Here is a 57,209-nt window from a genome sequence, read left to right on the forward strand (position 1 = left end):
CATTGAGCTGGCGGTCGATGGCGGCGGTGTAGATCGGCACGTCGGGGTGGGCGGCCTGCAAGGTGGCCACGCCCTCGGGTGCTGCCAGCAGGCACAGGAACTTGATGGACTTGGGGTTGAGCTTTTTCACGCGCTCCACGGCGGCGGCGGCCGAGTTACCGGTGGCCAGCATGGGGTCGACCACGATCACGTCGCGCGCTTCCATGTCCTTGGGCATCTTGAAGTAGTACTCCACGGCCTCCAGGGTCTTGGGGTCGCGGTACAGGCCGATGTGGCCCACGCGCGCCCCCGGCACCACGGTCAGCATGCCGTCCAGGATGCCGGTGCCGGCGCGCAGGATGGAGGCCAGCACCAGTTTCTTGCCGTCGATGACCTGGCCGGTCATCTTCTCCAGGGGGGTCTCGATCTCGATGTCCTGGGTGGGCATGTCACGCGTCACCTCGTAGGCCATCAGCATGCTCAGCTCGTTGAGCAGGCGCCGGAAGCTGCTGGTGCTGGCGTCCTTCTTGCGCATCAGCGTCAGCTTGTGCTGCACCAGCGGGTGTGTGATGACGTGTACGTTGCCCATAGGGTTTTTCTCCATGCAGGTTATGTGCCATTCCTGGCTGGTTGGTCAGGTTTTGGACAGTGTATGCCTGAAAAGGGGCGCGCCCGGCTCAGCGCCTGCCGCCCAGCAGGCTGCCCAGCACCCCCCGGATGATCTCCCGCCCCACGGTGGAACCCATGGTGCGCACGGCCGACTTGGCCATGGCCTGCGCCAGCCCCTCGTGCTGGCCGCCACGCGGTCCCGTGTGGCCAAACAGCACGTCGCCCAGGCCGCCGAGCATGCCGCCGCCCGTTTCCGCGGCCGCGCCCGCCGCCCCGGGCAGGCTGGCGCCGCCGGATGCGGGGGCGGCTGCGGCACGGGCCTTAAGCTTCTCGAACGCCGACTCACGGTCCTCGGTTTTCTCGTACACGCCGGCCACCAGCGAGCCTTGCACCAGTGCCTGGCGCTGGGCCGGCGTGATGGGGCCAATCTGGCTGCCCGGTGGCAGCACATAGACCCGCTCAGTGACGCAGGGGCGCCCTTTTTCGTCCAGCAGGGAGACCAGCGCCTCGCCCACGGCCAGCTCGGTGATGGCGGCTTCAATGTCCAGCCCGGGCTTTTGCCGCATGGTCTGGGCCGTGGCCTTGACGGCCTTCTGGTCGCGCGGGGTGAAGGCGCGCAGCGCGTGCTGCACCCGGTTGCCCAGCTGGGCCAGCACGGAGTCGGGAATGTCCAGCGGGTTCTGAGTGACGAAATACACCCCCACGCCCTTGGAGCGCACCAGGCGCACCACCAGTTCGATGCGCTCCAGCAGCGCCTTGGGCGCCTCGTTGAACAGCAGGTGGGCTTCGTCGAAGAAGAAGACCAGCTTGGGCTTGTCCAGGTCGCCCACCTCGGGCAACTGCTCAAACAGTTCGGCCAGCATCCACAGCAGGAAGGTGGCATACAGGCGCGGTGCGTTGAGCAGCTTGTCGGCCGCCAAAATGTTGACCACGCCCCGGCCCCCCACGGTCTGCATGAAATCGGCGATATTGAGCATGGGCTCGCCAAAAAACTTGTCGCCCCCCTGCGACTCCACCTGCATGAGGCCGCGCTGGATGGCGCCGATGCTGGCGGCGCTGATGTTGCCGTACTGGGTGGTGAAGTCCTTGGCGTTGTCGCCCACGTACTGCAGCATGGCGCGCAGGTCCTTCAGGTCCAGCAGCAGCAGGCCGTTGTCGTCGGCGATCCTGAACACCAGGTTGAGTACGCCCGTTTGGGTCTCATTGAGGTCCAGCATGCGCGCCAGCAGCAGCGGGCCCAGGTCACTGACGGTGGCGCGCACGGGGTGCCCCTGTTCGCCAAAGACGTCCCACAGGGTGGCGGGGCAGGCGACGGGTTCCGGCGTGTCCAGTCCGCGGTCCTTGAGGATGGCGGCCAGCTTGTCGCCCACGACTCCGGCCTGGGTGATGCCGGTGAGGTCGCCCTTGATGTCGGCCAGGAAGACCGGCACACCCATGCGGGAGAACCCTTCGGCCAGGCTTTGCAGGGTGATGGTCTTGCCGGTTCCGGTGGCGCCGGTGATGAGGCCGTGGCGGTTGGCCTTGTCGGGCAACAGGTGGCATTGGATGTCACCGTGGCGGGCAATCAGGATGCCGGTGTCTGCAGAAGTGGCCATGGAAACCTCAAAAAGTACAATCGAAACAATAGCGTAACGATTTTTTGAAGGAATCCCCGTGGCAGGACACAGCAAATGGGCCAATATTCAGCACCGCAAGGGCAGGCAGGACGAGAAGCGCGGAAAAATCTGGACACGCATCATCCGTGAGATCACCGTGGCCGCCCGTGCGGGTGGAGGGGATCTGAGCGCCAACCCGCGCCTGCGCCTGGCCGTGGACAAGGCTAAGGCGGCCAATATGCCGGCCGACCGGGTCAAGTACAACATCGACAAGGCCACGGGCAACGCCGAGGGCGTGAGCTACGAGGAAATCCGCTACGAAGGCTATGGCATTGGTGGCGCCGCCATCATTGTGGACACCATGACCGACAACCGGGTGCGTACCGTGGCCGAAGTGCGTCACGCGTTCAGCAAGCACGGCGGCAACATGGGCACCGAGGGTTCGGTGGCGTTCCAGTTCAAGCACTGTGGCCAGTTGATTTTTGCCCCCGGCACCAGTGAAGACAAAGTGATGGAGGTGGCGCTGGAAGCCGGCGCCGAAGATGTCATCACCGACGACGACGGCGCCATCGAGGTGCTGACGGCCTATGCGGACTTCGAGGCGGTCAAACAGGCGCTGGAGGCTGCTGGCCTGCATCCTGAAGTGGCCGGCGTGACCATGCGGGCCGAAAACACCATTGAGTTGACGGGTGTAGACGCCGAACGCATGCAAAAGCTGCTGGACGTGCTGGAAGACCTGGACGACACCCAAGAGATTTATCACAACGCTGCACTATGAACGTACTAGTTATTGGCGGCGGTGGCCGCGAACACGCCCTGGCCTGGAAGCTGGCGCAATCCCCCAAGGTGCAGATGGTGTACGTGGCGCCCGGCAACGGCGGCACGGCGCTGGACGCCCGCCTGAAGAACATTGCCATCACGGACGTGGTGCAGCTGCGGGAGTGGGCGCAGGAAAACAAGATCGGCCTGACCGTGGTGGGGCCTGAAGGCCCGCTGGCAGCTGGCGTGGTGGACGAGTTCCGCAAGTATGGCCTGCGTATCTTCGGACCGACCAAGGCGGCAGCGCAGCTGGAGAGCTCCAAGGCGTTCTCCAAGGCGTTCATGCGCCGCCACGGCATTCCCACGGCCGAGTACGCCACGTTTTCCGATCCGGTGACGGCGCACACCTACGTCAACCAGATGGGCGCGCCCATCGTGATCAAGGCCGATGGCCTGGCCGCCGGCAAGGGCGTGGTGGTGGCCATGACGCTGGCCGAGGCCCACGAGGCGATCGACTTCATGCTGCTGGACAACACACTGGGTGTCGCGCACAACGACGGCGGTGCCCGCGTGGTGATCGAGGAATTCCTGCAAGGCGAAGAAGCCAGCTTCATCGTCATGTGCGACGGCAAGGACGTGGTGGCGCTGGCTACCAGCCAGGACCACAAGCGCCTGCTGGATGACGACCAGGGCCCCAACACGGGCGGCATGGGCGCGTATTCGCCGGCACCGTGCGTGACGCCCCAGATCCATGCGCGGGCCATGCGTGAGGTCATTCTGCCCACGCTCAAGGGCATGGAGCAGGACGGTATCCCCTACACCGGCTTCCTGTATGCCGGCCTGATGATTGACGCGCAGGGCCAGGTCAAGACGCTGGAGTTCAATTGCCGCATGGGCGACCCGGAGACACAACCCATCCTGATGCGCCTCAAGAGCGATCTGCTCGACGTGTTGTGGGCTGCGGCCGAGCCCGGCGGGCTGGCGAACATGGAGTTGGAGTGGGACCGCCGTACGGCGCTGGGCGTGGTGTTGGCTGCGCATGGCTATCCGCTGTCGCCCCGCAAGGGCGACGCCATTGAAGGCCTGCCGGCCGAAAGCGACGACGCCATGGTGTTCCACGCCGGGACCGAGTTGCGCGACGGCACCGTGCGCACCACCGGAGGCCGCGTGCTGTGCGTCACGGCACTGGCCGAAAACGCGCGTGCTGCCCGCCAGGTGGCGTATGAAGTGATTCAGGGAATATGTTTTGACGGTATGCAGTACCGCAATGACATCGGTCATCGCGCGGTGCGGCATTGAGTCCATGGCGCCCGAGGGGCTGACGGATTCGCTGTCGGGCGGGGAGTTTCCCAAGCCGTACCCGGTGCAGCCCCAGGGCAGCCGCCTGGCGGCCTGGGTATTGGGTGCCCTGCGCTGGAAGCTGCGTTTTGACGGCCTGCCGGCACAGCAGGGCGTGCTGGTGGTGTATCCGCACACCAGCAACTGGGATTTTGTGGTCTTGATACTGGCCAAGTGGGCGCTGGGCGTGCAAGCCAGTTTTTGGGGCAAGGACAGCCTGTTTCGCATTCCCCTGTTCGGGCGCTGGCTGCGCTGGATGGGGGGCGTGCCGGTGGACCGCAGTGCCTCGCGCGGCGTGGTCGGGCAGATGGTCGATCTGTTGCGCGAGCGGCAGGCACGAAATGGGTATTTCTGGCTGGCATTGTCCCCGGAGGGCACACGCCGGGCGCAGCCGGGCTGGCGCAGCGGTTTTTACCGCATAGCGGTGCAAGCCCGCGTGCCGCTGGGTCTGGTGCGGGCGGATTTTGGCCGGCGGGAGATCGCCGCTGTCGATTTCCTGTGGCTCAGCGGTGACGAGCAGCAGGACATGGCCCGCATTGCCGCCGTCTACGAGGGCGTGCAGGGCTACCGACCCGAGCAGGCGGCGCCGGTGCGGCTCATGGGCAACAATGCCAGTCAGCAACAATCGGAGTCAGTATGAGTGATGTACGCGTGGGCACGGTGAAAACCTATCTGCAGGGCTTGCAGGAACGCATCACCGGCGCGGTGGCTGCGCTGGACGAGCGGAGTTTTCTGGCCGACGCCTGGGCCAAGGCGCCGGGCGAGCCCCTGCAGGGCAGCGGCATGACGCGCATCCTGGAAGGGGGCACGGTGTTCGAGCGTGCGGGGTGTGGCTTCTCGCACGTGCGCGGCCCAGCCCTGCCGCCGTCCGCCACACAACACCGGCCGGAGTTGGCGGGGGCGCCATTTGAGGCCCTGGGGGTATCGCTGGTGTTCCATCCCCGCAACCCGTATGTACCCACGGTGCACATGAATGTGCGCATGCTGTCGGCGGGGCACCCCGGGCAGGAGGCGGTGTGCTGGTTTGGCGGTGGCATGGACCTGACGCCGTATTACGGCTTTGACGAGGACGCCCGCCATTTCCATACCGTGTGCCGCGATGCGGTGCAGCCTTTTGGTGAGGACAAATACCCCCGTTTCAAGGCGTGGTGCGATAACTACTTCTTCCTCAAGCACCGCAACGAGCAGCGCGGCGTGGGCGGTATCTTTTTCGACGATTTCTCCGAGGGCGGCTTTGACAACGGTTTTGCGCTGATGCGCTCGGTTGGCGATGCGTTTCTGACGGCGTACCTGCCCATCGTGGAGCGCCGCAAGGACGCTGCCTACGGGACCCGCGAGCGGGAGTTTCAGCTCTACCGCCGCGGGCGCTACGTGGAGTTCAATCTGGTGTGGGATCGCGGTACCCATTTTGGTCTGCAGTCCGGGGGACGTACCGAGTCCATTCTGTTGTCCATGCCGCCCCTGGTCAGCTGGACCTACCAGGCGGTCCCGCAGGAGGGCTCGCCGGAAGAAGCCCTGTACCGGCAGTTCCTGGTGCGGCGGGATTGGGTGTGAGCGACATTCCTGGCCAAGTCCGGCGCATGGGCGTATTCGGAGGGGCTTTTGATCCGCCCCACCTGGGGCACCGGGCACTGGCGCAGGCGGCGTTGGCGCAACTGCAGCTTGACGCCCTGTGCATCATCCCCACCGGCCAGGCCTGGCACAAAGCCCGTGACCTGACGCCGGCCGTGCACCGGCTGGCCATGGCCGAGCTGGCTTTTGCGGGGCTGGAGGGGGTGAGCGTCGATCCGCGCGAAACCCGGCGCCCGGGTGCCAGCTATACCGTGGACACCTTGCGGGAGCTGCACAGTGAGCATCCCCAGGCCCAGCTGTTCCTGATTTTGGGCCAGGACCAGGCGCAGGCCCTGACTTCCTGGCACCGTTGGGAGGAGATTCCGCAGCTCGCTATAATTTGTGTAGCTGACCGCGCAGGTTTTCCGGGCGGAGAGGGTGCTTTTGATGCCCTTTTGCCTGCTGTGCCAAATGCGCGTCGCCTGGAAATGCCTCCCGTTGACGTGAGCGCCACCGACATTCGCCAGCATCTGGCGAACCACCAAAGCGTTGCCCCACTGGTTTTTGAGCCCGTTGCGCGTTATATTGCCCTTCACCACCTTTACCAAACAGCCTGATGACTACACCAACCGTTGCAAAAAAAGACATTACGAAACTTCAACGTGCCATCGTGGACGGTCTGGAAGACGTCAAGGCCCAGGACATCCAGGTGTTTGATACCGAACATCTGTCGGCCTTGTTTGAACGGGTGGTTGTGGCCTCCGGTACGTCCAACCGCCAGACCAAGGGTCTGGCTGCCAGCGTGCTGGATGCCGTGCGCAAGGCAGGTTTCGCCAAGCCGCGTGTGGAAGGCGAAGCCAACGGCGAATGGATCATCGTGGACTGCGGCCAGGCGGTGGTGCACATCATGCAACCCAGCTTCCGTCAGTACTACAACCTAGAAGAACTGTGGGGCGAGAAGCCTGTGCGCCTGAAGCTGGGAGCGGCCAAACCCGCAGTGGCAGAAGGTGCCAAACCCGCCAAGGCGGCGCCCAAAGCCGAAACGAGCTTGAAGCGTTCCAACGCGGCCAAGAAAGGTGTTGAGGAAGCATTCCCGTCCAAGGCCCAGTTGAAGAAAGCGGCAGCCAAGAAAGCTACCGCAGCCAAGACACCCGCACGCAAGACCGCTGCACCCAAGGCAGCAGGCGCCGCAACCCCGGCCAAGAAGGCGGCTCCCGTGAAGAAGACGGCTGCCAAAACGGTGACCAAGGTGGTGGTGCCGGCAGCGGCCAAGACAGTCGCCAAGGCCGCTGCCAAGAAGACGGCTGCCCGCAAAGCCTGATATACCCGTGAGGCTGGTCATTGTTGCCGTCGGCCTGCGCGTGCCCGATTGGGCGCAGACCGCGTGGGACGATTACGCCAAGCGCTTTCCGCATGAGTTGCGCGTAGAGCTCAAGGCGGTCAAGACCGAACCCCGGGGCTCCAAGACCCTGGAGACGCTGTACGCCGCGGAACGCACCCGCATTGAGGCAGCCATTCCCAAGGGGGCTCGCATCGTGGTGTTGGATGAGCGGGGCACCAGCCTGAGCACCGTTGCACTGGCCGGACGGCTCAAGGAGTGGCAGCTGGGGGGCGGTGACGTGGCCCTGGTGATTGGCGGTCCCGACGGTCTGGAGCCGGCGTTCCGGCAGGCGGCGCATGAACGCATTCGTTTGTCGGACCTGACCTTGCCGCACGCCTTTGCACGGGTTCTGCTGATTGAGCAGCTGTACCGCGCATGGTCCATCAACGCCAATCACCCTTACCACCGCGAGTAATCCTGCGTCATGCATTCCTTTGTCTATTTGGCATCCCAAAGTCCGCGGCGCAGCCAGTTGCTGGACCAGTTGGGTGTGCGCCATGAATTGCTGCTGCCCGATGCGCAGGAAGACGCGGAGGCGCTGGAAGTGGTGCTGCGCAACGAGGCGCCCAAGACCTATGTTCAGCGCGTCACGGGGCTGAAGCTGGCCGCGGCGCAGGCGCGCCTGGCGCGACGGCAACTGCCGCTTGCGCCCGTGCTGTGCGCCGATACCACCGTGGCGATAGGGAAAACCATTTTTGGCAAACCGGCCGATGCCGGTGACGCCAAGCGCATGCTGCGTTCGCTGTCCAATCGCCCGCACCGGGTCATCACGGCCATTGCGCTGGGGTGGGGTGAACGGCGGGTGGCGGCGTGCAGTGAATCCTGGGTGACGTTTGCGGACATGAGCGAAGATGACATCGCAGCATATGTCGCCACGGGCGAGCCCATGGGCAAGGCGGGAGCCTATGCCGTGCAGGGCAGGGCGGCCGCGCACATTGCGCATATCAGTGGCAGTTATTCGGGCATCATGGGCTTGCCCTTGTTTGAAACGGCCCAGGCGTTGCGGACCTTGGGCTTTATCCTTTGATGCCCGCCGGCTGGATCACACTAGACTCAACGCCATGCAGCAAGACATTCTGATCAACTGGTCACCCCAGGAAACCCGGGTGGCGATCATGGAAAACGGCGCGGTGCAGGAGTTGCACGTGGAGCGCACGCTGGAGCGCGGGCTGGTAGGCAATGTGTATCTGGGCAAGGTGGCCCGGGTGTTGCCCGGCATGCAATCGGCGTTTATTGATATCGGGCTAGAGCGTGCCGCGTTTTTGCACGTGGCGGATGTCTGGCACCGTCAGCCGGAAGGGGAGGCCCCCTTCATCACCAAGAACGCCGCGCCGCCGATCCCGATCGAAAAGCAGGTTTTTGAGGGCCAGGCCATCATGGTGCAGGTCATCAAGGAGCCCATCGGGACCAAGGGCGCCCGTCTTTCCACGCAGATCAGCATTGCAGGGCGCCTGCTGGTGTTCCTGCCGCAGGACGACCATATCGGGGTCTCTCAGAAAATTCCGCCCCACCAGCGCGATGAGTTGCGCACCCGTCTGCAGCAGCTGGTGGGCTCGCAGGGGGGCGGTTTCATCTTGCGCACCAACGGTGAGGATGCCTCGGACGCCGAACTGGCCGACGATATCGGCTATTTGCGCAAGGCGTGGGCCCGTATCAAGGATGCGTCCGTACGGTTGCCGCCGCAGTCCCTGCTGCACCAGGACTTGAGCCTGTTACAGCGTGTGCTGCGCGATCTGGTGGGCGAGGCCACCCAGACCATCCGGGTCGACTCTCGGGAGCAGTTTGCAGCGCTGAAGGCTTTCGGTGCCGAGTTCATGCCCATGGCGGCGGGGAAGTTGCAGCACTACAAGGGCGAGCGCCCCATTTTTGACCTCTTTTCCATCGACGAGGAAATCGCCCGGGCGCTGGCGCGCCGGGTGGAGCTGAAATCGGGTGGATACCTGATCGTGGACCAGACGGAAGCGTTGACCACGGTGGATGTCAATACCGGCGGCTTTGTGGGGGCCCGCAATTTTGATGACACCATCTTTAAGACCAATCTGGAGGCGGCCCAGGCAATTGCCCGGCAGTTGCGCCTGCGCAACCTGGGTGGAATCATCATTGTCGACTTCATCGACATGGTGCGGGAAGACCACCGTGAAGCCGTGTTGGCCGAGTTCAAGAAGCAGCTCTCCCGGGACCGGGTCAAGACCATGGCCGGCGGCTTTTCGCAGCTGGGTCTGGTGGAAATGACGCGCAAGCGCACCCGCGAATCGCTGGCGCACATGCTATGCGAGCCGTGTGTGGTATGTGAAGGCAAAGGTATCGTGAAGACGGCGCGCAGCGTGGCCTACGACATCTTCCGCGAAATTCTGCGCGAGGCCCGCCAGTTCAACCCGCGCGAATTCCGCGTGGTGGCATCCCCCAAGGTCATTGAGCTGTTTCTGGACGAGGAAAGCCAGCACCTGGCCGGCTTGAGTGAGTTCATCGGCAAACCAGTGTCGTTGCAGAGCGAGGCTGCGATGGGGCAGGAGCAGTATGACATTGTGCTGTTGTGACGAGATGACATGACGAGGCGATTGCGTATTGCGGTCTTGAGCCGCAATTTTTCGACAACCGGGGGGGGGGCAGAGCGTTACTCCATCGCGCTGGTGGAGCAGTTGGCGGCGCGCCATGAGGTGCATGTGTTTGCGCAGGACATCGCACATCAGTTTCCTGGAGTGGTTTATCACCGCGTTCCCAGGCCGATGGCACGGCCGCGTTGGATCAACCAGCTCTATTACGCCTGGGCCACCTGGCGCGCCACGCGCACCGGCTTTGACATTGTGCATTCGCATGAAAACACCTGGCACGGGAATATGCAAACGGTTCACGTGCTGCCGGTGAAATACACGCTGTTTGCGGGCAAGTGCGGTGCTGCGCTGGCGTTGCGTTGGCTCAAGGTGCTGACCAGTCCGCGTTTGCTGACCTATTTGTGGCTCGAGAAGCGTCGTTATGCTTGGGCATTGAAAAAAAAGGTGGTGTGTACCTCTTCCTCCCTGAAAAGTGTGTTGGAGGTGGCTTACCCGGCATCGGTCTCCATGCTGGAGGTGGTGACGCCAGGCGTTGACGCCGGGCCTGGAGGGGCGTCCGCCGAAGCGCGTGAGCAAGCCCGTCGGACGCTGGGCTTGCCAATCGAGGCAATGTTGCTGCTCTTCGTGGGAAATGATCTGGTCAAGAAGGGCCTGCCCACACTGTTGCAAGCCCTAGAACTCATGCCCGAACAGGTTCATCTTGCCGTGGTCGGCCAGGGTGAAGCAATGCGGATGTTGCAGACACAGGTAGAGCGACAGGGTTTGAGTGCACGCGTACACTTTCTAGGTAGCCAGCGTGATATGGAGGTAGCGTACCGTGCAGCGGATGCGCTGGTTCACCCAACACTGGAAGATTCCTATGGCATGGTAGTGCTGGAAGCCATGGCTCACGGCCTGCCGGTGGTTGTGAGTGATGTCCCCTATTGCGGTATTGCAAAGGACCTGAGGGATCGCGAGAACGCGCTGATACTTGAGGATCCCAGAGATGCAACCCAGCTAGCCACTATCCTGCAGGCCCTGCTCGGCAATACGGCTTTGGCGGAAAAACTATCAACGTCTGCAATGGCGTTTGCCCAGGCCCGCTCCTGGGATCAGGCTGCAGCAACTTATGAAGTGATGTACCGCTGGATTGCCAGGCGCTACGTGCAGCGCTGGCTGGTTTTGTCCCACGCTTTCAATATGGACGGACGCGCTGCCAGCCAGACCATCACCGACAAACTGCCCCATCTGGAGGCGGCGGGCATCGAACTGGTGATTCTCAGCGGCGTTTCCGGTCGCAAGGACACACATTTCGAACACCATCAGCTTTGGCCTGCGGGGCCTGCGGGCATCCGGTTCGAGCTGCGTCACGTGTTGCGCAAGCACTTGCCGAGCCCCTTGGCCTATCGACTGGTGATGGTACTGTTGAGCATTCCATTGCTGCCGTTCATGCTATTGGAGAAACTGCTGTGCCGCGTGGAAAGCTCTTGGTCGTGGTGGCTCAGCGCCTACCTAGTGGGGTGGCTGTTGGCCCGAAAACGCAAGTTTGACTTGATCTACTCTACCGGTGGTGCCTTCGCCGCCCATGTGGCGGGGCATGCATTGAAGCGCTCCTTGTGTGTGCGTTGGCTGGCTGAAGTGCATGACCCGCTGGTGATGCCGGGCAGCGTCCCGCACACCCCGCAGGAGCGCATGCAAGCTGAAGTGGAGCGGATGATCTGCACCGATGCCGATGTTGCCATCTGGTTTACCGAGCAGGCGTTGGCCAGCGCGAAGCGGCGGCATCCGCAATTGGGTGATCGTGGAAAGATGATGATGCCTGGCATTGATGCTCCGTTTAAGGAGTTGCCACCGTATGTACCGGGCCCCAAGATGGTGATTGGGCATTTTGGATCGCTTTCCAATACACGGAACCTGCGGCCTATCATTGAAGCACTGGAAACCGTGGTGGCCCAGCGTCCGGAATTGCGGAATAAGGTGGAACTGCAGGTCACCGGTGGGCCGTTGGACGCAGTGTCCGAGTCCTGTCTCGCTCAATCCCCGGTACGGGACATGGTGCGCCATTTGGGACGCATTGAAGCGGACCCGTTCACAGGATTGTCTGGCCGTGCGCAAATTTTGCGTCGCATGCGCAGTGTGGATGTGTTGCTGCTGTTGCACGGCACAGAGCCCATCTGCGCCGAGTACATTCCGTCCAAGTTGTACGAGTATCTGTGGATGCAGCGGCCCATCTTGGCGACTGTGCATCGCAATCCGCAGATGGCGGCGTTGCTGCGGGGGCAGGGGCATAGCGTGGTGGAAACCCAGAGCGCCAGTGCAGAGGCCGCTTTGGCCTTGCTGACTGGGCAATTGTTCGATTGCTGGCTGGAGGGCGGGCTGTTAGACAACGGTTTGTCCAGTCCCTATACGACACAGGCCGCTGTTGCCACATTACTGGATGGTTTGGTGACGGAGGGTACCTCGTGAGCATTTCCTACCGTTCCGATATCGATGGTCTGCGTGCCATCGCCATTCTGACCGTAGTCGCCTTCCATGCATTTCCGACGGTGTTTCCTGGTGGGTTCATCGGGGTCGATGTCTTCTTCGTGATCTCTGGTTATCTGATCACCAGCATCCTGCAGCAGGAGATGCAGAGCGGTCACTGGAGCGTTGCATCCTTTTATGCACGGCGTATTCTGCGTATCTTCCCGGCACTGATTCTGGTGCTGCTGGCGTGCCTGACCGCAGGGTGGCATACCTTGTTGGCCGAAGAGTACATGCAACTGGGCAAGCACCTGGGACTGGGCGCGGCCTTTCTCTCCAACTTCGGTTTGTGGTGGGAAGCTGGTTATTTCGACAAAGTGTCAGAGGCCAAGCCGTTGTTGCACCTATGGTCACTGGCGATTGAAGAACAGTTTTATATCGTCTGGCCTTTGGTTTTGTGGTTGATTCTGCGGAGCAAATACAAAACCGTGCGTACCGTGGCGGCCCTGGCATTGTGCTCGTTATTGTTGTCTGTCTGGTGGGTCTGGAGCGACCGAACCCAAGCCTTTTATTCTCCACTGAGCCGTGCCTGGGAGTTGCTTGTTGGCGCATGGCTGGCGCTGCAACCAGTGCGGCGCTTCAGCTTGCTACCGCCGGTGGTTCGGGGATTCGCTGTTGCGGCTCTCTTGGGTGCCACTGCTTTGCTGCATGCGACCGTGCCGTTCCCCGGTGTGGTGGCAGGGTTGCCCGTATTGGCTGCGGCTGTTTTGATTGCAGTGCCATCTGCGTCCGATTGGACAGGGCGCTTATTGCGCCAACCGTGGATGGTTGCTCTGGGGAAAGTCAGCTACCCGTGGTACCTTTGGCACTGGCCGTTGTTGAGTTTTGCCTACATTATCGAAAGCGGCCAGGCATCGGCGGGATTGCGCCTAGGGTTGGTGTTAGCCAGTCTATTACTGGCGGTGCTTACCTACCGACTGTGGGAGTTGCCTTTGCGCAGATTGCCGCGTCGTTGGGTAATCGCACTGCTGGTGCTTGCCATGACCATCATTGGCTTTTTGGGCAAGAATATCCATGATCGGCATGGACTGGAGCGGATACGCCATAAAAACCTGATACAGATGGACCAAGTTGCCAGCCAAGACTTTCTTGATTTTGAGAAGCAGGGGCTGATTACTGAGGCACAGTGCGACAAACCTTTCAAATTCCCTGAACGTGACGTCTGTTTGCTGGCCCATCCGGACAAGCCGGTGAGTGCGGTTGTTTTGGGGGACAGCCATGCGGTGCATGCTTTCTGGGGGTTGGAGAAAGCCTTTGATGCTCAGGGGCTGAATTTGGCTGTGCGTGGAAAAGGGGCTTGTGTGCCAGTGAGGGCTGTGGGCGGTAGCAATGGTTTGTCTGAGTGTGGACGCCATATGGAAGCGACGTTGCGCGATATCGCTAGTGATTCCCAGATTCGTGCGGTGGCGTTGGTGTTTCGGGGACGCTACCTGAACGCGCAGTCTTCGCCGCAGGCACGTCAGGACTTTGAGAAAGGCTTGGATGCGACGCTGGCCATGCTGCAATCTGCTGGCAAGCAGGTGTATTACTTCTTGCCGGTGGTAGAGCCTGGATTCGACCCGCGCTTGTGCATGGGATCGCTGCCATTCGGTCGCAAGCCCCCGTACTCTTGTGTGATTGACAAGCTGTCCGACGACGTGAAGTCAGAGGCTGTACGTGTCAGTGCATTGCAGGTGCTGTCCCGATGGCCTCGGGTTCATGTCGTGGATCCCAATGTAGCACTTTGCCGCGAAGGGCGTTGCCCCATCATTCAGGATGGACACAGTATTTTCAAGGACGAGAATCACTTGTCACAAGCCGGTTCCCTGTTGTTAGGTCATATTTTTGAAGTTCAGAATCGCTGAAGAAATACATGAATCTCAAGACATTCCAGTCGGTATATTTAGCCTTTTTGTTCGTGTTTGCCGGCATTCTTTCCGTTTCGGGAACGATTGCTTTGCGCAATGTTCTGCACGCAGTATTGCTCGTCGTGTTATTCGGGTATATGTGGTTTGAAGCACGCAAAAATACTGGATCTATGGTCCAGCTTGCTTTCGCTGTGCCCTTGCCGGTTTGGCTCTGGTGCGCCTATCTGCTTTTGTTTCCCTTGATCGCTCCAGATGGTGCGGGAGCCTTGAGCAACCTGCTTGGCAAGGGAATGTGGGGTGAATCTGTCCTGACGTGGTTACTGGCTTGGGGCTCTTTCCTCATTCTGGGCGCAGAGCGCTTGAGTTTGTGGCGCCTCGCATTGGTCAGTGCTGTTCCGGTGTTCATCCATTTGGCATTGACAGCGTTGGCGTGGGGGGGCGTTCTGCAACCTGCTTTTTACGAAGACCCTTCGCTTCAGCAGGCTGGGCAGTCATTGCTTGCTGTGCTGACTGATTTTTCTCAAATCAAAAATGCTTCGCATGCGTTTCCTATGGGGTTCCGGGGTATCGAGCCCATGCATGGTAATTTGGGTTATCCAGCGTCACAGGCCATGTGCCTCAGCTTGGCTGTTATGTTTGCGGCCTGGGTTCAGGCTGACCGTGGGTTGGCGATAAGGGCGGGTGTTTTGGTGTCACTTTGCTTTGTCAGTGTAGTGATTGCCCAGTCGCGTGCTGCAGCATATTTCGGGCTGCTGATACTTGTCATGTCTTGTTTGATTTACGGTATTTTCATACGTAATCACCACGCATATGCGCGAGGAATTCGACTCAAATTAGGTCGATCGGTCGGGTACCTGATGTTGGGTATTGGGGTGTTGTGCCTTGTATTTTTTTGGAAAGTTGTTTCTCACAATCCGACCTGGTATTCCATGTGGGACAAGATGGCGATTGGGTTTCAGGTAGAGGCACCTAAAGACGTTTTATGTAACGGTCTGACTTCTTTGGAGGCAGACTCTCTTCATCAGAAAAATGCAGATAAAGATGACGAATACATGTCGATATTGCTGACCAACGGTTTTCAAGGGGACGGCGGACGCGTGCTACTGGCCCGTGTCGGTGCAGAACTCAGCACCAGTTACCTTTGGGGTTGGAATGGTGGGCGCGATGCGTACCAGCATCGAATTGCACAGCTATGCGGTCATGTACCAGTGATGGATTTTTCGCATGCCCACAATGCATGGATCAATTTGATTTTGGCGTTGGGTTGGGCGGGTGCCATCCTGTACGCATGGGTGTTCTTTAATTTCTCAAAGTTGGGCTGGGCTGCATTGAGAAACAAGGAGAAATGGCCAGCCGCCATGGCCCTCCTGCTTTTATCGGTATTCTGGTTGTTGCGCGGAATGACGGATGCGGTCTACCAAGAGCATTATTTGCAGATGCAGGCTTTTTTTCTGATGGTACTTGTCTTGCAGATTCGCTCAGGAAAACCAGCGTTTGAATAATGGGTGGCGCTTCGTTAATGCGTAGCGCCATTTTTCCTTGAGCCTGCGTATTGGGGTATTTTTGTAATAAACACCAGTGCCGCCTCCTACGCCACAAATAATGGGTGGCGGGCACATCAGACGCCCTTTTAATTTGTTGTTTAGAAAAATTTCACGGAAAGTTTCTTCCAAGCCGTGCCCCTCTTTGGATCGGATCGCGTGGTGCGCACGTACAAAGAAGCGCCTGTATGTATCCACGCTTGCAACATAGAAGCGGGTGTCGATATAGGCTAATTCTGTCGCTTTTCTTGGTGAGAAAACATTGCTGAAAACACCTTTCAGCAGAAGGTCACCATTCCATTGGCTTATGCATTCATGGAAATTTTCAACCCAAAGCTTGGAAGTGCATTTGGCAAAGCATCCAGCTGACTGAATCAATTGCGAGTGCTCCAAAGCATAGCGCACGATTTCACCTTCGCCGTAGCCACGACCATGCAGCTGGACCAAGTCCACATCATTGCGAAAATGCAAACATTCCACGGCGCCGCTTCCTTCTAACGTGGACACTGAGGGCGAAAAGTCAAAGTCGGAGCCATCGCAAAGCACCAGGGGATTCATGGGGGCAATAGCACGCCACTTCAGGATGGACTCCATGGCAAGCCGTGCACGTTCTTCGGGGTCTTGCAGACGTACCCCTTTGTCGTGAGCTACCACACTGGAGGTGAGAAGGATTGGGATGCGACGAATGTCGGTATTTGTCATATTCTGCCGAGCTTTCGGCGAAGTTGTCGGCCCCAGCGTGACAGGACACCACCGCCTTCACTGGGCCAATCCATTTCACGCTCCCAAGCTGACTGGTAAATCACTCCGCAGTAAAGCTTGGCGAGTTGTTCCGAGGTGACTCCTTGGCGCGTTTCCTGATCTAATTGCCATGCGTAATGGTAGACCTTGAAAAGAGCCTGGCATGGATGCAGTGGAATAGCGCGGTAGGCCAGAAGTGCTTCACCATACCAGCGCGACTCAATGGGAGCCTCCAGTATGGCATCGGCAAAGCTCATGGAGCGTGGCTGAAGATAGTTTCTGTCCAACGATTCCCATACATTACGGTGCCAAGCCAAAGGAAATGGTCCGAAGCTGTAGCGGCGTCCTACACGACCAAATTTTTGTTGCACCAGATCGGCTTCACGGACAAAGGCGTCCACTATGCGGTGGCGACCATGTTGCATGGCACCTTCGAGCAGATCATGTGCCTCATCCAGAACGGTGTAGGGGAATCCGTCTGGGGCCAAAAAATCACTCGCTGAAAAGGGCCTGATAAATACAGCGTCCGAATCCAGGCAGACATAGGTATCCGCAAGCCCAAGTCGCCAGAATTCTGACTTCACTACCTGCTGTGCAACCGCGCCGTGCATGCTTGCCACCCGTGTCAAGTCAAGCCGTGGAGATGCTTCCAGAATGTTTTCGTCTGACAGAAGCTTGACCGATGTTGCATCGAGGTGACTTTGGAAAAGAAAGAGGTCGGCATCCGGTACGGAAACGTATACGGGAATTTTTTGCTCATTGAATCGTTCAATGGACTGTACGAGGCGCACCACGCGCCGAAGATCGGTTCGGTAGCTTTTGCAGTACAGGGCAAGCGCCGTCATGCGCGGCGATCCTCGTAATCGGTGGCCACCTTCATGAAAAACTGCAGCGGGTTTGTCGCCCGTGCCACCATGATGCGATTCAAGGCATAAAAGTCGTCGTGGAGCTGCACTCGCCCTCTTCGCGTGCTGGTGGCGGTGATGTAGCCCGCTGCACGCACCATTTCTTGGTGCGCGGGGGTGAACCATCCATACGGGTAGCAAAAGTGCCGAACCTCAGCACCGATCAGCTGTTCCAGTTGATCCTTTGAAAGAGAAATCTGCTCTTGAGCCTGTTCCGCGGTCAGCTCTGTTAAATTGGCATGGGTTTGGGTATGGGAACCAACATCCATGCCAGCACCGTGCCAAGCAAGCCAGTCTTGCTCCGTCATGAGCGGCTTTTCTGCCACCTTTCCTGCATCCCAAATGTTTGCTTTACCCACCAGACTGCTGACGCCATAGCAAGTGGCTGTGAATCCGTTTGCCTGCAAGACAGGCAGGGCATAGTGGAGGTTGTTCTGAAACCCATCGTCAAAGGTAATACCAACGACCTTGCCTGTGAGCTCTCCAAGCAGATAGGGCTCCAGATCCCGCATGGATAGGCCGCGATAGCCCAGCAAACGGAGCATGCGCATCTGCCACGCAAAGGACGATGGAGCTACGATCAGTCCACGCAGTGGCGTACCACGCGGCGGTGGTTCGTCAATCTGGTGATACATCAGTATCGGTATCTTCATGTCTGTAGTCGCCGTAAGTTGGCGTAATAGCCATTGCGCTGGAGCAGCGTGGAGTGGTCGCCGGACTCCACAATGCGGCCCTGATCCAGTACCACGATCAGGTCTGCACGCTCAATGGTGCTCAAGCGATGGGCAATAACTAGGGTAGTCCTATTTCGCATGAGGGTTGCCAATGCGTCTTGTACCACGCGTTCTGACTCTGTATCCAAGGCGGACGTAGCTTCATCCAGTATCAGGATGGGGGCATCCTTGAGCAGCGCACGAGCAATGGCTATGCGCTGGCGCTGCCCCCCCGAAAGCGATGCGCCATTCTCTCCGGTGAGCGTATTTAGGCCTTGGGGCATCTGGGAAATAAATTCCCAAGCATGGGCAGCCACTGCGGCCGCCCGTACTATTGTTTCCTCTGCGTTTCGCGATTGACCGAATGCAATATTTGCACCGATGCTGTCGTTCAGCAAAACAATATCTTGGCTGACCAGTGCGATATGTTCGCGAAGGCTTGAAAGTGTCAGTGTGCTGATGTCAACGCCATCAATGGTGATGCGGCCAGACTCTGGGGCATAGAAGCGTGGAATCAGGGAAGCTAATGTGCTTTTTCCACCTCCAGACGCGCCTACCAGAGCGATGGTCTGTCCTGGCAACACATGAAGATTGATGTTGTCGAGTGCCAGCTTGTTACTGCCTGGATAGCGAAAAACCACATTCTCGAACCGGATTTCCCCCTTGCATTCGAAAAGATTGGCCTGCCCAGTGTCGGCCTCCAGGGGGGCATCTAGTACACCGAAGACGTTTTCGCATGCAGCTAGTCCGCGCTGCAGGATGGGGCTGATTGTGGTGAGCTGCTTGATCGGAGAGATTAGCAACAACATGGCGGTAATAAATGACACAAATCCACCTGCTGTGTCACCCGCTTGGCCCATGGATCGACTCAAGGCCATGAATATGATGAAGGCAATGGCAATAGACGCTGTCATGTGCGTAATGGGAGTCAAGGCAGAAGCGGGAACAGCTTCCTTCATCATGCTGCGGCGAAAGCTTTCCGTTACCGCGCGAAAGCGCTCGCTCTGCTGCTCTTGGCCGCCGTAAATCTTGATGACCTTGTGGGCTGCGGTGGTTTCTTCTACAGTATGCGCGACTGCACGCAATGACTCTAGGCTGGCTTTGCTGGCTTTGCGAATGCGACGTCCGAAGCCCTGGATCAGCACCGCAATCACAGGCCCCACGGTCAGCGTAATCAGGGTGAGTCTCCAGTCCAGATACACCAGATAAGACAGAAGTGCTACAGCAGTCAGCGACTCGCGGACGGCGGTCACTAGCACGTTGGTGGCGGCTTGGTTGATTCCGTCCACATCGTTGTGAATACGTGTAATCCAGTAAGAGGCAGACTTCGTGTGGAATGCTTGTGTCGGCGTGCCGAGAAGTTTGTCAAATATCGCACGGCGCAGATCCACCACCAGACGGGTCGACACCCATGTCATCAGGTAGTTGGTCAAAAACGATAACACCCCTCTCGCTAGAAACAGCAGGACTATGCTTGTGGGAATCAGCCAGACCATGCGCGCATCGGCGGTGCGAAAGCCGCTGTCCAGCAGATGTTTCATGATGGCTGGAAACACCGGCTCCGTGGCTGCGGTGCACACCATGCAGAGCGTGGCGATGGAGAACGCCTTCCAGTAGGGCCGCAGGAAACCCAAGAGTCGAATGTACAGGGCTCGGTCTGCTTTATTCATTTTTCGAATGAGCAGCCATTATTCTCGGCGCTTTCCACACGTCCCCCTTCTGCATTTCCAGCGCTTTCACGTAGCGGTAAAACGTACCCTCAAAGTTGCCCAGTGCAATGACAAAACCGGCCCATCCATCCAGGAAACCCAGTTTGAAGATGTAGTGCTTCACGAAAGACCAGATACCGTGGGTCAGTGCCATGCCCATGGAAATATTCTTGTGTTTGATTTTTTCCGCCCCAAGCGTCGAGTAGCGGTTGGCCTTGTGCATGACCTCGGCCATGTTCTTGAATGGAAATTGCCAGATGGCATTCTTCAGGTGGCCGATGGGTTTGGTGGAATTGAGAATGTAGCCTTCATGTACCGGCTTGAGGTCGTAGTGCATGGCACCCTTACGGAACAGCTGAGGCTGGCGGTAATTGGGGTACCAGCCCGAGCGCTTGATCCAGCGTCCCATGAAAAAATTGCGACGCGGCATCCAGTAGGCATCTGCCGCATCGGGGTTGTTGACCGTATTGCGGATTTCCCGCGCCACTTCCGGGGTGCATCTTTCATCAGCATCCAGGCTGAAAATCCATTCATGGCTGCATGCTGCAATGGCCTGGTTGCGTAAATCCCCAAACCCCTTGAACTCCACCTGTACCACTCTGGCACCCAGGCGCGCGGCTATTTCCTGTGTCCCATCGGTGCTGTTCGAATCGACCAAGATGATCTCGTCGGCCCATTTCGCGCTTTCAATGGTGGCAGCAACTTTTTCAGCTTCGTTGTACGCGATGATGTAGACGGAAATTTTGCTCATCGGGGATGGTAGTATTCGGCGGCTTTCAGGCGCAAACGGCATGTTGCCAGCCGCGTAGTCTAGTTCAAAATGAACGCTTCCGATCTTGTATCAGTGGTAATCACCACCTATAACCGCAGCGATGCCTTGCTGGCGGTTCTGCACGGCTTGTCTCTGCAGACAGACCGTAATTTCGAGGTGATCGTGGCGGATGATGGTTCGCGGGCCGAGCATCAGCGCAGAATTTTCGAATCGGCGGAGGCCAAGGAATTGGGGGTTGTGCACGTATGGCATCCGGATGTCGGTTTCACGGCCTCCCGGGTTCGCAATCGGGGCGTTGCGGCATCCAGTGGTCGATATGTTGTTTTCCTCGACGGTGATTGCGTTCCCGAGATGGATTTCGTGGCGCGGCACAAATGGTTGGCCGAGCCAGGCTGCTTTGTCAATGGCAGTCGTGTTCTTCTATCGCCAGCCATCACCCAGCGCGTGCTCGCTGGTGCTGAGACAATCTGCGGCCGTTCCGGTTTGTATTGGATCAAACAGCGCATCCTGGGGCATGCCAGCAAACTCACGGGCCTGCTACGTCTGCCAGAACGCTTTGGACGGGTTGAGCGGACGTTTTCCTGGAAGGGCATACGCAGCTGCAACATGGGTGTTTGGCGTTCTGACTTTGAGCGGGTGGATGGCTTTGATGAGTCGTTTGTTGGATGGGGGCATGAAGATGCTGATTTCGTCCTGCGTCTGCATCACAGCGGCGTCATACGGAAAAATGGGTTTTGTGCCACGGAGGTGTTTCATCTCTGGCACAAAGAGGCCGCACGTGATCAGGAGTCGCAAAACGCACGGACGGTAACGGAACGTGCCAAAACGGCAGTGATCCTGCCCGTGTCGGGTTTTTCTCAAAACAGGATCAACGATGATGCGGTGATCACAAGACTGGGATAATGCACACATGCTAAAACGCTTCTTGTTTTCTTTCCTCGCAGGGTTGCTGTGTCTTCCCGCTTTTGCCCAATTTCGTGTGGAAGTGTCTGGCGTCGGGTTGACCCAGTTTCCAGTTGCCGTTGTTCCGTTTCGAGGAGACGACGCTGCGCCGCAAAAAGTGGCGGCCATTGTGTCGGCGGACCTGGAGCGTAGCGGTCAATTCCGTGGCGTGGATACCGGTGGTGTTGCTCTGGACGAGGGATCCCGTCCCGACGTTTCTGCATGGCGTCAGAAAGGTGCGGATGCGCTGGTGACCGGAAGTATCAACCGGCTGGCAGATGGGCGCTTCGATGTGCGCATGCGTTTGTGGGATGTGGTGCGCGGACAGGACCTGGGTGGGCAAAGCTATGTAGTTACCGCGGGAGATTTGCGCTTGGTAGCGCATCGCCTGGCAGATTTTGTGTATGAAAAGCTCACGGGGGATAAAGGTGTTTTTTCGACCCGCATTGCTTACGTGACCAAAGTTGGGCAGAAGTTCAACTTGTGGATTGCGGATGCCGATGGTGAAAACGCGCAAAGCGCGCTCAACAGTTCTGAGCCAATCATTTCTCCGACCTGGGCGCCCAATGGAACACAAATTGCATACGTGTCCTTTGAATCGCGCAAGCCGGTTATTTTTGTGCATGACGTGGCATCAGGCAAGCGGCGCTTGGTTGCTAATTTCAAGGGGTCCAACAGCGCGCCAGCTTGGTCCCCGGACGGCAAGACGCTGGCAGTGACGCTCAGTCGGGACGGTGGTTCCCAGTTGTACCTGATGGATGCAGCGGGCGGGGAACCGCGGCGCTTGGCGCAGTCCAGCTCCATTGATACGGAGCCTACATTTACAGCGGACGGGAAAACAATTTATTTTGTAAGTGACCGTGGCGGTTCGCCGCAGATCTACCGTGTGCCTTCGGGGGGCGGCAATCCGGAGCGGGTCACTTTTTCCGGTACTTACAACATTTCTCCGGCATTGAGCCCGGATGGGAAGTGGTTGGCCTATATTTCGCGGGTGAGCGGTGCTTTCAAGCTGTATGTGATGGAGCTTGCCTCAGGAACAGCAACACCCGTTACCGACACCAGTGCAGACGAGAACCCCAGTTTCGCTCCCAATAGTCGCCTGATCATTTACGCGACCCAGCAACAAGGGCGGGAGGCATTGATGACCACCACTCTGGACGGGAAAATCAAGGCCCGCTTGGCAGGTCAAAATGGTGACATTCGTGAGCCCGATTGGGGTCCAGTGCAAAAGTAAGCGCAATTTAACCAGGAGTTTGGAATGAATCGATTGATAGTGGCTGCAGCCGTCGCTGTATTCCTGACGGCGTGCGGTTCGGCGGTCAAGTTGGACAACGTTCCGGTGGAAGACAAATCCGGTACCAGCGTTTCCGATATTGGTGCCGGAGGATCGGCTGTGGGACAGGGGGGCGTTGCTCCCGTTGATCTCGGAAAGTCCGACCAGGAAGCGGCGATGCGGGCCACTACTCGCGTGGTGTATTTTGATTACGACAGTTATGTCATTCGTCCAGAGTTCCAGTCCGTGATTGAGGCGCACGCGCGCTTCATCAAATCGGACAAGAACAGGAAAGTGGCTATTGAAGGCCATACCGATGAACGCGGTGGGCGTGAGTACAACCTGGCACTGGGGCAACGGCGTGCTGAGGCGGTGAAACGGGCCATGGGCCTGCTGGGCGTTTCCGAAAACCAGCTGGAAGCCATCAGTTTCGGTAAGGAAAAGCCGGCAGAACTGGGCTCCACCGAAGCTGCAATGGAGAAAAACCGGCGCGCTGAAATTACCTACCGATGAATACATCTCTGCACTCTGTCACAGCGCGGTGGACCCGCTTCGCAATCGTAGCCTTGTGGCTCGGCTGCAGTTTTGGAACGGCATCCGCGGGTCTTTTTGATGACGAAGAAGCTCGCAAAGCCATTCTGGACCTGCGCCAAAAAATGCAGGACTCGACGGAAGAAATGCGGCGTTCTGCGGAAGACGGCGCGCAACTTCGGCGCAGCCTTGTTGATTTGCAGAACCAGCTGGAGACTGTTCGCGCGGAGTTGGCCCAGTTGCGTGGCCAGAACGAACAGATGGCGCGTGACCTGACGGAGCTGCAGCGGCGTCAGAAAGACACCGTGCAGTCGCTGGATGAGCGGTTGCGCAAATTTGAACCCGCAACCGTGATGCTGGATGGCCGGGAATTCAGCGCAGAAGTCGCCGAGAAACGTGATTACGATGCCGCGCTCGCAATCTTTCGCAAGGGCGAATTCGCTAATGCGCAAGTTGCCCTGGTCGATTTCCTGACTCGGTACCCGAGCACGGGGTACCGCCCATCGGCGCTCTTCTGGCTGGGCAATGCCCAGTACGCAACCAAAGACTACAAGGCGGCGTTGGCCAGTTTTCGGAGCCTGGTAACCCAGGCATCCGACCACATGCGGGTGCCAGAGGCTGTGCTCGCTATAGCCAACTGCCAGCTGGAGATGAAAGATACCAAGGCCGCTCGCAAAACGCTGGAGGAGTTGCTTGCCAAGTACCCCGCATCGGAGGCCGCCATCGCAGCCAAAGATCGCCTGGCGCGTTTAAGGTAAGCGCTTTTGGGCGAGTTGACTTCCCGTCAAGACGTGTCGGCACAGGTCGTCGGTGCGGCCGATCTTGATCGCCGCTTCTCAGGACTGGATCGGTTGTACGGTGTTGAGCCTGCCAAAGCGGTGCGCGGCGCACATGTAGCCATCGTGGGAGTGGGAGGCGTAGGCTCTTGGGCAGCTGAGGCTCTGGCACGTAGCGGTGTCGGGCGCTTGACCCTGATCGACATGGATCACGTGGCAGAGTCCAACATCAACCGGCAAGTGCATGCCCTAACACCTACCGTGGGCATGTCCAAGGTGGAGGCCATGCGGGAACGCATTGCACTCATCAACCCTTTATGCACAGTAACCTGTGTGGATGTCTTTGTAGAACCCGACAATTGGCCATCTGTCCTTCCAGCAGATGTGGATGCCACGATCGATGCCTGCGACCAGGTTCTTGCCAAGGCAGCCATGGCTGACTGGGCACGGCGTACCAAGGCTCTATTCATTGCAGTTGGTGCGGCGGGAGGTAAGCGCCACGCACACAAGGTCGACATTGCCGACCTGAGCGAAACTACACACGACCCCCTGTTGGCGCAACTGCGTTACCGGTTGCGAAAAATGCACAATGCTCCCCGAGATGGAAAGAAGATGGGTGTTGTGTGTGTGTTCAGTCGTGAGGCGGTAATGGCCGCCGACGCATCCTGTGCTACGCAGGCCGACAACTCACTGAACTGCCATGGCTATGGCTCGGTCGTATCCGTGACGGCGACGTTTGGTTTGTGTGCAGCAGGCTGGGTGCTCGATAAAATTTCTCAGCGAAAGCTGAGGGCGGATCAAAAAACGCTATAATTGAAAGCTTCGCAGGAAGCAATAAATAACTTTATTTCAACCTGTCGGGACGTTAGCTCAGTTGGTAGAGCAGCGGACTTTTAATCCGTTTGTCGTGGGTTCGACCCCCGCACGTCCCACCAGTATTTTGTGGGCACTTCGCGTTGTATGATGGCAAAGGGTGTTCCACGCAAAAGATCGGGATCTTAGCTCAGCTGGTAGAGCAGCGGACTCTTAATCCGTAGGTCGAGAGTTCGAATCTCTCAGATCCCACCAATCGAATCAAGGACTTGACCGCAAGGCTGAGTCCTTTATTCTTTGTGAGACGCGGCGAAAGGTTCGCGTTTTCATTCCTTCCCCCGTATCAGAGCTTTCCCAAGCAAAACTTTCGATCGGTGGCGTTCTTCAGCTAGGCGCCGGGTGACGCGTCGTTCAGCGTGGCCAATGGCTGACGCGAAGCTTCTGAAAAGATCGGGCGCACACGGGCGAAGGGGAATTGGCACGGAACGAACATCAAGGCTACACTGCCCCCAAATAACTTCGAGAAATCGAGGGGGGTATGGAGCTGGTTGACAGTACGCTTCGGATGGCAATGCTGGTTATTGCTGCTGTTTTTGCCATTGCGTGGCTGAGTACCGCACTGGCATTTCGGGTTTCACCCAAAGCCCCCTTGAGTTTTTGCCTTGCCAATCTGGGCATCGGCCTGGGTACCGTGCTGGTCATGCAGCGTGCGGCCAATCCGGGGTTCATCAGTTTCCAGATTGCCGACTGGCTCGTCATTGGCGGCATCGCGTCTTTCAGGACCGGCGTGTCGGCCATCATCGGCAAGAAGCCTGTGCCGTTGCTGGTTCTGTTGTTGCCCTTGCTGGCGGAAATCGTGTTGACGGTTGCGCTGGCGCCAGATGACAGCTCTTATTTTCACCGAGCGGTTCCCTTCAATGTGATTGCATGCCTGGTCGCTGCCGCAACGGCCTGGGATTGCATCAGAGGAATGGGGGAGGAGGGCTTTGCGCTGCCCACCAAAATGGTGGTGGCTTTTCCGTTTTCAGCCGCTGGGGTGCTTTTTGGCGTTCGTACGGCGGCTGTGTTTCTGGCGCTGATCGCCAGTGGCGGGGGAAACGCCCCCAAGCAAGGCAGTTTCACCTTATTTCTATGGACCTTTGTGGTGATCCTAATCGTGATCAACATTGCCATAACGGGACTGGTGGTCGGGAAGTTGTTGCGGAGAATCAGCGAACTGGCGGACAAGGATGCCTTGACCCGATGCCTGAACCGGCGAGCCTTGAGCGAACGCCTGGGTGTCGAGCAGGAGCGGTTGAATCGCAGTGGCGTACCGCTGGCTTGTGCACTGCTGGATCTTGATCACTTCAAATTGATCAACGATCAATATGGCCACAAAGTGGGCGATGCTGCGCTGGTGCATGCGGTCGAAGTGGTCATGCGTGCCATCCGCTCGATCGACATTTTGGGGCGCTATGGTGGCGAAGAGTTTGTGATTTTGATGCCGGATACGTCGCTGGACGGCGGGCAGGAAATCGCGCACCGGGTTCGAATTTTGCTGGCCGAAACACCGTTTCTGTTCGAGGGCAAATCGATTTCGATCACGGCCAGCTTTGGTGTTGCCGCGTTGCAAGCAGGGGAGCCCGGTGAGCGCATACTGAATCGGGCCGATGTCGCCATGTACGAGGCAAAGCGGCGAGGGCGAAACCGGGTAGAGCTGGCTGGAGTGCCCGCGTAGGCGCGTAAAACCCACGGGCTGCAGGCGATGGATGGCATGGATCAACGCATTTTCCTGCTTGCTGAAACTGACATATCCCCTACAAGTTGCCAGAGATCGTGCAACGAAATTTTCCTCTCCAAGCCCATTCAGTGGCACAATTCCGCTTGTTACTAGGCCCTTCCCACGCCACAGTCGCATCCGCTAAACGGTTCAGCCGTGCCGCGGAAGGTTAATCAAACCAGCTTTAACCAGCTAATGTTTCCTGAAGGGAAACGGAGGTCAGCGGAATATGAGTGAGTCCACGTCTTCAAAGACGACCCCTGCGTCTATTTATCAGGCGTACGCAAGCAACACGTACCTCTTCGGTGGCAATGCCCCCTATGTGGAAGAGATGTACGAAAACTACCTTGCCAACCCTGGTAGCGTGCCCGACACCTGGCGCGATTATTTCGACGCGTTGCAGCATGTGCCGGCGGTAGACGGCAGCAGTGCCAAAGACGTACCGCATCTTCCCGTCATCAACGCCTTCGCAGAACGCGCCAAAGCAGGCGGGACCCGTGTGGTTCAGGCCAGCTCCGATCCCGAAATGGGGCGCAAACGCACGGCGGTGCAGCAGCTGATTGCCGCATACCGCAATGTGGGTGCGCGTTGGGCAGATCTGGATCCGCTCAAGCGTATTGAACGCGATCAGATCCCCGAGCTTGAACTCTCTTTTTACGGGTTCAGCGACGCGGACCAGGAAACGGTCTTCAACACCAGCAATACGTTCTTCGGCAAGGACTCCATGAGTCTGCGCGAATTGATGAACGCGCTGCGGGAAACCTATTGCGGCACCATTGGTGCCGAATTCATGTATGCCACGGACCAGAATCAAAAGCGCTGGTGGCAACAGAAGTTGGAGTCCATCCGCAGCAAGCCACAGTTCAATGCGGAAAAAAAGAAGCACATTCTGGATCGGCTGACTGCAGCCGAGGGGCTGGAGCGTTTCCTTCACACCAAGTACGTGGGGCAAAAGCGCTTTTCGCTAGAGGGCGGAGAGAGCTTCATCGCCGCCATGGACGAACTCATCCAGCAAGCCGGTGCCAAAGGCGTGCAGGAAATCGTGATCGGCATGGCCCACCGCGGCCGCCTGAATGTGCTGGTCAACACACTGGGCAAGATGCCGGGTGATTTGTTCGCCGAGTTCGACCACACCGCGCCCGAGGAATTGCCTGCCGGTGACGTCAAGTACCACCAGGGCTTCAGCTCCGACGTTTCCACTGCCGGTGGACCGGTTCACCTGTCGCTGGCGTTCAACCCCTCGCACCTGGAGATTGTCAACCCGGTGGTGGAAGGATCCGTGCGGGCCCGCATGGACCGCCGTGCCGATCCTCTGGGCAAGCAGGTGTTGCCCGTGCTGGTGCACGGCGATGCGGCCTTTGGCGGTCAGGGCGTCAACCAGGAAACCCTGTGCCTGGCCCAAACCCGTGGTTACACCACAGGCGGCACGGTACACATCATCATCAACAACCAGATCGGCTTCACCACGTCGGACCCGCGCGACATGCGCTCCAGCGCGTTCTGTACTGACATCGTCAAGATGGTCGAGTCGCCGGTGCTGCACGTCAATGGTGATGACCCCGAAGCTGTAGTGCTCGCGACCCAGTTGGCACTGGAATTCCGCATGGAATTCCGCCAGGACGTGGTGGTGGACATTACCTGTTTCCGCAAACTGGGCCACAACGAGCAGGACACCCCGAGCCTGACGCAGCCCCTGATGTACAAGAAAATTGTGGCCCACCCCGGGACCCGCAAGCTGTACGCTGACAAGTTGGCGACCCAAGGACTGGGTGACAGCCTGGGTGACGACATGGTCAAGGCCTACCGCGCTGCCATGGACGCCGGCAAGCACACGATAGACCCTGTGCTGACCAATTTCAAGAGCAAGTATGCCGTGGACTGGTCGCCCTTCCTGGGCAAGAAGTGGACTGATGCGGGCGATACCGCCATTCCGCTGGTGGAGTGGAAGCGCCTCTCTGAGAAGCTGACGGCCATTCCTGCCAGCGTGAATCCACACCAGCTGGTCAAGAAGGTGTACGACGACCGTGCAGCCATGGGCCGCGGCGAAGTCAACGTGGACTGGGGTATGGGCGAACACATGGCCTTTGCCTCCTTGGTAGCCAGTGGCTATCCGGTCCGCCTGTCCGGCGAGGACAGCGGGCGGGGAACCTTTACCCACCGTCACGCCGTGATTCATGACCAGGCCCGCGAGAAGTGGGATGCCGGCACCTACGTGCCCTTGCAGAACGTGGCCGAAAACCAGGCGCCTTTTGTCGTCATCGACTCCATCCTGTCGGAAGAAGCGGTGCTGGGTTTTGAATACGGCTACGCATCCAACGATCCCAACACCCTGGTAATCTGGGAAGCCCAGTTCGGCGACTTCGCCAATGGCGCCCAGGTGGTGATCGACCAGTTCATTGCTTCCGGTGAAGTCAAGTGGGGCCGCGTCAATGGCATCACCCTGATGCTGCCGCACGGCTACGAAGGCCAGGGACCCGAGCACAGCTCGGCACGCCTGGAGCGCTTCATGCAACTGGCGGCCGATACCAACATGCAGATCGTGCAGCCCACCACGGCCAGCCAGATCTTCCACGTGTTGCGTCGCCAGATGGTGCGCAACCTGCGCAAGCCGCTGGTCATCTTTACGCCCAAGTCGCTGCTGCGCAACAAGGACGCAACTTCGCCGCTGTCCGAGTTCACCAAGGGTGCTTTCCAGACCGTGATTCCCGAGAACCGGGAGCTCAAGGGCGACAAGGTCAAACGGGTGGTGGTCTGTTCTGGCAAGGTCTATTACGACTTGGTCAAGAAGCGGGAAGAAAAGGGCCTGGACGATACGGCCATTCTGCGGGTGGAGCAGCTTTACCCGTTCCCCCACAAGGCTTTTGCCACGGAACTGAAGAAGTACCCCAATGCCACCGACATCGTGTGGTGCCAGGACGAGCCGCAGAACCAGGGCGCCTGGTTCTTCGTACAGCACTACATCCATGAAAACATGGCAGACGGGCAGCGCCTGGGATATTCCGGCCGTGCCGCATCGGCTTCGCCGGCAGTGGGTTACTCGCATCTGCACCAGGAACAGCAAAAAGCATTGGTAGAGGGCGCTTTCGGCAAGCTCAAGGGCTTTGTTTTGACGAAGTAATACCCCGCTCAAACCTCATATACAAATCACGGAAAGAACAAAATGGCAATCGTTGAAGTAAAAGTCCCGCAGTTGTCCGAATCGGTGGCTGAAGCCACCCTGCTGCAATGGAAGAAAAAGGTCGGTGAATCCGTCGCTGTGGACGAAATCCTGATTGAAGTGGAAACCGACAAGGTCGTGCTGGAAGTACCTGCTCCCAGCGCTGGCGTGCTGGTTGAGCTCGTTCAAGGTGATGGCGCCACCGTGGCGGCTGAGCAGCTCATCGCCCGCATCGACACCGAGGGCAAGGCCGGCGCCGTGGCGACGCCCGCAGCGGCTGCTGCCGTGGCTGTGGCGGCGGCACCTGCTGCGGCCCCGGCCGCCGCCGGAGGCAGTTCCAAAGCCGGTGTGGCGATGCCTGCTGCGGCCAAGCTGCTGGCCGACAACAACCTGTCGGTTGGCGCGGTGAGTGGTACTGGCAAGGATGGCCGCGTCACCAAGGGGGATGTGCTGGGTGCTGTTGCTGCTGGCGTTGCTCCTAAAACGGTAGCGGCCTCCGCAATTCCCACGGGCGCTCCGGTTACAGCCTTGCCGCAAGTCGCGGCGCCGAAGGTGAATCTGGGGGATCGTCCGGAACAGCGTGTACCCATGAGCCGCTTGCGTGCCCGCGTGGCCGAGCGCCTGCTGCAGTCGCAGTCCACCAACGCCATCCTGACCACCTTCAACGAGATCAACATGGCCCCGGTCATGGAAATGCGCAAGCGCATGCAGGAGCGTTTCGAGAAAGAGCACGGCGTCAAGCTCGGCTTCATGAGCTTCTTCGTCAAGGCGGCTGTGCATGCCCTGAAGAAGTTCCCTGTGCTGAACGCCTCGGTGGATGGCAACGACATCGTCTATCACGGCTACTTCGACATCGGTATTGCTGTGGGCTCGCCCCGTGGCCTGGTGGTGCCGATTCTGCGCAACGCCGACCAGATGAGCTTCGCCGAGATCGAGAAGAAGATCGCCGAATTCGGCCAGAAGGCCAAGGACGGCAAGCTGGGCATTGAAGACATGACCGGTGGTACCTTCTCCATTTCCAATGGCGGCACCTTCGGCTCCATGATGTCAACCCCCATCATCAACCCGCCCCAGTCGGCCATCCTGGGCGTGCATGCGACCAAGGACCGCGCCATGGTGGAAAACGGCCAGGTGGTGGTGCGCCCCATGAACTACTTCGCCATGTCCTACGACCACCGCATCATCGACGGCCGCGAAGCCGTGCTGGGCTTGGTGGCCATGAAGGAAGCGCTGGAAGATCCGGCACGCCTGCTGTTCGATATCTAAAAACTCCCCGGGGGCAGGACGACGGCCAGCGGGCCGCCCGTCTGGCCCCCGCCATTCTCTGGAAATAAACATGTCCAAACAATTTGACGTGATCGTCATCGGCGGCGGCCCCGGTGGCTATATTGCTGCCATCCGCGCTGCCCAGCTGGGTTTCAGCGTAGCCTGTATCGACGAGTGGAAGAACGACAAGGGCGGCCCGGCCCTGGGGGGTACCTGCACCAATGTGGGTTGCATTCCCTCCAAGGCACTGTTGCAGTCGTCCGAGCACTTCGACCATGCCAACCACCACTTTGCGGAACACGGCATCGAGGTCAAGGGAGTGAGCATGGATGTGGGCAAGATGATTGCCCGCAAGAACAGCGTCGTCAAGCAGAACAACGACGGCATCCAGTACCTGCTCAAGAAGAACAAGATTGCCTTCTTCCATGGCCGTGGATCGTTCGTGAAGGCGGCCGACGGCGCCTACGAGATCAAGGTGGCAGGGGCGGCTGAAGAGTCGCTTGTCGGCAAGCACATCGTCGTGGCAACGGGTTCGAATGCCCGTGCCTTGCCTGGCACACCGTTTGATGAGGAAAACATCCTCTCCAACGACGGCGCCCTGCGCGTGGGCGCGGTGCCCAAGAAATTGGGCCTGATTGGCTCGGGCGTGATCGGCCTGGAAATGGGTTCGGTCTGGCGTCGCCTCGGTGCAGAAGTCACCATCCTCGAAGGGCTGCCCACATTCCTGGGTGCCGTGGACGAGCAGGTGGCCAAGGAAGCGCACAAGGCCTTCACCAAGCAGGGTCTCAAGATCGAGCTGGGTGTAAAAGTCGGTGAGATCAAGTCTGGCAAGAAAGGCGTGTCGATTGCCTATACCAACGCCAAAGGTGAAGCCCAGGCACTGGATGTGGACAAGCTCATCGTCTCCATTGGTCGGGTGCCCAATACCATCGGCCTGAACGTGGAAGCCGTGGGTCTGCAGCTCGACGAGCGCGGTGCGATTGTGGTGGACGGCGACTGCAAAACCAACCTGCCCAATGTGTGGGCGGTGGGCGACGTGGTGCGTGGCCCCATGCTGGCGCACAAGGCCGAGGAAGAGGGCGTTGCAGTAGCCGAGCGCATTGCCGGCCAGCACGGGCACGTCAACTTCAACACCATCCCCTGGGTGATTTACACCAGCCCCGAGATTGCCTGGGTCGGCCGTACCGAGCAGCAGCTCAAGGCCGATGGTGTGGCGTACAAGGCCGGTTCGTTCCCGTTCCTGGCCAATGGCCGCGCCCGTGCGCTGGGTGACACGACCGGTTTCGTCAAGTTCCTGGCTGATGCCGCGACCGATGAAATCCTGGGTGTGCACATTGTTGGCCCCATGGCCAGCGAGCTGATCGCCGAGGCTGTGGTGGCCATGGAGTTCAAGGCCAGCGCCGAAGACATCGCCCGTATCTGCCACGCGCACCCGAGCTTGAGTGAAGCCACCAAGGAAGCGGCACTGGCCGTGGACAAGCGCACGCTGAACTTCTGATTGTTGTGCATGAAAATGGCTGCTGGTACCCGTGAATACTGCGCTGGCAGCTATTGAATGTGTAGCAAATAGAGGGCAGATGCATTGAACGTCAAACAAACCTACGAAGCTGAGCTGGCTGCCCGGGGCTATGTGGCGGATGCCGCGCAGCTGCGGGCCATTGAGGCGCTGGAGCGCTGCGCACGGGAGTGGGCCGTATTCAAGGAGAAGCGGTCCAACCCCATCAAGAAGCTGATCAACCGGCCCGATATTCCCCGTGGCGTCTACATGTACGGCGGGGTGGGGCGGGGCAAGAGCTTCTTGCTGGATTGCTTCTACAACGCCGTGCCCCTCAAGCGCAAGACGCGCCTGCACTTCCACGAGTTCATGCGCGAGGTACATCGCGAACTGGCGGATATGCAGGGCACGGTCAATCCACTGGACGAATTGGCCCGCCGGATGTCCAAGCGTTATCGCCTGATCTGCTTCGACGAGTTCCACGTCGCCGACATCACGGATGCCATGATCCTGCACCGCTTGCTGGCAGCGCTGTTCGACAACGGTGTGGGTTTTGTTACCACGTCCAATTTCCGCCCGGATGATCTGTACCCGAACGGCCTGCACCGTGACCGCATTCTGCCGGCCATCGCCCTGCTCAATGCGCGTCTGGACGTGCTCAACGTAGACAACGGCACCGATTACCGCCAGCGCACGCTGGAGGCAGTGACGCTGTACCACGTCCCCAATGGGCCCGACGCTGACCAGGCCATGGAACAGACCTTCAACGCCTTGTCTTCGTCACACGACGAGGACCCGGTCATGCACATTGAGTCCCGCAAAATCCGGGCCCGCCGCAAAGCAGGTGGCTTGGTGTGGTTTGACTTCAAAACGCTGTGCGGTGGGCCGCGTTCCCAGAATGATTACCTGGAAATTGCTTCGCGTTTTCATACCGTGTTTCTGAGTGATGTACCCCACATGCCGGTCCGCCTGGCCTCCGAGGCGCGGCGCTTCACCTGGCTGGTGGACGTGTTGTATGACCGGCGCGTCAAGCTGGTGATGTCGGCAGCGGTCAACCCGGAAGCGTTGTACACCGAAGGCCCCATGGCGCACGAGTTTGTGCGCACAGCGTCCCGGCTGAGCGAGATGCAGTCCAAGGAGTATTTGTCGCTGGAGCGGCGCGTGGTGGATACCGGATTGACATGAAGACGCTCGTGCTGCTCGTGCTGGTGACGGTCTTGCAAGGTGTGGCGTGGAGCCAGGAGGTGTCCACGGCCGATGCCGACACTATGGCAAACGAGCGGGCACGCATTGCGAACCTGCGCCAGCAGCAGGAAGCGCAGTTCGATGCACAGGAATACGCCTGCCAGTCCCAGTTTGCCGTGAACGACTGTGTCAAGGCGGTCAAAAAACGCCGCATTGCTGTGCTGTCGGATTTGAAACGGCAGGAGCGCCGGATCAATGACGCCCAGCGCCGGCAAAGGGGTGCCGAGCAGCTTCAGCGCAGCGAGGAAAAGGCCGCTGACAACGCGCAGCGCAAACGCGAAAATGCCGAGCAGCCGCCTTCTTCCTCGTTGGAAGAGCGACAAAAGGCCCAGGATGAAAAAAACCTGAACCACCGCGGGCAGGCGAGTTCAGGGGGCGGTCGTCCGTCGGCGGGCAAGATCGCTACACAACCCGACCCTCAGGCCCGGGAGGCGTATACCGAGAAACAAAGGGCGCTCGAGCAGCGGCGTCTGGAGCGTGATAAACGGTTGAAAGAGCACGGCACGACAAGCCCGGGGCTACCCGTTCCACCGTGAGCGAGGTAACAGGCTAGCCCGGATTCAGCGCTGGTCCAGCGGTTCGAGTTTGACGACTACCAGCGACAGGTTGTCTCCGCCACCGTGGCCGCGTGAGCGGGCTTTTTCGATCAGGAACTCGGTGGCTTCTCGTGCGGACAGTGTCGACACCACCGAGCCAATCTCTCCCGTGTTGAAGTAGTGCCACACCCCATCGCTGCAGGCCAGCAACACATCGCCGGGGCGCAGTTGGGGAATGAAGTGAAAGTCCATCGGCGGGTCGTTTTCGGTACCGAGGCAACCCATCAGGATATTGGACTGGGGGTGAACGGCGGCTTCTTCTTCGGTGATTTCTCCCCGGTTCACCAGGGCCTGTACGTAGGAATGGTCGATCGTTCGCTTGATGAACCGGTTGCCATGGTAGTGGTAGATGCGTGAGTCGCCGGTGTGCACCCAGTGGCAGTCACCCCCGGGGTTGATCAGGAACGCGGCCATGGTGCTGTGCGGCTCCTCTTCGGAGGAAACGGCCGTCAGCTTGATGACAATGTGGGCTTCCTGCACCATTTGCTGCAGCACGGCCGCCGCGTCATCGGTTTGCGGGTCGTAGCGCTCGAACAGCTGCTTGGCGGTCATCATGACCTGGTCCGATGCCTTTCGGCCACCGCTGCGCCCCCCCATGCCGTCGGCCACGACGGCCAGAATGCAGCCGTTCACCCGCGGGTGTTTCAGCAATGCAATCTGATCCTGCTGGTATTCGCGGTCGCCCTTGTGAATGCCAGTTGAAGCGGTAAGTCGGTAACCAGTGGCCATATGGAGTTGCTTGTGCAGCAATACTTTCTGTGAGGGAGCGGGAAGGCCGTATTATCCAGCCAGCTCGGCATCTTTAACTCTAATCTATCCGCGGACTTTCCCGCATTTGTAACGTGAACGCCAATCTCCACTCGCCCGAACGACGCCTTATCGAGCTGCGCATGGAGCACGCTGACCTGGACGCCCTGATCGACCGTGCCGCAACCGAGGCCCCGGCGGACGAGCTGATGATGCGGCGACTGAAAAAGCGCCGGCTGCTCCTTCGGGATGAAATTGACCGCGCGGAGCGGGCGCTGCAGCCTGACGAGCCGGCCTGAAGCATGGGCTTGCCAAATGCTGTTCAGCGAGCGTTTGAGCCCGATGGTCCGCTGGCCCGTCTGGTCGAGGCGTTCAAACCCCGGTCCGGTCAGGTGGAGATGGCACTGGCCGTGGCCCGCACAATGGAGTCGGGAGGGGTGCTGGCCGTGGAAGCGGGCACCGGGGTAGGAAAAACATTTGCTTACTTAATTCCGGCCCTGCTCAGCGGAGAGCGGGTCCTGTTGTCGACGGCGACCAAAGCGCTGCAGGATCAGCTGTTTGGTCGGGATCTGCCCCGTTTGATGGCTGCGCTGGGACAACCCGTGCGCGTCGCCTTGCTCAAGGGGCGGGGCAGCTACCTGTGCACCCATCGGCTGGCGTCAGCCCGGCAGGACGCGCGGGCCGACAGCCCCGCAGCCCAGCAGGATCTGGCGCGTGTGGAGCGGTGGGCCGCAATGACCCGCAGTGGCGATCTGGCGGAGTTGGCGCAGCTTGATGAGCGCTCGCCGGTTGTTGCGCTGGTTACCTCCACGCGGGAGAACTGTTTGGGCGCGCAATGCCCGCAAGCCCAGGCCTGTCACGTCAACCGGGCGCGCAAGGAAGCGATGGCTGCCGACGTGGTGGTCATTAACCACCACCTGTTTTTCGCCGATATGGACGTTCGTGAGTCGGGTGTGGCGGAATTGCTGCCTACCGTGCGCACGGTCGTGTTTGACGAGGCACACCAGCTCAACGCAATTGGCGTGCAGTTTCTGGGCCGCCAACTGACGACCGGTGCACTGGAGAGCCTGTGCCGCACGCTGGCGTTGCAGGGGCCACAACTGGCGCTGGGTTCGGTGGACTGGCGCGCGCGTGTCGCCGAACTCAACCAAGCCATCGTGCTGTTGCGCCACCTGTGCGGTGGTCAAGGCCCGCAGGGCCGCCGCCCTTGGGCGGACGAGGCTCCGCTGGACATTCCCGTGCAGCCCTGGCGTGCGGCCCTGGCCGCGTTGCGGGTGGGGTTGCAGCAGGTCGAGACCATGCTGCTGAGCGTGGAAGCGCTTGCGCCGGAACTGAAGAGACTGCGCGAGCGTGTGGTCACGTTTCTGGCAGAGCTGGAATTGTTCTCCAGTCCGGCGCCCTCCGACCATGTCCGTTGGCTGGACGCGGATCACCACGTCAGGCTGGTCCAGTCGCCGCTGGATATTGCCGCAGCCCTGCAGTCCAGAATCGCGTCGCGGAATGCGTCTGCGGACAGAAATCAATCCTGGATTTTTACCTCCGCCACATTGGGAACCGATCCCTCCATGGGGTGGTTCCTGCAGACCTGTGGCCTGGAGGGGGCGCAGGTGCTTCAGGTGGACAGCCCCTTCGATTATTCTGCGCAAGCTGGCCTGTACATTCCACCCGACATGCCCAAGCCCGGTGATCCGTCCCATAGCGCATGCGTGGCGCGGCTGGCAGCACATGGTGCCGAAATACTGGGCGGGCGCACGCTTGTGTTGACGACAACCTTGCGCGCCATGCGCAGCATTGGCGAGGCCTTGCGGCAGTACTTCGCTCCGTCTTCCGGAATCGACGTGCTGGTCCAGGGGCAGTCACCCAAGCGTGAGTTGGTGGAGCGGTTTTGCGGGGCGGCGGCCAACGAGACGGCCGGCTGCGTGCTGGTGGCATCGGCTTCCTTCTGGGAAGGTATCGATGTTCCCGGGGATGCCCTGCAAATGGTGGTGATTGATAAACTGCCGTTTTCGCCGCCCGATGATCCTCTGGTGGAGGCCAGGGCCCGCCAGATGGCGGAACTGGGCAGGAATCCCTTTCAGCATTTTCACGTGCCCCAGGCGGCCATTGCCCTCAAGCAGGGAGCCGGGCGGCTGATTCGCCGGGAGACCGATCGCGGCGTGCTGGTTGTCTGCGATGTGCGTCTGACGCAGATGGGTTATGGACGCAAGATGCTGGCGGCGCTGCCCGCCATGCGGACCATTGCCACCCAGGACCAGTTCGAGGACACGTTGCGCGGCCTCACCACACCTTCCACCACGGATCCGTCCCCTTGCTGCCCTTGAGCAGGAACTCGGACTGGGGGTAGTTGATTTCCAGCACCCGTTTGGCGTCGTCGCGCAATTTCGTCATGCCCATGGCGTCGTAGGACTTGTAAATGATGAACAGGGCTTCCTCGATGGCGGGAACATCGCGGTAATCCGATACCGCCAGCTGCGCGCGGTTGACCGCGGCCAGGTAGGCACCGCGGCGGTAGTAGTAGCGTGCAACGTGGACTTCGTACTGGGCCAGCGAATTCACGATGTAGGCCATGCGCTTGCGTGCGTCGGGCGAATAGCGGGAGTCGGGGAAACGGGCCGTAAGTTCCTTGAATGCTTCAAAAGACTCCTTGGCAGCCTTCTGGTCCCGTTCGGACAAATCCTGGCGGGTCACGTTGGAAAACATGCCCAGGTCGTCATTGAAATTGACAATGCCCTTCAGGTACAGGGCATAGTCCAGAGCGGGGCTCGCCGGGTGCAGTTTCATGAAGCGTTCCAGCGTTGCGAGCGCCTGCGCTGGCTCGCCGGACTTGTACTGGGCGTACGCTTTGTCCACCTGGGCCTGCTGCGCCAATGGGGTTCCGGCAGCGCGCGCCTCCAGTTTCTCCAGCAACGGCACGGCCTTGTCCCATTGGCTGGTGCTCATTTCATCCTTGGCTTCCGCATACAGCGCGTTGGGGCTCATCCCGGCGGTCTTGTCCACCGGTGCCGTTGAGCAGCCTGTCATCAGAAATGCACTCGTCGTTAGCAGGCAGGCGCAAACGACCGATAATTTGACTCGAAGCATTGAGGGAAACTTTCTTGAAACAGACCACTGGAATTATATCGAGCGCTCCACTGGAGACAGACCCCGATGAGGGCGAGGACGCGGTCGTAGACGTCGAGTGGCGCAGGGTGGAGATTACTGCAGTTCAGCATGGGGCGCGGCTGGACCGTGCACTGGTCGAGGTGGCGCCCGAGTTCTCCCGCAGTTACTTGCAGCAACTGATTGAAGCGGGGCTGGTTGCGGTCAATGCCCAGCCGGTGCGCAAGGCGTCCCAGCGGGTGAAGGCCGGAGACGGCGTGGTGATCGAGCTGCGGCCTACGCCCCAGAGTCAGGCCTTTACCCCGCAGGAGATGCCCCTGCAGGTGGTGTTCCAGGATGAGCACATCCTGGTCATCAACAAGCCCGCCGGGCTGGTCGTACACCCGGCGCCCGGCAACTGGAGCGGAACCTTGCTCAACGGCTTGCTGGCATACGACAAGGCCATTGCCTCGGTTCCCCGGGCCGGCATTGTGCACCGTCTGGACAAGGATACGAGCGGGCTCATGGTGGTGGCCCGTACCCGCAGCGTCATGGATGCCTTGGTGCAGGCCATTGCTGCACGCGAGGTCAGCCGCCAATACCTGGCGTTGGCCCATCGCCCCTGGACCGGGCCGGATACGGTGTCGGTGCAGGCGCCCATTGGCCGGGATCCCCGCAACCGCTTGCGCATGGCGGTGGTCGATCTTGAGAAGTCACCAGGCAAAACGGCCAGAACGGATGTCGTATTCTTGGGAAATGCGGAGACGGGTTGTTTTGTTCGCTGCATTTTGCACACCGGGCGGACGCACCAGATCCGGGTGCATATGGCTTTCCTGGGGCATCCGCTGGTTGCAGATACGGTTTATGGCGGCACCTGCCTGCCAGGTATGGAGCGTCAGGCCTTGCATGCGTGCCGATTGGCACTGACGCACCCGGTAACAAGGGCGTCACTGGTGTTTGAGGCGCCGCTCCCCGCGGATTTTCAGGGGCTGCTCACGGCGTGGGGCCTGCGCTACAATGCGCCGTAAAGGCTGGAATGCCCTTAAGTACCCCGGCACATTGCTACGGGTAGGCACGGTGAGTTCTTCACAACTGCTGCCATCCCAATGGAATCACTTTGATTGATACCCCTCGATGGGGACGTTTGCGGAAAAAGCCTGACTATGAATATGGCGGAAGCAAAGCGGGTCTTGGAGACCGCGTTGATTTGTTCGCAACAACCCCTGCCGTTGCGCGATATGCGGACGCTCTTCAACGAGTCCCTGGGAGCGGATACGCTGAAATCGCTGCTGGATGAACTCAAGGATGACTGGTCTGCAAAGGGCGTGGAGTTGGTCAGCGTGGCCACGGGGTGGCGCTTCCAGAGCCGGCCGGAAATGCGCGAGTATTTGGACCGACTGCACCCGGAAAAACCACCCCGCTATACCCGGGCGACACTGGAAACGCTGGCCATCATTGCCTACCGCCAGCCAGTAACGCGGGGCGACATGGAAGACATCCGTGGCGTGACGATCAGCTCCTTGCTGATCAAGCAGCTGGAGGACCGTGGCTGGGTGGAGGTGATTGGCCACCGGGAAGCGCCGGGGCGCCCTGCGCTGTTTGCCACCACCAAGCAGTTTCTGGATGATCTGGGTCTCCAGTCGCTGGACCAATTGCCTTTGCTGGAAAACGTGGCGCATCCGGAGGACTCCTTTGGTGCGCTGGCTGACGTGGTCGAGGAATCGATTGCGGAACCCGAGACCGGTGACGGTATTGCGGGGGACGCGAAATTACAACTGGACATACTCCTGGAGCCCGAAAGCCCGGATATGCCGCCAAATTTGAATGGGCTTTCAGAATGAACGCAATCACCTCAACGGGGCAGCCCGCGACGGACAACGGGTCGGACACGCAGGTGCCTGCCGGCGCAGATGGGATTGCACCAGTTGCTTCTGCTGACCCGGCTCACGAAGCAGCACCACAACAGGTGCTGCCATCGGCCGCAGAGCAGGACAATCGCTTCAGTGACGTTGTCTCCGGCCAGTTTGATGCGGACGAAGAGATCGCCGAGTTGTCACTGCCCAAGCGTGTGCTTGCTCCTCTGGCCGAAACCCCCAAGCTGCACAAGGTGTTGGCGCAGGCGGGTATGGGATCGCGTCTGGAGATGGAGCAGCTCATCTTGGAAGGCCGCATCTCGGTGAATAACGAGCCGGCCCACATTGGTCAACGCATCCAGTTTGGCGACAACATCAAAGTCAATGGAAAGCCCATCCGCGTCCGCATTGAGCCGCCACCCGCACGGGTGATTGCCTATCACAAGCCCGTGGGGGAGGTGGTTACCCATGACGATCCGCAAAACCGGCCAACGGTGTTTCGCCGGCTGCCAAAGCTGCACCAGGGCAAGTGGCAATCGGTGGGGCGCCTGGATCTGAACACGGAAGGCTTGTTGCTTTTCACGAATTCAGGGGAGCTCGCCAACAATCTGATGCACCCGCGTTTCGGCCTGGAGCGTGAATACGCCGTTCGGGTTCTGGGGACCTTGAGCAAAGACGAGAAAAAGATGCTGCTTGAGGGCGTGCAGCTGGACGATGGCGTGGCGCAGTTTGGCTCCATCGAGGACGGGGGCGGCGAGGGTTCCAACTGCTGGTACCGCGTCACCATTTCCGAAGGACGTAACCGCGAAGTGCGTCGGATGCTGGAGGCTGTGGGGCATGCGGTGAGCCGCCTGATCCGGATCCGCTACGGCGCGATGGTGCTGCCGCGTGGACTCAAGCGCGGTGCCTGGATGGAACTTGACGACGCGGATATTCGTGCACTGGTGAATGCAGCCGGCGGTGCGGCGCAGGAAGGAGCGGGTCCACGCAACCCGCCGGCCGGAGGTGCGCCGCGCAATTCGCAGGGGCAAAACAAGCGGCGTGGCGGGCGGACCGGTGGGCCTCGCGGGGCAATGGGGGGCCAGAAGGGTGCGCCGCAAGGGGGGTACAAGGGTGGAGCCGGCGGACCCAAAGGCGGCGGCCGCACGGATAACAACCGCGTGGCCCAGTCGGGAGATCGACGGGACGGGGCAGGGCAGCCCGACCCCATGAAAACCGCGTTTGGGTACATCGGCGCCGACAGTTTTACCCGTCAACGCCAAGATGCGGGTCAAAGAGGTCGTGGCGGACCGGGTGGGCAGCGCAGAAACGGGCGGAACCGCTAGGCTGCAAATGCTAAAATCGCAAGCTTTGCTCTAACCTGGGCAAGAAAATCACCAACCCAGATCAGGAAACACCATGACTATCGAACGTACCCTCTCCATCATCAAGCCCGACGCCGTTGCCAAGAATGTCATTGGCCAGATTTACGCCCGTTTTGAAGCTGCCGGCCTGAAGGTCGTTGCTGCTCGCATGGCACATCTGTCGCGCGGTGAAGCGGAAGCGTTTTACGCCGTTCACAAGGCCCGTCCTTTCTTCAAGGATCTGGTGGATTTCATGGTTTCCGGCCCGGTCATGATCCAGGCACTGGAAGGCGAAAACGCCATCCTGAAGAACCGTGACCTGATGGGCGCTACCGATCCGAAAAAGGCTGCCCCCGGCACGATTCGCGCTGACTTCGCTGACAGCATTGATGCCAACGCCGTGCATGGTTCCGATGCCGCAGAAACCGCAGCCGCTGAGATTGCGTTTTTCTTCGCTGGCATGAACGTGTATTCACGCTAAGTTATGCAATGACGGCCAACCTGCTCGATTACGATCTCGAGGGATTGGCCGCTTTTTGTGAGCGGCTGGGGGAGAAGCGTTTTCGCGCGACCCAGCTGTTCCGCTGGATTCATCAAAAAGGCGCCTCTCAGTTTGACGAGATGAGCGACCTTGCAAAGTCCTTGCGTGAAAAACTCAAGACTTCTGCAACCATCAAGGCGCCCCCTATCCTTGCCCAGCACATCTCGTCCGATGGGACGATCAAATGGCTGTTTGATGTAGGTGGCGGAGATGCCGTTGAGGCGGTTTTCATCCCGGAAGAGGACCGCGGCACCTTGTGCGTGTCGTCACAAGCCGGATGCGCGGTGAATTGCCGGTTTTGTTCGACCGGGCACCAGGGCTTCAGCCGCAATCTGACCGTTGGGGAAATCATTTCCCAGCTCTGGTTTGCAGAGCATTTTCTGCGCAAACACCTGGGAACTAGTGAGCGCGTCATTTCCAATGTGGTCATGATGGGCATGGGCGAGCCGCTCCAGAACTACGCGGCATTGGTGCCCGCCCTGCGGGTCATGCTCGATGACCATGCCTATGGTTTGTCGCGCCGGCGTGTCACCGTTTCGACTTCGGGTGTCGTGCCCATGATGGACCGTTTGGGACAGGACTGTCCGGTTGCTCTGGCGGTGTCGCTGCACGCGCCCAACGATGCGTTGCGAAACGATCTGGTTCCCCTGAACCGCAAGTACCCCATTGCCGAACTGATGCAAGCCTGCAGACGTTACCTTGCCTTCGCGCCACGCGACTTCATCACGTTTGAGTATTGCATGCTCAATGAAGTGAACGACGCGCCGGAACAGGCCGCCGAGCTGGTGAAGCTGATTCGCCAGGAGGGGGCAGGCGTTGCCTGGTGCAAGTTCAACCTGATACCGTTCAATCCCTTTCCTGCATCTGGTCTGATCCGGTCGCCACACGACAGGGTGCTGGCGTTTGCCAAGGTTCTGAGCGATGCCGGCATTGTGACGACGATCCGCAAGACCCGTGGCGACGATATCGATGCGGCGTGCGGTCAGCTGGCCGGCGACGTGAAGGACAGGACGGATGTCCAAAAGCGCATTTCCAGGCAGCGCACCGTTATGCTCAAGCCTGTGTCTGAAATTACCCCCCGCGGGAGAGAGAATGCGTCCAATGATTAACAAGGTGAAGGTTGGAATCCCAGCGCTGTCGTGGCTGCTGTGGTTCTGTCTGGCTTGTACCGCGCTTGTGGGGCTGGCAGGTTGTGCATCCAGCACTTCGGGCACTTCAAACAAGTCGGATCTGGTGACGGACTCAGATGAGCCCGACAGCCTGAAGCGTGCCCGTATCCGGTTGGAGTTGGCGGTCGGATATTTTGAAAAAGGGCAAACCACGGTTGCCCTGGACCAGGTCAAGCAATCTATTGGCGCCGATCCCAACCAGTTTGAAGCCTATAACCTGCGCGGTTTGATTTACATGCGCCTGAACGATGTACCTCTCGCGGAAGAGAGTTTCCGCCGGGCTTTGACCATCAACCCCGCTGCTGCCAATGTTCAGCATAACTATGGTTGGCTTTTGTGCCAGCAGTCTCGCTATCCCGAGGCCATGCAATTGTTCGCCAGTGCCCTGGCAAACCCCGCGTACGGTGATCGTGCAAAAACCTGGATGATCCAGGGGCTGTGCCAGCTGAAGAGTGGTCAGCGTGACGACGCGGAGGCCAGCCTGCTGCACTCCTATGAGTTGGAAGCCGGCAATCCCATTACAGGGTACAACTTGGCTTTGCTGTTGTACCAACGCGGTGAGTATGCCCGCGCGCAATTTTATGTGCGCCGTATCAACAACAGCCAGTTGGCCAGCGCAGAGTCCCTGTGGTTGGGTATCAAGGTAGAGCGGCGGACGGGAAATCGTGAAGCGATGGCGCAATTGGGCGAACAACTGAAAAAGCGCTACCCCCAGTCGCGTGAATCTTCGGCTTTTGAGCGAGGTGCGTTCGATGAATGATGGAGCTATGCCGGATCAGACGGAAGCCGTGCCCAGCACGCTCCCCGCAGCGGAGGTATTGACGGCCGGCACCATATTGCGCAATGCCCGGGAGGCCGCTGGGCTGCACGTGGCGGCTTTGGCAGTTTCCATGCGGGTTCCCGTCAAAAAGCTGGAGGCACTGGAAGCGGATCGGCTGGATTTATTGCCGGATGCGGTGTTTGTTCGGGCGCTGGCGTCAAGCGTATGCCGGGCGTTGAAGATAGACGCGGCGCCAGTGCTGGAAAGGCTTCCTCAATCCGATATTCCCCGGCTCAATCTGGACGAGCGCGGGATCAACGCACCCTTTCGACTGCCGGGCGAGTCGACTGGGCGATCTCTCCCAGCGATTTTTGCCAAGCCGCGTGTTCTGGTTGTGCTGGTGCTGGTGATCGGAGCACTGGTGCTGACTTTCTTCCCTGACGTCCAGCGCAGTGAAGCTCCGATGGAAGTCGTTCAACCGAAAGACAGTACCCAGCCCGAGCCGGCCTCGGCCGGTGTGCCCTTGCCGCAAGGCAGTGTCGCCGCGGATGTGGCAGCCCCAGTGGCGTCTGCGCCGGTGGCGGTCATTCCGGCGGCTGCGGTGGTGCAAACTCAGCCAGCTCCAGCTTCAGCGATCGTCGGCCAGAGCGTAGCACCGGCCACCGCTTCCGAGGGCAACCGCAGCGGACCCGTCGGTGCTGCTACTGGCGTGTTGGTGTTGAAGGCGCGTGGCTCCTCATGGGTGCAGGTTGCTGATGCCAGAGGTGCGGTCCTGCTCAGCAAGACACTGTCGGCTGGAGAGGTCGTGGGCACGTCTGGAGCGCTGCCGTTGTCGGTTGTTATTGGCCGTGCCGATGTCACGGATGTTGAGATTCGGGGTAAGGTTTTCAACCTGGAAGGTGTTGCCAGGGAAAATGTTGCCCGATTTGAGGTGAAGTAGTGAATCCCAATTTGCCTATTGCCCTTGCGCTCCCGCACAAGCGCGAGTCTCTGCAGGCCCATGTGAAGTGGGGTGGCCGGGACGTAACGGTTGGAGGGGGGGCTCCCGTACGTTTGCAGTCCATGACCAATACGGACACTGCAGACGCCATCGGAACCGCCATACAGGTCAAGGAACTGGCCAATGCCGGCTCGGAGATGGTGCGGATCACCGTCAACACACCCGAGGCCGCCCAGGCGGTTCCCTATGTGCGCGAGCAACTGGATCGCATGGGAATTGATGTTCCTCTGGTTGGTGATTTCCATTTCAACGGCCATCGTTTGCTGACGGACTATCCGGACTGCGCGCAGGCTTTGTCAAAGTACCGCATCAATCCCGGTAACGTTGGCAAGGGTGACAAACGCGACAAGCAGTTTGCGCTGATGATTGAGGCGGCAATCCGCTGGAACAAGGCGGTCCGCATCGGCGTCAACTGGGGCAGCCTGGATCAGGAACTGTTGGCTTCGCTGATGGATGAGAACAGCCGCCGCGCGGCTCCATGGGATGCCAAGCCGGTCATGTACGAGGCGTTGATCACATCGGCCGTGGAATCGGCCGAACGTGCGCGGGAAATCGGGATGGATGCGAACCAGATCATCCTGTCGTGCAAGGTCAGCGGTGTACAGGATCTGGTTGCCGTTTACCGGGAGTTGGCACGTCGTTGCGCCTATCCGTTGCACCTGGGGCTGACCGAGGCCGGCATGGGAACCAAGGGGACAGTGGCTTCGACAGCGGCGCTTGCCGTGCTGTTGCAGGAAGGGATCGGAGACACCATTCGCGTGTCCCTGACGCCCGCTCCGGGTGAGTCACGGACCCAGGAGGTGGTGATTGCCTCCGAAATCCTTCAAGCGTTGGGCTTGCGGACATTTGTTCCCAGCGTGACGGCATGTCCCGGCTGTGGCCGCACGACCAGCACGACCTTTCAGGAGCTGACGCAGCAAATTGACGACTTCCTCCGGGCCCAAATGCCGGTGTGGCGTGAGCGTTTCCCAGGTGTGGAGAATCTCAAGGTTGCGGTCATGGGCTGCATTGTCAACGGGCCTGGTGAGAGCAAGCATGCCGATATCGGTATCAGTTTGCCTGGTACCGGGGAGGCCCCGGCGGCTCCGGTGTTCATTGATGGCGAGAAGCGCATGACTCTGCGCGGAGACTCCATTGCCACCGAGTTCCAGTCAGTGGTCGAGAATTACATCCAGCAGCGTTTTGGTACGCCTGTTGTTACCCCCCAGAATTAAGAGTTTGCATGGTCGAAAAATCTGCTGTACGTAGAGTGGAAAAGCTGTCTGCCGTAAAAGGCATGAACGACATCCTGCCGCCGGAATCGGCCCGCTGGGAAGCACTAGAAGGCATCGTGCGCGCCCTGATGCGTCGCTATGCCTATGAAAACATCCGAACCCCCATTCTGGAACCCACGGCATTGTTCGTGCGTGGTCTTGGAGAAGTGACCGATATCGTCGAGAAGGAGATGTACTCTTTCGAGGACCGGTTGAATGGCGAGGCACTGACGTTGCGTCCGGAGAGCACGGCCGGAGTGGTTCGTGCGGTGGTGGAGCATTCCTTGCTGTACAACGGAGGCAAGCGACTCTACTACATGGGGCCTATGTTCCGGCACGAGCGACCGCAGCGCGGCCGATACCGCCAGTTCCACCAGATTGGTGCCGAGGCCTTGGGCTTTGGCGGTGCGGAAGTGGATGCCGAGCTGATTCTGATGGCCCATGCGCTGTGGCAGGAATTGGGGCTGACCGATGTGGCCCTGCAACTCAACAGCCTGGGGCAGCCCGGAGAGCGCTCGCTGCACCGCGCGGCGCTGATTGCGCATTTCGAGCAGCATGTCGACGTGCTGGATGAGGAAGCCAAGCGCAGACTGCATCTCAACCCGCTGCGTTTGCTGGACAGCAAGAACCCCCAGATGCAGGGTGTGATCGAGGCAGCGCCCAAGCTGCTGGACTTCCTGGGGGATGCCTCCAAAGCCCATCTGGAGCGGGTTACGTCCATACTGGACGCCAACGGCGTGGCCTATTCCATCAACCCCCGACTGGTTCGGGGAATGGACTATTACAACCTGACGGTGTTTGAGTTCGTGACGACACGGCTCGGCTCGCAGGGGACCATCTGCGCCGGAGGGCGCTATGACTACCTCACAGAGCAGATCGGCGGGAAGCCGGCGCCGGCGGTAGGCTGGGCCATGGGCGTGGAGCGGGTACTGGAATTGCTCAAGGAGCAGGGGGCGCCGGCTGATATCGCGCCCATTGATGCCTACGCCATCGTTCCGGACGCAGACGCTCTGCCAAAGGTCATGGCCTGTCTGCAGGTTTTGCGCACCCAGGGTGTGACGGTACAGATGCATGCCGGGACGGTCGATGGCATGGGCAGCATCAAATCCCAATTCAAACGTGCCGATGGCTCCGGTGCCCGGTTTGCACTGATCTTTGGCGCAGACGAACTGGCCCAAGGGGTGGTCACCGTGAAGTCCCTGCGGGACGGCGTCGGCGAACAGGTGACACAGGTATTGGACCAGGCAGCGCAATGGGCCAAAAGCCTACAATCCACGGCTTAACTGAATACTCTCATGGCAAATCATTTAGATCTCGAAGAACAAGAGCAGCTCGATGAGCTCAAGCATTTCTGGAAGCAGTACGGCAACCTCATTACCTGGGGGCTGATTATTGTTCTGGGCGCGGTGGCGGCCTGGAACGGCTACCAGTATTGGCAACGCAGCCAGGCGGTGCAGGCGTCGGCCATGTTCGATGAAGTGGAGCGGGTTGTGCGCAGCGGTGATGTGAGCAAGGCTGAGCGTGCTTTTTCTGACATGCGCGACCGGTTTGCCTCGACGACCTACACGCAGCAGGCAGGTTTGCTGGTTGCAAAGATGTCCTATGAAGCGGGCAAGCCGGATACAGCCAAGGCTGCCCTGACCTGGGTTGCCGAAAAGGCGTCCGACAAGGGGTATGCGTCGGTTGCGCGTTTGCGCCTGTCGGGTTTGCTGATGGAATCCAAGGCCTACGATGAGGCGCTCAAGCTTCTGGGTGGCGACACTCCAGAGGAATTCCAGGCGCTCACGGCCGACCGTAAAGGTGACATCTATGCCCTGCAGGGCAAGAAAGCCGAGGCCAAGGCGGAGTATCTGAAGGCGTTCAAGGCGTTTGACGAGCGCTCGGATTACCGTCGCCTGGTAGAGGTCAAATTGAATGCCATGGGCGTCACCCCAGGACCTTCCGAAAGCGAAGGGGCGGGTGCAGCTACTGCGGTGGGTAACGCCAAGTGAAGCGTTTTTCGTTCCTGCGTTCGCCGGTGGTCCGCCTGGGGTGTGGCGTGGTTCTGGCGGCTTTGTTGGCGGCCTGCTCCGGGCCTGAGAAAGTGAAGCCTGCCGATCTGGGGCCCAATACGGCCCTGATCGGGGTGCGTTCTGTATGGACTTCCCGTGTCGGTGAGGTGGGATTCCCGTTGGCTGTCCGGGTGGTGGGGAATCTGCTTTTTGTGGCGGGTTCTGACGGTACCGTTGCCGCCATTGATGCCCGCACGGGCGGAGATCAGTGGCGTGTGACCCTGGATACGAAGTTGTCTGCCGGAGTCGGTAGCGACGGGCGCTATACGGCGGTGGCCAGCCGGGACAACGAACTGATTACGCTGGAGGCAGGGCGGGTGCTGTGGCGGCAGAAGCTCAATGCCATTACGCTCACCGCGCCCCTGGTAGCGGGGGCCCGGGTATTCGTGCTGTCAGCGGATCGAACCGTCTCGGCTTTTGACGCCGCCACTGGTCGCAAGCTCTGGCAGCAACAGCGCGCCGGGGATCCCCTGGTGTTGGGGCGCCCGGGCGTCATTCTGGCCCTAGGGGACACGCTGGTGTCGGGTCTGGGCGGGCATCTGGTGGGCATGAACCCCCAGAACGGCAATGTGCGCTGGGAGGCGCCGCTTGCCAGCAGCCGGGGAACCAACGAGATCGAGCGGCTGGTGGATCTGGTTTCCGGCGTGACACGCGTAGGTGAGCAGATTTGCGCCCGCGCGTTTCAGTCCGCAGTCGGATGTGTGGACGGTGGTAATGGGCGCCTGATCTGGAGCAAGCCTGCGTCTGGTTTTGCTGGCATCGACGGTGACGAAAATGCCGTATTTGGCACCGAAGGCGATGGCCGGATTCTGGTATGGCGCCGCGCCGATGGCGAGCGGCTGTGGGCTTCGGATCGTCTCCGTTACCGGACCCTGACGGCGCCGCTGCTGGCGGGGCGGTCGCTTGTCCTGGGCGATGAGTCAGGTACCCTGCATTTCCTGTCCCGCGAAGATGGCGCGCCACTGAACCGTGTTCCAACGGATGGCTCTCCTATTGTCGCCACGCCCGTGCTGGCGGGGCAAACCCTGGTCGTTGTGACCCAACGTGGTGGAATTTTTGGCTTCCGGCCTGAGTAATACCCTGAGCCTGATTCCATGAAACCTGTCATTGCTTTAGTCGGTCGCCCCAATGTGGGCAAATCCACCCTGTTCAACCGGTTGACAAAGAGCCGGGATGCCATCGTGGCGGATTACGCCGGTTTGACGCGTGATCGCCATTACGGCAACGGCAAGCAGGGCAAGCTGGAATTCATTGTGGTGGATACCGGCGGGTTTGAGCCGGATGCCTCCAGCGGCATTTACAAGGAAATGGCCAAGCAGACACGCCAGGCGGTTGCTGAGGCGGATGTGGTGTTGTTTCTGCTGGATGCCCGTGCGGGCGTGTCAGCACAGGACCATGAAATTGCCAAATACCTGCGCAAGCTGGGCAAGCCCTGCCTGCTGGTGGCCAACAAGGCTGAAGGCATGCAGGATGGGGTCCGTTTGTCGGAGTTTTTTGAACTGGGCTTGGGCGAGGTGTTCCCGATTTCTGCTTCCCACAACCAGGGCATCAAGCCCCTGGTGGAGCGCGCACTGGCCCCCCTGGGGCTGGGCGATGCAGATGAAGAGGTGGCTGCCGAAGACCCTGGCGTGATCAAACTGGCGGTGGCGGGTCGCCCGAACGTGGGCAAGTCCACGTTGATCAATACCTGGTTGGGCGAGGAGCGGCTGGTTGCCTTTGATATGCCGGGAACCACCCGGGATGCCATTTCCGTGCCGTTTGAACGCCGGGGGCAGCGCTTTGAACTGATCGACACGGCAGGGCTGCGCCGCAAAGGGCAGGTGTTTGAAGCCATCGAGAAGTTTTCCGTTGTCAAAACCCTGCAGGCTATCGAGTCTGCCAGCGTGGTGCTGCTGTTGATTGACGCAACGCAGGGGGTGACCGATCAGGATGCCCATATTGCGGGCTACATTCTGGAATCTGGCCGCGCGGTCGTTGTTGCCGTCAACAAATGGGATGCCATCGACGAATACCAGCGTGAACTGGTCAAGCGTTCCATCGAAACCCGTCTGGGGTTTCTGAAGTTTGCGGCCCTGCATTTCATATCGGCACAGAAACGCCAGGGGCTGGGACCGGTGTGGGATTCCATTGCCCAGGCCCACAAGGCGGCAAATTGCAAGATGCCCACGCCCGTGCTGACCCGTTTGCTGCTGGAAGCGGTGCAGTTCCAAACGCCCAAGAAGACCGGCATGTACCGGCCCAAACTCCGGTATGCGCACCAGGGCGGAATGAATCCGCCGGTCATCGTCATTCACGGCAACTCACTGGAACAGGTGACCGATGCGTACAAACGCTTCCTGGAAGGGCGTTTCCGCAAGGAGTTCGATCTTGTGGGCACGCCCCTGCGCATCCAGATGAAATCGTCCGCCAATCCATACGCGGACAAGGACGACTGAGCCCGTCCCAGCCCGGGTTGGCAACTCATCTTTCCCTTTGAATTTCCAGGTTTATCGACCCGCTGCCTGCCTTGAGAGCAGCGTGTGGTATCGTCCAATCCTCTTCATTTTTTGAACACGGAGAATATCGTGAGCAACAAAGGTCAGTTACTTCAAGACCCTTTTCTCAACGCCTTGCGTCGGGAGCATGTGCCAGTTTCCATTTATCTGGTCAACGGGATCAAATTGCAGGGACAGGTGGAGTCTTTTGACCAGTATGTGGTCCTGCTGCGCAACACCGTAACCCAAATGGTCTACAAGCACGCGATTTCCACCATCGTTCCCGGACGCGCGGTCAACCTTGCTGCGCCGGGCACGGACGAGCCTGCCGCGTCCTGAGAGCCGTCCGTCAGGGCCGCTGCAGCTGAGAAGCCTGTTTCCTTCACTCCGATTTGACATCCTCGTCCCATACTGCCGACACTCCGACTATTCTGGTGGGGGTTGACTTGGGCGTGCCCAATTTCGACAGTACGCTGGAGGAGCTGGGTTTGCTGGCCCAGACGGCGGGCATGCAGCCGGTTGCCCGTGTCACCTGCAAACGCAAGGCGCCCGATGCCGCATTGTTCATCGGTTCCGGCAAGGCCGATGAGATCAAGCTCCTGGCTACCCAGCTGGGTGCGAAAGAGGTCCTGTTCGACCAGAGTCTGAGTCCTGGCCAGCAACGCAACCTGGAGCGCCATCTGGGGTTGCCGGTGAATGACCGCACTTTCCTCATCCTGGAGATATTTGCCCAGCGTGCGCGTAGCCACGAAGGCAAATTGCAGGTGGAACTGGCCCGATTGCAGTACCTGAGCACGCGCCTGGTGCGTCGTTGGTCGCACCTGGAGCGGCAGAGCGGCGGTATCGGCATGCGCGGTGGTCCTGGTGAGGCCCAGATCGAACTTGACCGCCGAATGATTGGCGAAACCATCAAGCGGACCAAGGAGCGCCTCAACAAGGTCAAGCGCCAGCGGCAGACCCAAAGGCGCCAGCGGGAACGGCGGGACGCTTTCAATATTTCGCTGATTGGCTACACCAACGCAGGGAAATCCACGCTGTTCAATGCGTTGGTGAAAGCCCGCGCCTATGCCGCCGACCAATTGTTTGCAACCCTGGATACCACCACACGCCAGCTGTATCTGGGTGAGGCCGGGCGTTCGGTGTCCTTGTCCGATACCGTGGGCTTCATCCGTGATTTGCCCCATGGACTGGTGGATGCCTTTCGGGCGACCCTGCAGGAGGCGGTGGATGCCGATTTGCTGCTGCACATCGTGGACGCGTCCAACCCGCATTTTGTGGAACAGATTGCGCAGGTGCAACAGGTATTGAAGGAAATCGGAGCGGACACGATTCCCCAGTTGCTGGTCTTCAATAAAATCGACGCGTTGGACGCAGAGCACCAGCCGCTTCGGCTGGAAGACGAGTTCGAGATTGACGGCGTGCAGACGCCACGTATTTTTGTCAGTGCGAAAGATGCAACCGGGTTACCGGCATTGCGGCAACGATTGGCCCGTATTGCCGCTGCACAGGTGCCGGATCAGGCCACCGCGGTGGATTCTTCAGACTCTTCCGAACCGGGCCTGTGATGGGCACAATCGGGTTCAGACATGCGAGAAACGACGAAATGAAACTTCACCCTCGTGCTTTTACTTTTAATGCTGTGGCCTTGCCCCGGTGGCTCGGCCGAATGTTCAACCTGAACGACTCGCGCTGGGGTCGTGGCGATGACAAGCAGGGCGAATCGGGGAAATCCGATGGTGCGCCGCCGGAAGGCGAGCCGTTCAAGCCACCAGTGGATTCCCGGCCCCAAAACGGCAACAAAGGGGGCTCCAACGGCGGGCCACCGGACCTGGATGAACTGTGGCGCGACGTCAACCGGAAGCTGGGCGGTCTGTTCGGCAAATCACCTAAGTCGCCAGGCGGCAACGGCGGCGGGACCGGCGGCGGATTCCAGCCCGACATGAAAAATGCGGGTGTGGGCGTGGGGCTGATCGTCGCGGTGCTGGCACTGATCTGGCTCAGCACCGGCTTTTTCATCGTGCAGGAAGGCCAGCAAGCCGTCATTACCCAATTTGGCAAGTACAAGGGTACGGTCAACGCCGGTTTCAACTGGCGCCTGCCGTACCCCATTCAGCGCCACGAACTCGTGTTCGTGACCCAGATCCGTTCGGTGGATGTAGGGCGCGATACCGTGCTCAAGGCCACAGGCCTGCGCGAGTCGGCCATGCTGACGGAGGATGAAAACATCCTTGACATCAAGTTTGCGGTGCAGTACCGGCTCAGTGATGCGCGTGCCTTCCTGTTTGAGAGCAAGAACCCGGCAGAGGCCGTGGTGCAGGCGGCTGAGACTTCCGTGCGCGAAGTGCTGGGGAAGATGAAGATGGACGCCGCCTTGTCGGAAGAGCGCGACCAGATTGCGCCGCGTGTGCGCGCGCTCATGCAGAACATTCTGGACCGTTACAAGGTGGGTGTCGAGATCGTGGGCATCAACCTGCAGCAAGGCGGGGTTCGCCCTCCGGAGCAGGTGCAGGCCTCGTTTGACGATGTCCTCAAGGCCGGTCAGGAGCGGGAGCGCGCCAAGAACGAGGCCCAGGCGTATGCCAATGACGTCATTCCCCGCGCGGTCGGGTCGGCTTCGCGTCTGAAGGAGGAAGCGGAGGCTTACAAGGCGCGGGTGGTGGCACAGGCCCAGGGTGACGCGCAGCGTTTCAAGGCCGTCTTTGCCGAATACAAGAAAGCGCCCCAGGTCACGCGGGATCGCATGTATCTGGACACCATGCAGCAGATCTACACCAACGTCACCAAGGTGATGGTGGATTCCCGCCAGGGTTCCAACCTCCTGTATCTGCCGTTGGACAAAATTATGCAGATGAGTACCGCGGGTGGGGGAGATGCCGGTGCGGCGGCACCAGCCACTTCCCCTATTCAGGTTGTGCCGCCCAGTGCGGCCACGACCAACGACGTGCGCAGCCGGGAAGCGGCCCGCACACGTGAACGCGAAACCCGCTAGGAGCTGACCATGAACCGGATTGGATTGATTTTTTCGTCGTTGCTGGTGCTGTTGGCGCTGGCCAGTTCGACGCTGTTTGTGGTGGACCAGCGCCAGTTTGGCGTGGTGTACGCGTTGGGTGAAATCAAGGAAGTCATCACCGAGCCGGGGCTGAACTTCAAGCTCCCGCCGCCGTTCCAGAACGTGTCCTACATAGACAAGCGCCTTCTGACGCTCGACAGCAGCGACACCGAACCCATGCTGACTGCGGAAAAGCAGCGGGTGGTGATTGACTGGTACGTGCGCTGGCGCATTTCCGAACCCAAGGAGTACATCCGCAACGTCGGGCTCAACGAAGGTGCGGGCGCCAACCAGCTCAACCGCGTGGTGCGCAATGCCTTCCAGGAGGAAATCAACAAACGCACCGTCAAGGAGCTGCTGTCGCTCAAGCGTGAAGACCTGATGGCCGACGTCAAGGCCGAAGTGCTGGACAAGGTCCGCGGCGCCAAGCCCTGGGGAGTCGATGTGGTGGATGTGCGCATCACCCGCGTGGATTACGTGGAAGCCATTACCGAATCCGTATACCGCCGCATGGAGGCGGAACGTAAGCGGGTTGCCAATGAACTGCGCTCCACCGGGGCGGCAGAGGGAGAGAAGATTCGTGCGGACGCTGACCGCCAGCGCGAAATTACCGTTGCCAATGCCTACCGTGATGCACAAACCATCAAGGGGCAGGGCGATGCCGAGGCAGCCCGGATTTATGCGGAAGCATTTGGCAGCGACCCCCAGTTCGCCCAGTTCTACCGCAGCCTGGACGCCTACAAGGCCAGCTTCAACAGCAAGAGCGACGTGATGGTGCTTGACCCGTCTTCGTCCGAGTTTTTCAAGGTCTTCCGCGGCGGCAACGCTGCGGGCGCCAAGAAATAAATTTTGGACGGCAACACGATCTGGCTGGCAATGGCCCTGGTGCTGGTCATCGAGGGCCTGTTCCCCTTTGCCTCACCTGCTGGGTGGCGACGCATGTTCGCGCAGCTGCTGCAGCACAGCGATGGGCAGATCCGTTTCTTCGGCCTGTTCAGCATATTGGTGGGCCTGCTGCTGATTTGGTGGCTGGCGCCCTGAAAACGGGGCGTCAAGACCGGTAAAATCACGGTTTTAATAGCCTCCTCTTTTCACATGTCTGCCTGGGTCTTACCGGATCACATTGCCGATGTGCTGCCCTCCGAGGCGCGCCACATCGAAGAAATACGTAGAGACTTGCTGGACATGGCGCGCTGCTATGGCTACGAGCTCGTCATGCCACCCCTGCTGGAACACCTGGAGTCCCTGTTGTCGGGCACGGGGGAGGCGCTTGACCTGCAAACCTTCAAGCTGGTCGATCAGCTCTCAGGCCGGATGATGGGCCTGCGGGCCGACAGCACGCCCCAGGTTGCCCGCATCGACGCCCATCTGCTCAACCGCGCAGGCGTTACCCGCCTGTGTTATTGCGGACCGGTGTTGCACACCCGCCCCAGCGGGCCCCACGCAACGCGGGAACCCTTGCAGTTTGGTGCCGAAATTTACGGCCATACCGGGCTGGAAGCCGATCTGGAAATCCTGACCCTGGCGTTGGACTCGCTCAAGGCCGCCCAGGTGGGCTCCATCGGGGTCGACATGGCCGATGCCCGCATCGTCAGCGCCTTGCTGCAAGACTCCGCGCTGGATGCCGAACGGCTGGCCCAGGTTCATGCCGCCCTGGCGGCCAAGGACGCCAGTGAACTCAAGGCCCTGTCGCGCCATGCGCCACCGGCCATTGCACAGGCCCTGCAGGATCTGGTACAGCTGTACGGTGACGCCGCTGTGTTGCAGGAGGCACAGCGGGTGTTGCCGGCGCTGCCCGGCGTCCGCGATGCCCTGGCGCACCTGAAATGGCTGGCCGATCATCTGGACGGGGCCAGCGTGTCGTTTGACCTGGCCGATTTGCGCGGCTACGCCTACTACAGCGGCGCACGTTTTTCCATGTATGCCCCGGGCGCCAGTGACGCACTGGTGCGTGGCGGGCGCTACGATGAAGTGGGTTCGGTGTTCGGACGCAAGCGTCCTGCCGTGGGCTTCAGTCTCGATATCAAGGCCGTGGCGGCGGTTGCTGCCGTCCGCCCGCTGCGGGCGGCCATCCGTGCCCCGTGGGGTGAGGCCGCCGAACTGCGCGCGGCGATTGCCGCCCTGCGCCGCCAGGGCGAAACCGTGGTCTGCGTGCTGCCAGGCCATGAAAGCCAAGTTGATGAGTTCCATTGCGACCGCGAGCTGGTTCAGGCCGGTGGTCAATGGGTTGTGAAAACTATCTGAGAAATTTCCAAATGAATACAACCAAAGGTCGCAACGTTGTTGTGGTGGGAACCCAGTGGGGTGACGAGGGCAAGGGCAAGCTGGTCGACTGGCTCACCGAAAGCTCGCAGGGTGTGGTGCGTTTCCAGGGCGGACACAACGCGGGGCATACCCTGGTCATCAATGGCGTCAAAACCGCTTTGCACTTGATTCCCAGCGGCATCATGCGTCCGGGCGTCAAGTGCTACATCGGCAACGGTGTGGTGCTGTCGGCAGCCAAACTCTTCGAGGAGATTGAAGGCCTTGAAAAAGCCGGCGTGGAAGTGCGCTCGCGCCTGCGCATCTCCGAGGCCTGCCCGCTGATCCTGCCGTTCCACGCGGCGCTGGACGTGGCCCGCGAGGCCGCACGCGAAAAGGGTGGCACCGAGAAAATCGGCACCACGGGGCGCGGCATTGGGCCGGCCTATGAAGACAAGATCGCCCGCCGCGCCCTGCGCGTGCAGGACCTGAAGTACCCCGAGCGCTTCGCCGCCAAGCTGCGCGAGTTGCTGGACCTGCACAACCATGTGCTCACCAGTTACCTGGGCTCGGCCCAGTTCGACTTCGGTCCGATGCTCAAGCCCTACATCCAGGACGGCAAGGTGCAGTTTGAGGCGGTTTACGCTGAAGCCATGCGTCACGCCGAGTTGCTCAAGCCCATGATGGCCGACGTCTCGCGCGAACTCAACGAGGCCCACAACCATGGCGCCAACCTGCTGTTTGAAGGCGCGCAGGGCACGCTGCTGGACGTGGACCACGGCACCTATCCGTACGTCACCTCCAGCAACTGCGTGGCCGGCAACGCGGCGGCGGGTTCCGGCGTGGGCCCCGGCATGCTGCACTACATCCTGGGCATCACCAAGGCTTACTGCACCCGCGTCGGCGGTGGCCCGTTCCCCACCGAGCTGGATTGGGAAAGGGAAGGCACACCCGGTTACCACATGAGTACCGTGGGTGCCGAAAAAGGGGTCACCACCGGGCGTTCGCGCCGCTGTGGCTGGTTTGATGCGGCCCTGCTCAAGCGCTCGGCCCAGGTCAACGGCCTGTCGGGCTTGTGCATCACCAAACTGGATGTGCTGGACGGCCTCAAGGAACTGATGCTGTGCACCGGCTATGAGATGGACGGCGAAACCATCGACATCCTGCCCATGGGGGCCGATGACATTGAGCGTTGCATCCCCATCTACGAAGTCATGGAAGGCTGGAGCGACAGCACCGTCGGTATCACCCAGTACGACCAGCTGCCCGTTGCGGCCCGCCTGTACCTGCAGCGCATCGAACA

At 59.9% G+C, this 57,209-nt stretch carries 53 protein-coding genes and 2 tRNA genes (2 of these 55 running past the window's edge); 46 read left to right on the forward strand and 9 right to left on the reverse strand.

From position 1 onward, the window contains the following. Both upp and AC1Q5W_RS01320 read right to left on the reverse strand, forming a co-directional pair. Positions 1–568, reverse strand: partial view of a uracil phosphoribosyltransferase gene (upp, locus tag AC1Q5W_RS01315; protein WP_492645922.1) — the 5' portion only. 62 nt of this gene lie to the left of the window's left edge; only the first 568 of its 630 coding nucleotides appear in the window; its start codon is at positions 566–568; its stop codon lies beyond the left edge, outside the window. Between the two features lie 88 nt (positions 569–656). Then, positions 657–2,183: a helicase HerA-like domain-containing protein gene (locus AC1Q5W_RS01320; protein ID WP_492645923.1), complete on the reverse strand. Its 1,527-nt coding sequence runs from the start codon at positions 2,181–2,183 to the stop codon at positions 657–659. A gap of 58 nt (positions 2,184–2,241) precedes the next feature. Here AC1Q5W_RS01320 and AC1Q5W_RS01325 point away from each other — a divergent pair, with 58 nt between their 5' ends. Genes AC1Q5W_RS01325 through AC1Q5W_RS01380 form a run of 12 tightly spaced genes read left to right on the forward strand, consistent with a single transcriptional unit; the run spans position 2,242 to position 15,615 of the window. After that, on the forward strand, positions 2,242–2,961 hold the full coding sequence (locus AC1Q5W_RS01325) for a YebC/PmpR family DNA-binding transcriptional regulator (RefSeq protein ID WP_492645924.1): 720 nt from the start codon (positions 2,242–2,244) through the stop codon (positions 2,959–2,961). Then, positions 2,958–4,241: a phosphoribosylamine--glycine ligase gene (purD, locus tag AC1Q5W_RS01330; RefSeq protein WP_492645925.1), complete on the forward strand. Its 1,284-nt coding sequence runs from the start codon at positions 2,958–2,960 to the stop codon at positions 4,239–4,241. The genes AC1Q5W_RS01325 and purD overlap by 4 nt, the downstream gene beginning before the upstream one ends. After that, positions 4,210–4,920 (forward strand): 1-acyl-sn-glycerol-3-phosphate acyltransferase, encoded by a 711-nt coding sequence (locus tag AC1Q5W_RS01335; protein WP_492645926.1) that lies wholly within the window; start codon positions 4,210–4,212, stop codon positions 4,918–4,920. Before purD ends, AC1Q5W_RS01335 begins: the two co-directional genes overlap by 32 nt. After that, complete coding sequence (gene hemF / locus AC1Q5W_RS01340) at positions 4,917–5,834, forward strand: oxygen-dependent coproporphyrinogen oxidase (RefSeq protein WP_492645927.1); 918 nt, start codon at positions 4,917–4,919, stop codon at positions 5,832–5,834. The genes AC1Q5W_RS01335 and hemF overlap by 4 nt, the downstream gene beginning before the upstream one ends. Next, a complete protein-coding gene (nadD, locus tag AC1Q5W_RS01345; protein ID WP_492645928.1) occupies positions 5,831–6,448 on the forward strand; it encodes a nicotinate (nicotinamide) nucleotide adenylyltransferase in 618 nt (205 codons plus the stop codon). Before hemF ends, nadD begins: the two co-directional genes overlap by 4 nt. After that, positions 6,448–7,152, forward strand: a complete 705-nt coding sequence (gene rsfS / locus AC1Q5W_RS01350; RefSeq protein ID WP_492645929.1) for a ribosome silencing factor — start codon at positions 6,448–6,450, stop codon at positions 7,150–7,152. The genes nadD and rsfS overlap by 1 nt, the downstream gene beginning before the upstream one ends. 7 nt (positions 7,153–7,159) lie before the next feature. Beyond that, complete coding sequence (gene rlmH, locus AC1Q5W_RS01355) at positions 7,160–7,627, forward strand: 23S rRNA (pseudouridine(1915)-N(3))-methyltransferase RlmH (RefSeq protein ID WP_492645930.1); 468 nt, start codon at positions 7,160–7,162, stop codon at positions 7,625–7,627. 9 nt (positions 7,628–7,636) lie between these two features. After that, positions 7,637–8,239, forward strand: a complete 603-nt coding sequence (locus AC1Q5W_RS01360) for a Maf family protein (RefSeq protein ID WP_492645931.1) — start codon at positions 7,637–7,639, stop codon at positions 8,237–8,239. Between the two features lie 34 nt (positions 8,240–8,273). Next, the gene (rng, locus tag AC1Q5W_RS01365) at positions 8,274–9,749 is read left to right on the forward strand and encodes a ribonuclease G (RefSeq protein WP_492645932.1); all 1,476 of its coding nucleotides are present in this window, start codon (positions 8,274–8,276) and stop codon (positions 9,747–9,749) included. A 9-nt stretch (positions 9,750–9,758) separates the two neighbouring features. Then, a complete protein-coding gene (locus AC1Q5W_RS01370) occupies positions 9,759–12,209 on the forward strand; it encodes a glycosyltransferase family 4 protein (protein WP_492704009.1) in 2,451 nt (816 codons plus the stop codon). Next, complete coding sequence (locus tag AC1Q5W_RS01375; RefSeq protein WP_492645934.1) at positions 12,206–14,110, forward strand: acyltransferase family protein; 1,905 nt, start codon at positions 12,206–12,208, stop codon at positions 14,108–14,110. Before AC1Q5W_RS01370 ends, AC1Q5W_RS01375 begins: the two co-directional genes overlap by 4 nt. 8 nt (positions 14,111–14,118) lie before the next feature. Beyond that, complete coding sequence (locus tag AC1Q5W_RS01380) at positions 14,119–15,615, forward strand: hypothetical protein (protein ID WP_492645935.1); 1,497 nt, start codon at positions 14,119–14,121, stop codon at positions 15,613–15,615. Here AC1Q5W_RS01380 and AC1Q5W_RS01385 read toward each other — a convergent pair. From AC1Q5W_RS01385 to AC1Q5W_RS01405, 5 genes are read right to left on the reverse strand one after another with little or no spacing between them, the layout of a single operon-like run. After that, positions 15,592–16,356, reverse strand: coding sequence for a hypothetical protein (locus tag AC1Q5W_RS01385; protein ID WP_492645936.1), 765 nt, complete (start codon positions 16,354–16,356; stop codon positions 15,592–15,594). The genes AC1Q5W_RS01380 and AC1Q5W_RS01385 overlap by 24 nt on opposite strands. Continuing rightward, positions 16,353–17,240: a DUF6492 family protein gene (locus tag AC1Q5W_RS01390; RefSeq protein ID WP_492645937.1), complete on the reverse strand. Its 888-nt coding sequence runs from the start codon at positions 17,238–17,240 to the stop codon at positions 16,353–16,355. The genes AC1Q5W_RS01385 and AC1Q5W_RS01390 overlap by 4 nt, the downstream gene beginning before the upstream one ends. Further along, a complete protein-coding gene (locus tag AC1Q5W_RS01395; protein ID WP_492645938.1) occupies positions 17,237–17,953 on the reverse strand; it encodes a polysaccharide deacetylase family protein in 717 nt (238 codons plus the stop codon). The genes AC1Q5W_RS01390 and AC1Q5W_RS01395 overlap by 4 nt, the downstream gene beginning before the upstream one ends. Then, a complete protein-coding gene (msbA, locus tag AC1Q5W_RS01400; protein ID WP_492645939.1) occupies positions 17,950–19,683 on the reverse strand; it encodes a lipid A export permease/ATP-binding protein MsbA in 1,734 nt (577 codons plus the stop codon). Before msbA ends, AC1Q5W_RS01395 begins: the two co-directional genes overlap by 4 nt. Next, positions 19,676–20,473 carry a glycosyltransferase family 2 protein gene (locus AC1Q5W_RS01405; protein ID WP_492645940.1) on the reverse strand — a complete coding sequence of 266 codons (798 nt, stop codon included), beginning with the start codon at positions 20,471–20,473 and terminating at the stop codon, positions 19,676–19,678. The genes msbA and AC1Q5W_RS01405 overlap by 8 nt, the downstream gene beginning before the upstream one ends. Positions 20,474–20,542: 69 nt before the next feature. Here AC1Q5W_RS01405 and AC1Q5W_RS01410 point away from each other — a divergent pair, with 69 nt between their 5' ends. From AC1Q5W_RS01410 to AC1Q5W_RS01470, 13 genes are all read left to right on the forward strand, one after another. After that, positions 20,543–21,397 (forward strand): glycosyltransferase family 2 protein, encoded by an 855-nt coding sequence (locus AC1Q5W_RS01410; RefSeq protein ID WP_492645941.1) that lies wholly within the window; start codon positions 20,543–20,545, stop codon positions 21,395–21,397. Positions 21,398–21,404: 7 nt separating this feature from the next. Then, a complete protein-coding gene (tolB, locus tag AC1Q5W_RS01415; RefSeq protein WP_492645942.1) occupies positions 21,405–22,670 on the forward strand; it encodes a Tol-Pal system beta propeller repeat protein TolB in 1,266 nt (421 codons plus the stop codon). Positions 22,671–22,694: 24 nt separating this feature from the next. Continuing rightward, positions 22,695–23,222: a peptidoglycan-associated lipoprotein Pal gene (gene pal / locus AC1Q5W_RS01420; protein WP_492645943.1), complete on the forward strand. Its 528-nt coding sequence runs from the start codon at positions 22,695–22,697 to the stop codon at positions 23,220–23,222. Further along, a complete protein-coding gene (gene ybgF / locus AC1Q5W_RS01425) occupies positions 23,219–23,998 on the forward strand; it encodes a tol-pal system protein YbgF (RefSeq protein ID WP_492645944.1) in 780 nt (259 codons plus the stop codon). Before pal ends, ybgF begins: the two co-directional genes overlap by 4 nt. A gap of 6 nt (positions 23,999–24,004) precedes the next feature. After that, complete coding sequence (locus AC1Q5W_RS01430) at positions 24,005–24,829, forward strand: tRNA threonylcarbamoyladenosine dehydratase (RefSeq protein ID WP_492645945.1); 825 nt, start codon at positions 24,005–24,007, stop codon at positions 24,827–24,829. A 46-nt stretch (positions 24,830–24,875) separates the two neighbouring features. After that, positions 24,876–24,951 (forward strand) — tRNA-Lys (locus AC1Q5W_RS01435). A gap of 57 nt (positions 24,952–25,008) precedes the next feature. Beyond that, positions 25,009–25,084, forward strand: a tRNA-Lys gene (locus AC1Q5W_RS01440). A 283-nt stretch (positions 25,085–25,367) separates the two neighbouring features. After that, positions 25,368–26,546 carry a sensor domain-containing diguanylate cyclase gene (locus tag AC1Q5W_RS01445; protein WP_492645946.1) on the forward strand — a complete coding sequence of 393 codons (1,179 nt, stop codon included), beginning with the start codon at positions 25,368–25,370 and terminating at the stop codon, positions 26,544–26,546. Positions 26,547–26,817: 271 nt separating this feature from the next. Next, positions 26,818–29,706, forward strand: coding sequence for a 2-oxoglutarate dehydrogenase E1 component (locus AC1Q5W_RS01450; RefSeq protein WP_492645947.1), 2,889 nt, complete (start codon positions 26,818–26,820; stop codon positions 29,704–29,706). Positions 29,707–29,748: 42 nt separating this feature from the next. Then, positions 29,749–31,011 carry a 2-oxoglutarate dehydrogenase complex dihydrolipoyllysine-residue succinyltransferase gene (odhB, locus tag AC1Q5W_RS01455; RefSeq protein ID WP_492645948.1) on the forward strand — a complete coding sequence of 421 codons (1,263 nt, stop codon included), beginning with the start codon at positions 29,749–29,751 and terminating at the stop codon, positions 31,009–31,011. A 70-nt stretch (positions 31,012–31,081) separates the two neighbouring features. Then, positions 31,082–32,509, forward strand: coding sequence for a dihydrolipoyl dehydrogenase (lpdA, locus tag AC1Q5W_RS01460; protein ID WP_492645949.1), 1,428 nt, complete (start codon positions 31,082–31,084; stop codon positions 32,507–32,509). An 84-nt stretch (positions 32,510–32,593) separates the two neighbouring features. Next, complete coding sequence (gene zapE, locus AC1Q5W_RS01465) at positions 32,594–33,691, forward strand: cell division protein ZapE (RefSeq protein ID WP_492645950.1); 1,098 nt, start codon at positions 32,594–32,596, stop codon at positions 33,689–33,691. Then, positions 33,688–34,287, forward strand: coding sequence for a hypothetical protein (locus AC1Q5W_RS01470; RefSeq protein ID WP_492645951.1), 600 nt, complete (start codon positions 33,688–33,690; stop codon positions 34,285–34,287). Before zapE ends, AC1Q5W_RS01470 begins: the two co-directional genes overlap by 4 nt. Positions 34,288–34,311: 24 nt before the next feature. On the opposite strand, the gene AC1Q5W_RS01475 is transcribed toward AC1Q5W_RS01470, so the two are convergent. Then, on the reverse strand, positions 34,312–35,076 hold the full coding sequence (locus tag AC1Q5W_RS01475) for a PP2C family protein-serine/threonine phosphatase (protein WP_492645952.1): 765 nt from the start codon (positions 35,074–35,076) through the stop codon (positions 34,312–34,314). A 113-nt stretch (positions 35,077–35,189) separates the two neighbouring features. On the opposite strand from AC1Q5W_RS01475, the gene AC1Q5W_RS01480 reads away from it, so the two are divergent. After that, positions 35,190–35,393 (forward strand): DUF465 domain-containing protein, encoded by a 204-nt coding sequence (locus AC1Q5W_RS01480; RefSeq protein WP_492645953.1) that lies wholly within the window; start codon positions 35,190–35,192, stop codon positions 35,391–35,393. A gap of 3 nt (positions 35,394–35,396) precedes the next feature. Further along, positions 35,397–37,415 (forward strand): DNA repair helicase YoaA, encoded by a 2,019-nt coding sequence (yoaA, locus tag AC1Q5W_RS01485; protein ID WP_492645954.1) that lies wholly within the window; start codon positions 35,397–35,399, stop codon positions 37,413–37,415. Here yoaA and AC1Q5W_RS01490 read toward each other — a convergent pair. After that, entirely contained in the window at positions 37,372–38,175 is an 804-nt protein-coding gene (locus tag AC1Q5W_RS01490; RefSeq protein ID WP_492645955.1) for an outer membrane protein assembly factor BamD, read from the reverse strand. The genes yoaA and AC1Q5W_RS01490 overlap by 44 nt on opposite strands. Before the next feature lie 14 nt (positions 38,176–38,189). Between AC1Q5W_RS01490 and AC1Q5W_RS01495 the strand changes: the two genes are divergently transcribed. The 19 genes from AC1Q5W_RS01495 to AC1Q5W_RS01585 form a co-directional block, all read left to right on the forward strand. Continuing rightward, positions 38,190–39,200, forward strand: a complete 1,011-nt coding sequence (locus AC1Q5W_RS01495) for an RluA family pseudouridine synthase (RefSeq protein WP_492645956.1) — start codon at positions 38,190–38,192, stop codon at positions 39,198–39,200. 135 nt (positions 39,201–39,335) lie between these two features. Further along, positions 39,336–40,013 (forward strand): SMC-Scp complex subunit ScpB, encoded by a 678-nt coding sequence (gene scpB, locus AC1Q5W_RS01500; protein WP_492646190.1) that lies wholly within the window; start codon positions 39,336–39,338, stop codon positions 40,011–40,013. Further along, positions 40,010–41,350 (forward strand): pseudouridine synthase, encoded by a 1,341-nt coding sequence (locus tag AC1Q5W_RS01505; RefSeq protein WP_492645957.1) that lies wholly within the window; start codon positions 40,010–40,012, stop codon positions 41,348–41,350. The genes scpB and AC1Q5W_RS01505 overlap by 4 nt, the downstream gene beginning before the upstream one ends. Positions 41,351–41,423: 73 nt before the next feature. Then, a complete protein-coding gene (gene ndk / locus AC1Q5W_RS01510) occupies positions 41,424–41,849 on the forward strand; it encodes a nucleoside-diphosphate kinase (protein WP_492645958.1) in 426 nt (141 codons plus the stop codon). 8 nt (positions 41,850–41,857) lie between these two features. Beyond that, positions 41,858–43,018: a dual-specificity RNA methyltransferase RlmN gene (gene rlmN, locus AC1Q5W_RS01515; protein ID WP_492645959.1), complete on the forward strand. Its 1,161-nt coding sequence runs from the start codon at positions 41,858–41,860 to the stop codon at positions 43,016–43,018. Next, the gene (gene pilW, locus AC1Q5W_RS01520) at positions 43,011–43,838 is read left to right on the forward strand and encodes a type IV pilus biogenesis/stability protein PilW (RefSeq protein ID WP_492646191.1); all 828 of its coding nucleotides are present in this window, start codon (positions 43,011–43,013) and stop codon (positions 43,836–43,838) included. Before rlmN ends, pilW begins: the two co-directional genes overlap by 8 nt. Beyond that, positions 43,831–44,778, forward strand: coding sequence for a helix-turn-helix domain-containing protein (locus AC1Q5W_RS01525; protein WP_492645960.1), 948 nt, complete (start codon positions 43,831–43,833; stop codon positions 44,776–44,778). Before pilW ends, AC1Q5W_RS01525 begins: the two co-directional genes overlap by 8 nt. After that, positions 44,778–46,052, forward strand: coding sequence for a flavodoxin-dependent (E)-4-hydroxy-3-methylbut-2-enyl-diphosphate synthase (ispG, locus tag AC1Q5W_RS01530; RefSeq protein WP_492645961.1), 1,275 nt, complete (start codon positions 44,778–44,780; stop codon positions 46,050–46,052). Before AC1Q5W_RS01525 ends, ispG begins: the two co-directional genes overlap by 1 nt. A 35-nt stretch (positions 46,053–46,087) precedes the next feature. Next, positions 46,088–47,374: a histidine--tRNA ligase gene (hisS, locus tag AC1Q5W_RS01535; protein WP_492646192.1), complete on the forward strand. Its 1,287-nt coding sequence runs from the start codon at positions 46,088–46,090 to the stop codon at positions 47,372–47,374. Positions 47,375–47,386: 12 nt separating this feature from the next. Next, on the forward strand, positions 47,387–48,082 hold the full coding sequence (locus tag AC1Q5W_RS01540) for a YfgM family protein (RefSeq protein WP_492645962.1): 696 nt from the start codon (positions 47,387–47,389) through the stop codon (positions 48,080–48,082). Further along, positions 48,079–49,218, forward strand: coding sequence for an outer membrane protein assembly factor BamB (bamB, locus tag AC1Q5W_RS01545; protein WP_492645963.1), 1,140 nt, complete (start codon positions 48,079–48,081; stop codon positions 49,216–49,218). Before AC1Q5W_RS01540 ends, bamB begins: the two co-directional genes overlap by 4 nt. An 18-nt stretch (positions 49,219–49,236) precedes the next feature. Then, positions 49,237–50,577 carry a ribosome biogenesis GTPase Der gene (gene der, locus AC1Q5W_RS01550; RefSeq protein ID WP_492645964.1) on the forward strand — a complete coding sequence of 447 codons (1,341 nt, stop codon included), beginning with the start codon at positions 49,237–49,239 and terminating at the stop codon, positions 50,575–50,577. A gap of 129 nt (positions 50,578–50,706) precedes the next feature. Beyond that, on the forward strand, positions 50,707–50,955 hold the full coding sequence (gene hfq, locus AC1Q5W_RS01555; protein ID WP_492645965.1) for an RNA chaperone Hfq: 249 nt from the start codon (positions 50,707–50,709) through the stop codon (positions 50,953–50,955). Between the two features lie 53 nt (positions 50,956–51,008). Next, positions 51,009–52,181, forward strand: a complete 1,173-nt coding sequence (hflX, locus tag AC1Q5W_RS01560; protein WP_492645966.1) for a GTPase HflX — start codon at positions 51,009–51,011, stop codon at positions 52,179–52,181. Between the two features lie 38 nt (positions 52,182–52,219). Beyond that, complete coding sequence (gene hflK, locus AC1Q5W_RS01565) at positions 52,220–53,605, forward strand: FtsH protease activity modulator HflK (RefSeq protein WP_492645967.1); 1,386 nt, start codon at positions 52,220–52,222, stop codon at positions 53,603–53,605. Between the two features lie 9 nt (positions 53,606–53,614). Beyond that, on the forward strand, positions 53,615–54,511 hold the full coding sequence (hflC, locus tag AC1Q5W_RS01570; protein ID WP_492645968.1) for a protease modulator HflC: 897 nt from the start codon (positions 53,615–53,617) through the stop codon (positions 54,509–54,511). A gap of 3 nt (positions 54,512–54,514) precedes the next feature. Beyond that, a complete protein-coding gene (locus tag AC1Q5W_RS01575; protein ID WP_492645969.1) occupies positions 54,515–54,706 on the forward strand; it encodes a DUF2065 domain-containing protein in 192 nt (63 codons plus the stop codon). 54 nt (positions 54,707–54,760) lie between these two features. Continuing rightward, on the forward strand, positions 54,761–55,909 hold the full coding sequence (locus AC1Q5W_RS01580) for an ATP phosphoribosyltransferase regulatory subunit (RefSeq protein WP_492645970.1): 1,149 nt from the start codon (positions 54,761–54,763) through the stop codon (positions 55,907–55,909). Between the two features lie 11 nt (positions 55,910–55,920). Next, on the forward strand, positions 55,921–57,209 hold the 5' portion of the coding sequence (locus tag AC1Q5W_RS01585) for an adenylosuccinate synthase (RefSeq protein WP_492645971.1). 88 nt of this gene lie beyond the right edge of the window; only the first 1,289 of its 1,377 coding nucleotides appear in the window; it begins with the start codon at positions 55,921–55,923; its stop codon lies off the right edge, out of view.

The organism is Rhodoferax sp. MLSD5-FHT05B10 (assembly GCF_058793415.1).

Coding starts and splice junctions, on each gene's coding strand:
- ybgF (WP_492645944.1), top strand. CDS start 23,219: ATGAATACATCTCTGCACTCTGTCACAGCGCGGTGGACCCGCTTCGCA.
- AC1Q5W_RS01380 (WP_492645935.1), top strand. CDS start 14,119: ATGAATCTCAAGACATTCCAGTCGGTATATTTAGCCTTTTTGTTCGTG.
- der (WP_492645964.1), top strand. CDS start 49,237: ATGAAACCTGTCATTGCTTTAGTCGGTCGCCCCAATGTGGGCAAATCC.
- rng (WP_492645932.1), top strand. CDS start 8,274: ATGCAGCAAGACATTCTGATCAACTGGTCACCCCAGGAAACCCGGGTG.
- rsfS (WP_492645929.1), top strand. CDS start 6,448: ATGACTACACCAACCGTTGCAAAAAAAGACATTACGAAACTTCAACGT.
- tolB (WP_492645942.1), top strand. CDS start 21,405: ATGCTAAAACGCTTCTTGTTTTCTTTCCTCGCAGGGTTGCTGTGTCTT.
- AC1Q5W_RS01370 (WP_492704009.1), top strand. CDS start 9,759: ATGACGAGGCGATTGCGTATTGCGGTCTTGAGCCGCAATTTTTCGACA.
- AC1Q5W_RS01385 (WP_492645936.1), bottom strand. CDS start 16,356: ATGACAAATACCGACATTCGTCGCATCCCAATCCTTCTCACCTCCAGT.
- AC1Q5W_RS01395 (WP_492645938.1), bottom strand. CDS start 17,953: ATGAAGATACCGATACTGATGTATCACCAGATTGACGAACCACCGCCG.
- hflC (WP_492645968.1), top strand. CDS start 53,615: ATGAACCGGATTGGATTGATTTTTTCGTCGTTGCTGGTGCTGTTGGCG.
- AC1Q5W_RS01405 (WP_492645940.1), bottom strand. CDS start 20,473: ATGAGCAAAATTTCCGTCTACATCATCGCGTACAACGAAGCTGAAAAA.
- AC1Q5W_RS01505 (WP_492645957.1), top strand. CDS start 40,010: ATGAACGCAATCACCTCAACGGGGCAGCCCGCGACGGACAACGGGTCG.
- AC1Q5W_RS01475 (WP_492645952.1), bottom strand. CDS start 35,076: ATGGCCACTGGTTACCGACTTACCGCTTCAACTGGCATTCACAAGGGC.
- AC1Q5W_RS01390 (WP_492645937.1), bottom strand. CDS start 17,240: ATGACGGCGCTTGCCCTGTACTGCAAAAGCTACCGAACCGATCTTCGG.
- pilW (WP_492646191.1), top strand. CDS start 43,011: ATGATTAACAAGGTGAAGGTTGGAATCCCAGCGCTGTCGTGGCTGCTG.
- scpB (WP_492646190.1), top strand. CDS start 39,336: ATGAATATGGCGGAAGCAAAGCGGGTCTTGGAGACCGCGTTGATTTGT.
- AC1Q5W_RS01490 (WP_492645955.1), bottom strand. CDS start 38,175: ATGCTTCGAGTCAAATTATCGGTCGTTTGCGCCTGCCTGCTAACGACG.
- AC1Q5W_RS01360 (WP_492645931.1), top strand. CDS start 7,637: ATGCATTCCTTTGTCTATTTGGCATCCCAAAGTCCGCGGCGCAGCCAG.
- hflK (WP_492645967.1), top strand. CDS start 52,220: ATGAAACTTCACCCTCGTGCTTTTACTTTTAATGCTGTGGCCTTGCCC.
- pal (WP_492645943.1), top strand. CDS start 22,695: ATGAATCGATTGATAGTGGCTGCAGCCGTCGCTGTATTCCTGACGGCG.
- AC1Q5W_RS01525 (WP_492645960.1), top strand. CDS start 43,831: ATGAATGATGGAGCTATGCCGGATCAGACGGAAGCCGTGCCCAGCACG.
- rlmN (WP_492645959.1), top strand. CDS start 41,858: ATGACGGCCAACCTGCTCGATTACGATCTCGAGGGATTGGCCGCTTTT.
- purD (WP_492645925.1), top strand. CDS start 2,958: ATGAACGTACTAGTTATTGGCGGCGGTGGCCGCGAACACGCCCTGGCC.
- AC1Q5W_RS01450 (WP_492645947.1), top strand. CDS start 26,818: ATGAGTGAGTCCACGTCTTCAAAGACGACCCCTGCGTCTATTTATCAG.
- odhB (WP_492645948.1), top strand. CDS start 29,749: ATGGCAATCGTTGAAGTAAAAGTCCCGCAGTTGTCCGAATCGGTGGCT.
- AC1Q5W_RS01580 (WP_492645970.1), top strand. CDS start 54,761: ATGTCTGCCTGGGTCTTACCGGATCACATTGCCGATGTGCTGCCCTCC.
- AC1Q5W_RS01410 (WP_492645941.1), top strand. CDS start 20,543: ATGAACGCTTCCGATCTTGTATCAGTGGTAATCACCACCTATAACCGC.
- AC1Q5W_RS01445 (WP_492645946.1), top strand. CDS start 25,368: ATGGAGCTGGTTGACAGTACGCTTCGGATGGCAATGCTGGTTATTGCT.
- msbA (WP_492645939.1), bottom strand. CDS start 19,683: ATGAATAAAGCAGACCGAGCCCTGTACATTCGACTCTTGGGTTTCCTG.
- AC1Q5W_RS01540 (WP_492645962.1), top strand. CDS start 47,387: ATGGCAAATCATTTAGATCTCGAAGAACAAGAGCAGCTCGATGAGCTC.
- AC1Q5W_RS01320 (WP_492645923.1), bottom strand. CDS start 2,183: ATGGCCACTTCTGCAGACACCGGCATCCTGATTGCCCGCCACGGTGAC.
- yoaA (WP_492645954.1), top strand. CDS start 35,397: ATGGGCTTGCCAAATGCTGTTCAGCGAGCGTTTGAGCCCGATGGTCCG.
- ndk (WP_492645958.1), top strand. CDS start 41,424: ATGACTATCGAACGTACCCTCTCCATCATCAAGCCCGACGCCGTTGCC.
- AC1Q5W_RS01335 (WP_492645926.1), top strand. CDS start 4,210: ATGACATCGGTCATCGCGCGGTGCGGCATTGAGTCCATGGCGCCCGAG.
- hemF (WP_492645927.1), top strand. CDS start 4,917: ATGAGTGATGTACGCGTGGGCACGGTGAAAACCTATCTGCAGGGCTTG.
- lpdA (WP_492645949.1), top strand. CDS start 31,082: ATGTCCAAACAATTTGACGTGATCGTCATCGGCGGCGGCCCCGGTGGC.
- AC1Q5W_RS01470 (WP_492645951.1), top strand. CDS start 33,688: ATGAAGACGCTCGTGCTGCTCGTGCTGGTGACGGTCTTGCAAGGTGTG.